This window comes from Salinivibrio sp. MA607 (genome assembly GCF_001996245.1).
GTDB lineage: Bacteria > Pseudomonadota > Gammaproteobacteria > Enterobacterales > Vibrionaceae > Salinivibrio > Salinivibrio costicola.
This window is the reverse complement of record NZ_MUFJ01000015.1, coordinates 1-57671: the sequence shown is the minus strand read 5'-3', so window position 1 is coordinate 57671 and position 57671 is coordinate 1. Positions and strand designations below refer to the sequence as shown.

50 protein-coding genes and 2 tRNA genes (1 of these 52 running past the window's edge) are annotated in these 57671 nt (G+C 49.8%); 41 read left to right on the top strand and 11 right to left on the bottom strand.

The features are described 5' to 3' along the window. Positions 1-369, bottom strand: partial view of an ATP-dependent RNA helicase SrmB gene (gene srmB / locus BZG81_RS08875; RefSeq protein WP_077677192.1) — the 5' portion only. Its footprint begins 855 nt before the window's first position; 369 of the gene's 1224 nt are visible here — the first part of the coding sequence; the start codon lies at positions 367-369; its stop codon lies beyond the left edge, outside the window. Positions 370-475: 106 nt separating this feature from the next. Beyond that, positions 476-1180: a tRNA1(Val) (adenine(37)-N6)-methyltransferase gene (locus tag BZG81_RS08870; protein WP_241827375.1), complete on the bottom strand. Its 705-nt coding sequence runs from the start codon at positions 1178-1180 to the stop codon at positions 476-478. Between the two features lie 310 nt (positions 1181-1490). Here BZG81_RS08870 and brnQ point away from each other — a divergent pair, with 310 nt between their 5' ends. Further along, entirely contained in the window at positions 1491-2795 is a 1305-nt protein-coding gene (brnQ, locus tag BZG81_RS08865) for a branched-chain amino acid transport system II carrier protein (protein WP_021023325.1), read from the top strand. 140 nt (positions 2796-2935) lie between these two features. Here brnQ and fldB read toward each other — a convergent pair whose 3' ends face one another. Further along, positions 2936-3454, bottom strand: coding sequence for a flavodoxin FldB (fldB, locus tag BZG81_RS08860; protein WP_077461741.1), 519 nt, complete (start codon positions 3452-3454; stop codon positions 2936-2938). 189 nt (positions 3455-3643) lie between these two features. Between fldB and xerD the strand changes: the two genes are divergently transcribed. From xerD to BZG81_RS08835, 5 genes are all read left to right on the top strand, one after another. Next, entirely contained in the window at positions 3644-4492 is an 849-nt protein-coding gene (xerD, locus tag BZG81_RS08855) for a site-specific tyrosine recombinase XerD (RefSeq protein WP_241824100.1), read from the top strand. A 21-nt stretch (positions 4493-4513) separates the two neighbouring features. Continuing rightward, positions 4514-6244, top strand: a complete 1731-nt coding sequence (recJ, locus tag BZG81_RS08850) for a single-stranded-DNA-specific exonuclease RecJ (RefSeq protein ID WP_077461739.1) — start codon at positions 4514-4516, stop codon at positions 6242-6244. A 94-nt stretch (positions 6245-6338) separates the two neighbouring features. Further along, positions 6339-7437 (top strand): peptide chain release factor 2 gene (gene prfB, locus BZG81_RS08845; protein WP_108742909.1). Its coding sequence is split into 2 segments (ribosomal slippage): positions 6339-6413 and positions 6415-7437, totalling 1098 coding nucleotides; the frame shifts between segments, so codons are not numbered across the junction. A gap of 26 nt (positions 7438-7463) precedes the next feature. Beyond that, positions 7464-8972 carry a lysine--tRNA ligase gene (lysS, locus tag BZG81_RS08840; protein WP_077646814.1) on the top strand — a complete coding sequence of 503 codons (1509 nt, stop codon included), beginning with the start codon at positions 7464-7466 and terminating at the stop codon, positions 8970-8972. A gap of 233 nt (positions 8973-9205) precedes the next feature. Further along, on the top strand, positions 9206-10543 hold the full coding sequence (locus tag BZG81_RS08835) for a sigma-54-dependent transcriptional regulator (RefSeq protein WP_077576786.1): 1338 nt from the start codon (positions 9206-9208) through the stop codon (positions 10541-10543). Positions 10544-10577: 34 nt separating this feature from the next. On the opposite strand, the gene BZG81_RS08830 is transcribed toward BZG81_RS08835, so the two are convergent. Both BZG81_RS08830 and BZG81_RS08825 read right to left on the bottom strand, forming a co-directional pair. Further along, complete coding sequence (locus BZG81_RS08830; RefSeq protein WP_077661478.1) at positions 10578-11009, bottom strand: PACE efflux transporter; 432 nt, start codon at positions 11007-11009, stop codon at positions 10578-10580. 80 nt (positions 11010-11089) lie between these two features. Beyond that, positions 11090-12124: an NADP(H)-dependent aldo-keto reductase gene (locus tag BZG81_RS08825; protein ID WP_077646817.1), complete on the bottom strand. Its 1035-nt coding sequence runs from the start codon at positions 12122-12124 to the stop codon at positions 11090-11092. Positions 12125-12332: 208 nt separating this feature from the next. Between BZG81_RS08825 and BZG81_RS08820 the strand changes: the two genes are divergently transcribed. Further along, on the top strand, positions 12333-12635 hold the full coding sequence (locus tag BZG81_RS08820; RefSeq protein WP_077461734.1) for a DUF6482 family protein: 303 nt from the start codon (positions 12333-12335) through the stop codon (positions 12633-12635). A gap of 7 nt (positions 12636-12642) precedes the next feature. On the opposite strand, the gene mutH is transcribed toward BZG81_RS08820, so the two are convergent. After that, complete coding sequence (gene mutH, locus BZG81_RS08815; protein WP_198533641.1) at positions 12643-13356, bottom strand: DNA mismatch repair endonuclease MutH; 714 nt, start codon at positions 13354-13356, stop codon at positions 12643-12645. A 581-nt stretch (positions 13357-13937) separates the two neighbouring features. Here mutH and rppH point away from each other — a divergent pair. The 5 genes from rppH to BZG81_RS08790 all read left to right on the top strand — a co-directional run bounded on the left by rppH (position 13938) and on the right by BZG81_RS08790 (position 19265). Next, entirely contained in the window at positions 13938-14450 is a 513-nt protein-coding gene (rppH, locus tag BZG81_RS08810; protein WP_021023314.1) for an RNA pyrophosphohydrolase, read from the top strand. 12 nt (positions 14451-14462) lie between these two features. Then, entirely contained in the window at positions 14463-16721 is a 2259-nt protein-coding gene (gene ptsP / locus BZG81_RS08805) for a phosphoenolpyruvate--protein phosphotransferase (RefSeq protein WP_077661342.1), read from the top strand. Further along, positions 16718-17527, top strand: a complete 810-nt coding sequence (locus tag BZG81_RS08800; protein ID WP_077576783.1) for a sulfite exporter TauE/SafE family protein — start codon at positions 16718-16720, stop codon at positions 17525-17527. Before ptsP ends, BZG81_RS08800 begins: the two co-directional genes overlap by 4 nt. A gap of 12 nt (positions 17528-17539) precedes the next feature. Beyond that, a complete protein-coding gene (gene lgt, locus BZG81_RS08795; RefSeq protein ID WP_077677191.1) occupies positions 17540-18337 on the top strand; it encodes a prolipoprotein diacylglyceryl transferase in 798 nt (265 codons plus the stop codon). Between the two features lie 88 nt (positions 18338-18425). Beyond that, positions 18426-19265 carry a thymidylate synthase gene (locus BZG81_RS08790; protein ID WP_077677190.1) on the top strand — a complete coding sequence of 280 codons (840 nt, stop codon included), beginning with the start codon at positions 18426-18428 and terminating at the stop codon, positions 19263-19265. Positions 19266-19391: 126 nt separating this feature from the next. On the opposite strand, the gene BZG81_RS08785 is transcribed toward BZG81_RS08790, so the two are convergent. Further along, on the bottom strand, positions 19392-20540 hold the full coding sequence (locus BZG81_RS08785; protein WP_077677189.1) for a Na/Pi symporter: 1149 nt from the start codon (positions 20538-20540) through the stop codon (positions 19392-19394). Positions 20541-20975: 435 nt separating this feature from the next. On the opposite strand from BZG81_RS08785, the gene nhaA reads away from it, so the two are divergent. The 4 genes from nhaA to BZG81_RS08765 all read left to right on the top strand — a co-directional run bounded on the left by nhaA (position 20976) and on the right by BZG81_RS08765 (position 23773). Next, positions 20976-22181, top strand: coding sequence for a Na+/H+ antiporter NhaA (gene nhaA / locus BZG81_RS08780; RefSeq protein ID WP_077461730.1), 1206 nt, complete (start codon positions 20976-20978; stop codon positions 22179-22181). Next, positions 22150-22434, top strand: coding sequence for a hypothetical protein (locus tag BZG81_RS08775; protein ID WP_021023307.1), 285 nt, complete (start codon positions 22150-22152; stop codon positions 22432-22434). The genes nhaA and BZG81_RS08775 overlap by 32 nt, the downstream gene beginning before the upstream one ends. Positions 22435-22507: 73 nt before the next feature. Further along, positions 22508-23401 carry a transcriptional activator NhaR gene (gene nhaR, locus BZG81_RS08770; RefSeq protein WP_077669397.1) on the top strand — a complete coding sequence of 298 codons (894 nt, stop codon included), beginning with the start codon at positions 22508-22510 and terminating at the stop codon, positions 23399-23401. 66 nt (positions 23402-23467) lie between these two features. Next, entirely contained in the window at positions 23468-23773 is a 306-nt protein-coding gene (locus tag BZG81_RS08765) for an ArsR/SmtB family transcription factor (RefSeq protein WP_077576778.1), read from the top strand. Between the two features lie 79 nt (positions 23774-23852). Here the strand turns inward: BZG81_RS08765 and rpsT are convergent, their stop codons facing one another. After that, positions 23853-24113: a 30S ribosomal protein S20 gene (gene rpsT, locus BZG81_RS08760; RefSeq protein WP_021023304.1), complete on the bottom strand. Its 261-nt coding sequence runs from the start codon at positions 24111-24113 to the stop codon at positions 23853-23855. A 275-nt stretch (positions 24114-24388) separates the two neighbouring features. On the opposite strand from rpsT, the gene murJ reads away from it, so the two are divergent. The 9 genes from murJ to carB all read left to right on the top strand — a co-directional run bounded on the left by murJ (position 24389) and on the right by carB (position 37574). Further along, entirely contained in the window at positions 24389-25960 is a 1572-nt protein-coding gene (gene murJ, locus BZG81_RS08755) for a murein biosynthesis integral membrane protein MurJ (protein ID WP_077677188.1), read from the top strand. A 91-nt stretch (positions 25961-26051) separates the two neighbouring features. Continuing rightward, positions 26052-26993 (top strand): bifunctional riboflavin kinase/FAD synthetase, encoded by a 942-nt coding sequence (ribF, locus tag BZG81_RS08750; protein ID WP_077669399.1) that lies wholly within the window; start codon positions 26052-26054, stop codon positions 26991-26993. A gap of 28 nt (positions 26994-27021) precedes the next feature. Then, positions 27022-29847 carry an isoleucine--tRNA ligase gene (gene ileS, locus BZG81_RS08745; protein WP_077677187.1) on the top strand — a complete coding sequence of 942 codons (2826 nt, stop codon included), beginning with the start codon at positions 27022-27024 and terminating at the stop codon, positions 29845-29847. Beyond that, entirely contained in the window at positions 29847-30356 is a 510-nt protein-coding gene (gene lspA, locus BZG81_RS08740; RefSeq protein ID WP_021023300.1) for a signal peptidase II, read from the top strand. Before ileS ends, lspA begins: the two co-directional genes overlap by 1 nt. 43 nt (positions 30357-30399) lie before the next feature. Beyond that, positions 30400-30831, top strand: coding sequence for an FKBP-type peptidyl-prolyl cis-trans isomerase (gene fkpB / locus BZG81_RS08735; RefSeq protein WP_021023299.1), 432 nt, complete (start codon positions 30400-30402; stop codon positions 30829-30831). Between the two features lie 9 nt (positions 30832-30840). Then, complete coding sequence (gene ispH / locus BZG81_RS08730; RefSeq protein ID WP_077677186.1) at positions 30841-31785, top strand: 4-hydroxy-3-methylbut-2-enyl diphosphate reductase; 945 nt, start codon at positions 30841-30843, stop codon at positions 31783-31785. Between the two features lie 136 nt (positions 31786-31921). Continuing rightward, positions 31922-32725: a 4-hydroxy-tetrahydrodipicolinate reductase gene (gene dapB, locus BZG81_RS08725; protein WP_077677185.1), complete on the top strand. Its 804-nt coding sequence runs from the start codon at positions 31922-31924 to the stop codon at positions 32723-32725. Positions 32726-33191: 466 nt separating this feature from the next. Further along, positions 33192-34331 (top strand): glutamine-hydrolyzing carbamoyl-phosphate synthase small subunit, encoded by a 1140-nt coding sequence (gene carA / locus BZG81_RS08720; protein WP_077677204.1) that lies wholly within the window; start codon positions 33192-33194, stop codon positions 34329-34331. 15 nt (positions 34332-34346) lie between these two features. Next, positions 34347-37574, top strand: coding sequence for a carbamoyl-phosphate synthase large subunit (gene carB, locus BZG81_RS08715; protein WP_077677184.1), 3228 nt, complete (start codon positions 34347-34349; stop codon positions 37572-37574). A 65-nt stretch (positions 37575-37639) separates the two neighbouring features. Here the strand turns inward: carB and dacB are convergent, their stop codons facing one another. Beyond that, positions 37640-39118 (bottom strand): D-alanyl-D-alanine carboxypeptidase/D-alanyl-D-alanine endopeptidase, encoded by a 1479-nt coding sequence (gene dacB / locus BZG81_RS08710; RefSeq protein WP_077677183.1) that lies wholly within the window; start codon positions 39116-39118, stop codon positions 37640-37642. A gap of 268 nt (positions 39119-39386) precedes the next feature. Here dacB and greA point away from each other — a divergent pair, with 268 nt between their 5' ends. Next, positions 39387-39860, top strand: coding sequence for a transcription elongation factor GreA (greA, locus tag BZG81_RS08700; RefSeq protein WP_021023293.1), 474 nt, complete (start codon positions 39387-39389; stop codon positions 39858-39860). Between the two features lie 115 nt (positions 39861-39975). Here the strand turns inward: greA and yhbY are convergent, their stop codons facing one another. Then, complete coding sequence (yhbY, locus tag BZG81_RS08695; protein WP_021023292.1) at positions 39976-40272, bottom strand: ribosome assembly RNA-binding protein YhbY; 297 nt, start codon at positions 40270-40272, stop codon at positions 39976-39978. Between the two features lie 207 nt (positions 40273-40479). Here yhbY and rlmE point away from each other — a divergent pair, with 207 nt between their 5' ends. From rlmE to rpsO, 13 genes are all read left to right on the top strand, one after another. Next, a complete protein-coding gene (gene rlmE / locus BZG81_RS08690; RefSeq protein WP_077461719.1) occupies positions 40480-41109 on the top strand; it encodes a 23S rRNA (uridine(2552)-2'-O)-methyltransferase RlmE in 630 nt (209 codons plus the stop codon). Between the two features lie 51 nt (positions 41110-41160). Then, positions 41161-43110 carry an ATP-dependent zinc metalloprotease FtsH gene (gene ftsH, locus BZG81_RS08685; RefSeq protein ID WP_077661332.1) on the top strand — a complete coding sequence of 650 codons (1950 nt, stop codon included), beginning with the start codon at positions 41161-41163 and terminating at the stop codon, positions 43108-43110. 62 nt (positions 43111-43172) lie between these two features. Then, positions 43173-44018, top strand: coding sequence for a dihydropteroate synthase (gene folP, locus BZG81_RS08680; protein ID WP_077461717.1), 846 nt, complete (start codon positions 43173-43175; stop codon positions 44016-44018). A 5-nt stretch (positions 44019-44023) separates the two neighbouring features. Then, positions 44024-45361 (top strand): phosphoglucosamine mutase, encoded by a 1338-nt coding sequence (glmM, locus tag BZG81_RS08675; RefSeq protein ID WP_021023288.1) that lies wholly within the window; start codon positions 44024-44026, stop codon positions 45359-45361. Between the two features lie 176 nt (positions 45362-45537). Further along, complete coding sequence (secG, locus tag BZG81_RS08670; RefSeq protein WP_021023287.1) at positions 45538-45876, top strand: preprotein translocase subunit SecG; 339 nt, start codon at positions 45538-45540, stop codon at positions 45874-45876. A gap of 7 nt (positions 45877-45883) precedes the next feature. Continuing rightward, positions 45884-45970, top strand: a tRNA-Leu gene (locus BZG81_RS08665). A gap of 64 nt (positions 45971-46034) precedes the next feature. After that, positions 46035-46111 (top strand) — tRNA-Met (locus tag BZG81_RS08660). 336 nt (positions 46112-46447) lie between these two features. Then, positions 46448-46903: a ribosome maturation factor RimP gene (gene rimP / locus BZG81_RS08655; protein WP_021023286.1), complete on the top strand. Its 456-nt coding sequence runs from the start codon at positions 46448-46450 to the stop codon at positions 46901-46903. Positions 46904-46924: 21 nt separating this feature from the next. Next, positions 46925-48412 (top strand): transcription termination factor NusA, encoded by a 1488-nt coding sequence (gene nusA, locus BZG81_RS08650; RefSeq protein ID WP_077461715.1) that lies wholly within the window; start codon positions 46925-46927, stop codon positions 48410-48412. 21 nt (positions 48413-48433) lie between these two features. Then, the gene (gene infB, locus BZG81_RS08645; RefSeq protein ID WP_077661330.1) at positions 48434-51151 is read left to right on the top strand and encodes a translation initiation factor IF-2; all 2718 of its coding nucleotides are present in this window, start codon (positions 48434-48436) and stop codon (positions 51149-51151) included. An 87-nt stretch (positions 51152-51238) separates the two neighbouring features. Next, positions 51239-51631, top strand: a complete 393-nt coding sequence (rbfA, locus tag BZG81_RS08640; protein ID WP_077461713.1) for a 30S ribosome-binding factor RbfA — start codon at positions 51239-51241, stop codon at positions 51629-51631. Positions 51632-51634: 3 nt separating this feature from the next. After that, positions 51635-52591, top strand: a complete 957-nt coding sequence (gene truB / locus BZG81_RS08635) for a tRNA pseudouridine(55) synthase TruB (protein ID WP_077461712.1) — start codon at positions 51635-51637, stop codon at positions 52589-52591. A gap of 155 nt (positions 52592-52746) precedes the next feature. After that, complete coding sequence (rpsO, locus tag BZG81_RS08630; protein WP_025673889.1) at positions 52747-53016, top strand: 30S ribosomal protein S15; 270 nt, start codon at positions 52747-52749, stop codon at positions 53014-53016. 134 nt (positions 53017-53150) lie between these two features. Here rpsO and metE read toward each other — a convergent pair whose 3' ends face one another. Further along, entirely contained in the window at positions 53151-55421 is a 2271-nt protein-coding gene (gene metE / locus BZG81_RS08625) for a 5-methyltetrahydropteroyltriglutamate--homocysteine S-methyltransferase (protein WP_077677181.1), read from the bottom strand. A 102-nt stretch (positions 55422-55523) separates the two neighbouring features. On the opposite strand from metE, the gene BZG81_RS08620 reads away from it, so the two are divergent. Then, positions 55524-56411: a LysR family transcriptional regulator gene (locus BZG81_RS08620; RefSeq protein WP_198533640.1), complete on the top strand. Its 888-nt coding sequence runs from the start codon at positions 55524-55526 to the stop codon at positions 56409-56411. Between the two features lie 252 nt (positions 56412-56663). Then, positions 56664-57671: Ig-like domain-containing protein (locus tag BZG81_RS08615; RefSeq protein WP_131826432.1), on the top strand; the 1008-nt coding region annotated here is incomplete at its 3' end.

Here is a 57671-nt window from a genome sequence, read left to right as displayed (position 1 = left end):
TTTTCCCAATTGCTCGGCGTGCTCTTGATACGAAATCCCGCCGGTAATGGTGAACACCTTTAGACTTGTGTTTTTGGCTAATGCACGCGCTTCATCAGCGACTTGTATTGCCAGTTCACGCGTGGGGGTCAGAATAAGCACGCGGCCTGGTCCTGGCTTTTGCCGTGGAAAATCTAACAAGTGCTGCAGCATTGGCAGCAAAAAAGCCGTGGTTTTTCCCGTTCCGGTTGGTGCCGACGCGAGGATGTCGCGCCCATCCATACCATGGGGGATGACCTCCGATTGGATAAGCGTTGGGCGCTGATAGCCCATATCGTCGAGTGCACTGAGCAGTTCAGGATCCAGCTCTAGTTCGGCAAAGCTTCGCACAGGGTAATTCTCCAAGGATAGTTAAGCGCGGCATTATAGACGCAAATGGTGTAAATAGGCAGCGCGTCATCACCAATACGGGTTGTCCTACACTGCGATGTTTTGCTTACGGCAATTTGAGATAAAACGCGCGCGTCAAGGCGGCAAACGTTTGGGTGTAGTCGCCATGTTGATCACGCACGGTGATCGTATCAGATCTTAGCGTTCCCGTCGTGGGACTTAAAGTGAACAATAATCGTGATGGCGGTTTATTCGAGCTAGGCTTCACGCGGACATAGCGGCGTAAGTAGAGACCACATTCAGCGGCCTGTTCGATCAACGCCTCGGCTTCTTTGACGGGTAAAATCAGATCAGCATATCCTGTTGGCGTTAAAAGACGAGCCAAGCAGTGAACTAAATCTTCATGGCTAAGCGTTTGCGTGTGTCTGGCGATCGCACGTTGCTTGTTTTTTGATGAAACACCACTGGTAAAATACGGCGGATTACACACAATGTGAGGCCATAGATGCGGGCTGCGATAGGTGTTGATATCGGTATGTTGTACCTGAATTTGATCCACAAACCGTGACCTTGCCACATTGTCGTATGCACAGTGAAACGCTGACACGTCATAGTCGACGGCTGTCATTGCCAGGTTAGGAAAACGTTGTGCCAACATAAGGGCTAATAATCCGGTGCCAGTTCCTATATCTAAACTGTGTTGTGCCTGATTCGGTTCGGCCCACGCCCCTAACAGCACCCCGTCGGTACTGACTTTCATGCCACAGTTACTGTGTTCAATCGTGAACTGTTTAAATCGAAATTGACTCACAAGATGCTCAGTGTCTCCGTAGTTTGGTCAGCAAGCCGATAGCATTTTTTGCTTTAATGTGATCAGAGTGTTGCAAGATGTCGTTATTGAAAAATGCCAGAGATAATTATTTAGCCAGTTTATTGAGCTGATTGTTATTGCTAAAGCAGAAGATCACAAGGTTTTTTGCCAATGCCTTTACTGTGACAGGGAACTTGTTCATTATTCTGCATTCCGCCTATCGTCTGAAACAAAATATTATAAATCAGCGTTTCAGATGGGCGAAAGATTATTCATTTGCAAACACCCTCTAAAGCTGTAGGTATTCATCGTGACTAAACGTTTAAAATTAGTAGATATTTTAGCGTTAGGTTTTATGACCTTTGCCTTTTTCTTAGGCGCGGGAAATATAATCTTTCCACCACAAGCTGGCATGTTAGCTGGCGACCATTACACCGCCGCCATGATCGGATTTTTGATCACTGCCGTCGGTCTTCCGCTGATTGGTATTATCGCCGTTGCCATCGCAGGAGGGGGCTGGAAAGGGCTCACTCGTGATTTGCCAACCGGTGTCGCGACCCTGATGGCAGTGTTGATTTTTATTATCATTGGCCCGGCTTTTGCGGCGCCTCGTGCCGGATTGGTCGCTTACGAGATTGGTTTTAAGCCTTTTTTGTCATCGCCTGGACAGCTTGAGCTGGGTGCGTTTTCTGTTGTCTTTTTCGCCGCCGCGATGTTTTTCTCTCTTTCGCAAGGAAAACTGATCGACACGATCGGTAAATTCTTGACGCCTTTATTATTTGCGGCATTAGCGATCTTGGCGATCGCGGTGATTGTTAATCCACAAGGTGAGGTGGCCGCCGCGCAAGGAAGTTACGTTGAGAATGCGCTGACGACCGGTTTTCTTGAAGGGTATAACACCATGGATACCTTCGCCGCCTTGATGTTTGGTATGTTGATTGTCGATGTTATCCGCAAAAAAGGTATTGAAGACAACAAAGCGACCTGCATGTATCTGATTTACGCCGGCATTATTGCTGCCGCAGGCTTAGCGTTTGTCTATGTTTCCTTGTTTTATTTAGGCTCAACCGCGAGTGTGGTGGCACAGGGGACACAAAACGGTGGCGAAATCATGGCCGCCTATGTGGATGCCCTGTTTGGTCCGGTTGGACAAATGATCCTTGCCGCCATCATCGGTTTGGCGTGTTTGACCACAGTAATTGGCTTGGTCAGCGCATGTGCAGACTATTTTAGCTCACTGACTTCATGGACATACCGCCGCTGGGTGGTAGTGGTAGCAACCGTCTGTGCCGTGGTTGCCAATGTTGGCCTAAAGCAGTTAATCGCCATTTCCGTTCCGGTGTTGTTCGCTTTATACCCCGTCGCGATTGCCCTGATTGGCTTGACCTTTATTCGTCGCTGGTTGCCGAATCCAGCACTGGGTTATCGTTTAGTGATGGGCGTTGCCTTGGTATTTAGCTTACTCGATGCGGTAAAAGTAATGGGAGTCGATATGAGCACCTTCAACTTCTTGCCATTGTTTGATGTCGGTATGGCGTGGTTACTGCCGACGTTAGTCGCCATGGTGGTAGCCAAGTTTGTTGGCGCCCGAGACTCGGCCTTAGCCGAAGCGTAATCGCCTGGCATTAAGATAAAAACCGCGCCAAGTAGCGCGGTTTTTTTATTATGGTAGTGGTAACTCTATCACCGCCTAGGCGATTCAAGCGCTCACGCTTAGCAAGTGTTCAGCGTAGGATTGATTGCACGCAGTGCGCGCTAAAGCATTGCCTGATATTCTACCAGCACTTGCTCGCACCAGGTTTGAATGCGCTCATCACTGAGATCGTATTCGCTGTCTTCATCGAGGGCTAAGCCGACAAACTGTTTACCATCCTCCGTCACCGCCTTGGATGCATCAAAGCGGTAGCCTGCGGTTGGCCAGTAGCCAATAAACTGCGCGCCACAACCTTGTAACTGCTGATGAAGCATGCCCATGGCATCGAGATACCATTCCGCGTAGCCTTCCTGATCCCCTAAACCGAACAGGGCGATGACTTTATCGTTTAGCTGCAAGCTATCTATATCTTGCCAAACGGCTTCCCAGTCTTCTTGGAGCTCACCGAAATCCCAGGTGGAAATACCTAGCAGTAGTAAGTCATAGTCTGCCATCTTGGCGAGCGGCGTTTCTTTTACATTGTGGAGCTCGACCAGATCGTCACCGATAAAATCACGGATTTTTTCCGCGGCCATTTCGGTGTAGCAGGTGGTAGAGCCATAAAAAAGACCGATTTTCATAGCGCGACTCTGTTGTTTATCATGCGGGCAGTTTACCTGTTGAACGGCAATTTGATCCAGCAAGGGCTAGCGACATTTTGTATAATGTTGGTCGTCCCTACCCCGGCAAACCACGTATTTTCCGATTTATAACCAAGCAGGCTGAACGTGAATAAAAACATTGAATTAATCGAACAGTTTCTGGACGCCATGTGGATGGAACGCGGGTTATCCGAGAATACCTTAAATTCCTATCGTGCCGACTTACTCAAGCTTTGTTACTGGCTCGACCGTCGTGCATTGGTGGCAGTGAGTAAGCAAGATTTACAAGATTATCAGTATTGGTTACACGAACAAGGCTACCAATCCAGCTCTCGCAGCCGAATGGTGTCGGCATTACGTCGGCTTTTTCAATATGTATACCGTCAGAAGTTGCGTCCCGACGATCCGAGTGCGACGCTGATAAGTCCCAAACAACCTAAACGATTGCCAAAAGATCTAACTGAAGCGCAGATCGACGATTTATTAGAGGCACCGAACACGCGCGATCCGTTAGAGTTGCGAGATAAAGCGATGCTAGAGCTACTCTATGCCACCGGGCTACGTGTAACCGAATTAATTGAACTCACCACTGAAACCGTGAGCCTTCGCCAAGGTGTCGTGCGTGTCTCAGGGAAAGGCGATAAAGAGCGGTTAGTACCGATGGGTGAATCGGCGGTGGATTGGCTCGAACAGTATTTAGCTCACAGTCGTCCCGTCTTATTGGGCCAAACCAGCACCGATGTGTTTTTTCCGAGTAAACGCGCGCGGCAAATGACACGACAAACTTTTTGGCATCGAATTAAATATTATGCTCAACTGGCCGGTATTGAGACCGATGATTTATCTCCACACGTCCTTCGACATGCTTTCGCGACCCATCTGCTTAATCATGGTGCGGATTTGCGGGTAGTACAGATGTTGTTGGGGCACAGTGATCTTTCAACGACGCAAATTTATACCCATGTGGCGACGGAGCGTTTGAAACAGCTTCATCAAGCGCATCATCCTCGAGGTTAACCCGCAATTGGTAATCACTTCATGATAGAAATAAAAAGACGGACGCCGTCAGTCACGCCAGCATTCAGCGATGCCATTCCTCCGCTCTTACAGCGTTTATATGCGCACCGTGGGCTACAAACAGATAGCGAGCTAAATCGCAGCGCAGCGGGGCTCCATCAATATCAAGCGCTCAAAGGGATCGATGCCGCCGTACACTTGCTTGCCGAGGCCTTGGCGGCCCATCGGTCTATTTTAATCGTTGGAGATTTTGATGCTGATGGCGCGACTTCATCGGCGCTATCAGTGAAAGCACTGCGTATGATGGGCGCGACACGGGTAGATTATTTGGTGCCCAATCGCTTTGATGATGGTTACGGCTTGAGCCCAGAGGTGGTTGATCAAGCCGCTGAGCGAGGCGCAGAGCTGATTATGACCGTCGATAACGGCGTATCTTCATTAGCAGGTGTTGCCCATGCCAAAGCCCTCGGTATGCACGTATTGGTAACCGATCATCATTTGCCCGGCGATCAACTGCCGAATGCGGATGCGATGGTCAACCCGAATTTAGATGACTGCCACTTTCCCTCTAAAGCGTTAGCAGGGGTCGGAGTCGCGTTTTATTTAATGCTTGCTTTGCGAGCGCACTTGCGTGACCAAGGTTGGTTTACGCAACAAGGTTTGGCTATCCCTAATCTGGCTGAGCTACTCGATTTAGTCGCACTCGGCACGGTGGCGGATGTGGTGGCGCTTGATAGCAACAACCGCATTCTTGTTCATCAAGGGTTACAGCGGATCCGAGCAGGTCGTTGTCGGCCAGGGATTCAAGCCTTGATCGAGGTCGCCAATCGCAATATGGCAACACTGGTCGCCAGTGATTTTGGTTTTGCGCTAGGGCCCAGGATCAATGCGGCAGGACGGTTAGATGACATGGCCTTCGGGGTAGAGCTATTACTGTGCGACAACATCCATGCGGCCAGACGGATGGCGTCCGAGCTGGACGCGTTAAATCAAACGCGTAAAGATATCGAACAAGGTATGAAGCAAGAAGCCGTGGCTTGGTGCGAGCGCTTGATTGCCGAACACTCTGAGCAAGATTTACCGGTGGGACTGGCCTTATTCCAGCGCGATTGGCACCAGGGTGTCATTGGCATTCTCGCGTCGCGCTTAAAAGATCAATTTCATCGTCCGGTGATCGCCTTTGCCGACGGTGGCGAGGGGCTGATCAAAGGATCGGCACGCTCGATTCCCGGCTTACACATGCGTGATACGCTAGATAGGATAGATACGCTCAATCCCGGGTTAATTAAAAAGTTTGGCGGCCATGCCATGGCCGCGGGACTGACCATCGACGAAGCACAGTTTGATACGTTCGCCAAGCAGTTTGATGCGCAGGTGCGCGAGCAGGTCAGTGAGGATGATCTGAAAGGGGTACTATTGAGCGACGGCGCGCTGCAAAGCCATGAGCTGGGGATAGAGACTGCCGAGATCATTCAATCTGGCGGACCTTGGGGACAAGGGTTTCCAGAGCCGCAGTTCGATGGCAACTTTCATGTATTACAGCAAAAGCTGGTGGGAGGAAAACACTTAAAATTGATGGTTGAGCCTGAAGGTGGTGGCACCATGATAGATGCGATCGCATTTAACGTGGATGTGCGTCGCTGGCCGGATCCCAGTGTCAAAACGCTTCACCTCGTTTATCGACTGGATATCAATGAGTTTCGTGGTAATCGCAGTGCTCAGCTGATTGTTTCTTACCTTGAACCGGCTTAATTGTGCGGCTTTTTCCATCACGCCCTGTTTATTAGCGCGACAATTCGCTAAAATTCGGCGGTTAAATTTCCGCAAATAATGAAGATGCTTGACCATGTTTGAGATTAATCCAATCAAAAATCGCCTCGCGGATATCGCTGAACGCACCGATGTCCTTCGGGGGTATCTTTGACTACGATGCTAAAAAAGAGCGTCTAGAAGAAGTTAATGCCGAATTAGAACAACCCGACGTATGGAATGAACCACAACGTGCCCAAGCGCTGGGTAAAGAGCGTGCTTCACTGGAGGCAGTGGTTGAAACCATCGATCACTTGACCCAAGGGGGCGAAGAGGTCAACGAGCTGTTGATGCTGGCGGTCGAAGAAGACGATCAAGAAACCTTTGATGAAGTTGAGCCTGAGTTGGCCGACCTTGAAGCAAAGCTCACTAAGCTTGAATTCCGTCGTATGTTCTCTGGCGAGCATGATGCATCCGATAGCTATATTGACTTGCAAGCAGGGTCTGGCGGCACAGAAGCGCAAGATTGGACCAACATGATGCTCCGCATGTACCTCCGTTGGGCGGATGCAAAAGGCTTTAAAACCGAAGTTATCGAAGTATCTGAAGGCGATGTCGCTGGGCTTAAATCGGCGACTGTGCGTATATCAGGCGAATACGCCTACGGATGGTTACGTACGGAGACAGGCGTGCATCGCTTGGTGCGTAAGTCGCCGTTTGATTCTGGCGGGCGCCGTCATACCTCATTTGCGTCTGCGTTTGTGTACCCTGAAATTGATGACGACATTGATATCGAGATCAATCCTTCTGATTTACGCATTGATGTTTACCGTGCATCGGGGGCCGGTGGTCAGCACGTTAACACCACAGAATCAGCGGTCCGTATTACCCATGTGCCGACCAATACCGTGGTGCAGTGTCAGAACGATCGCTCGCAACACAAAAACAAAGATCAAGCGATGAAACAGCTAAGAGCCAAGCTGTTTGAACTTGAGCTACAAAAGCAAAATGCGGAAAAACAAGCCAACGAAGATGCAAAGTCGGATATTGGTTGGGGCAGTCAAATTCGCTCCTATGTCTTGGATGATTCGCGCATCAAAGACTTGCGTACCGGTGTTGAAAACCGTAATACCCAGGCCGTTCTTGATGGCGATTTAGATAAATTTATTGAAGCCAGCCTCAAATCTGGCCTGTAATCACGATTTAATGTAAAGGGTTTTCTATGACTGACCAGTTACCAGACGAAAATAAGCTGATTGCCGAGCGTCGCGCCAAACTGAATCACATTCGTGAAAACTGTAAGGCAAACGGCCATCCTAACGACTTCCGTCGTGAGCATCTTGCCGCAGACCTGCAGGCTGAATTTGGCGATAAAGACAAAGCCGAGCTTGAAACACTTGATCACAAAGTCACGATCGCAGGCCGYATTATGGCCAAGCGTGGACCATTTATGGTGGTACAAGATGTCTCGGGCCGTGTGCAAGCCTATGCCTCGAAAGACGTACAAAAAGCGCTGAAAGCCGAGTACCAAGGCTTAGATATTGGTGACATTATTGGCGTGCATGGTGCGCTGCATAAGTCGGGCAAAGGCGATCTGTATGTCAACATGGAGCGCTACCAGCTACTGACCAAAGCATTGCGTCCGTTGCCAGAAAAATTCCATGGCTTGGCTGATCAAGAGCTGCGTTATCGTCAACGTTATGTCGACTTGATTGTCAACGAAGAGTCACGTCACGCATTCCAAGTACGTTCAAGTGTGGTGACCGCCATTCGTAACTACATGGTAGAAAAGCACTTTATGGAAGTGGAAACACCGATGATGCACGTTATCCCAGGTGGGGCAACAGCACGTCCATTTACCACTCATCATAATGCGTTAGATATCGACATGTATCTACGTGTCGCGCCTGAGCTATACCTCAAGCGTCTCGTTGTCGGTGGTTTCGAGCGTGTGTTTGAAGTGAACCGGAATTTCCGTAACGAAGGTTTATCGCCACGCCATAACCCAGAATTCACCATGATGGAATTCTATATGGCGTACGCGGACTATAACGATCTGATGGATCTCACCGAAGATATGTTATCGCGTGTGGCGCTGGAAGTGATGGGGCAATCTGTAATGCCTTATGGCGAACATGAGATTAATTTTGCTGGGCCTTACCCACGCATTACCATGCTTGATGCCATTAAGCAGTACAACCCTGATCATGCTGAGATTCAAGCGCTGAACGATGAGAATGTGCAAGAGCGAGATCATCTAGCCGCCATTGCCAAATCACTGAATATCAGTGTCGAATCGTTTTGGACGGCTGGCCAGTTACTTGAAGAAATCTTCGGTGAAACGGCGGAGCCACAATTAATTCAGCCGACCTTCATTACCGAATACCCAGCGGATATCTCACCATTGGCTCGTCGCAATGACGACAACCCATTCGTGACTGACCGTTTTGAATTCTTCGTGGGTGGGCGTGAAGTGGCCAATGGCTTCTCAGAGCTAAACGATGCCGAAGATCAAGATGCGCGCTTCAAAGCCCAAGTTGATGCCAAAGATGCCGGTGATGATGAGGCCATGTATTACGATGCCGATTACATTAATGCGCTTGAACATGGCTTGCCGCCAACGGCAGGGCAGGGGATTGGCATTGATCGTCTGGTGATGCTCTTTACCAATACACATACCATTCGCGATGTGATTTTGTTCCCAGCGATGCGCCCTCAACAAGGTAGCTAAAACTGGAAAGACCACCATGGAAGCGGCTCACAGAGCCGCTTTTTTTGTGCCTTATACCCGATATTTAGGTCAAAGACTCAACATTTTATCGGGTTTATTCATATATTTGACTAAAATAATGCTTATGGTGTCCAGCTGATGTCTCTTTATTGAGACAGATTTAAAATCGGCCAYCTTTATAATAAGGCTTTGTTTGGCAAGTAGTATGACAGACTGGATGTAAGGCAGGTGTTATGGGATTTGATGCAGGGAGTGACAAAACCTTAAGCTCACTCGTGGTGGTCGGTGGCGCTTATGAGCCTTGGCTGGCAACCCTTGAGCAAGCTGGCTGGCATTGTCATCGCTGCTATGATTTGCGTGCTGCGCAGTCATTGTTACAAGATATCGGCCCTTGTATTGGTATTGTCGATCTCAGCCATAACGACTTTAGCCTCAATGGTGTCGCTTCGCTAGTTAACCGTAACAAGCAGGTGCGTTGGTTAGCCTTGGTGAGAGAAAATCAGCTTACTAATGAAGCGATCTGCCAGTTTATTGTCAGTTTCTGTATTGACTACTTCACTTCGCCTGTTCCTAATTCGCAACTGATGAGTACCATTGGTCACCAACTCGGTATGCTGCGTCTTGAGCGCCATGTCTGGCCACAACTCGGTGACCACAGTGATATGGGACTAGAGGGAACGAGCCCGGCGATGAAAAAGTTGCGTGATCAAGTACGTCGTGTCGCGCCAACCGATGTGTCTGTGTTAATCGCCGGCGAGAGCGGTACCGGTAAAGAGCTAGTGGCCCAAGCGATTCATCATGCATCTACTCGTGCGAAAGCGCCGTTTGAGTCGGTGAAATGCTCGGCGTTAGCCGATGAGTCGATGCAGCATGCGTTGCTGGGCGATGAAAAGATGCCAGGGAAAATCCGCCAGTGTCATAAAAGCACCTTGTTTTTTGATGAAATTGGCGACTTACCCCTGCACTTGCAAGGGCACTTACTGCATTTGCTGCAAGAAGGCACCTTGGATATCACCCATGACCAATATAATCGTGATCTCGATGTGCGCGTGATTGCCTCCACCCATATGGATTTAGAAAAGCGTGTCGCCGAAGGATTATTTCGCGAAGACTTGTATTATCGATTGAATGTGCTGCGTATTAATATGCCAGCGCTTAAAGATCGCCAGTCCGATGTGCCTGAGTTAGCAGAGTATTTTTTGCTTAAGTTTGCACGTCAATATAATACGCAAGCACGAACCTTTTCTGATGAAGCCAAGCGCGTACTGAGCAGTTATTCGTGGCCGGGTAATGTGCGCGAGCTTATCAACCAGGTGAAGCGCGCGGTATTGCTGGCCGATCATCTGGTGATTGATGCGGAGCACTTAGATTTGCCCCATCAGGGTGATTATAAACAAAGCTTACGTAAAATCCGTGAAGAGTCGGAACGCGATGCGTTAATTGCTGTGCTAGAGGAAAATAAGGGACAAGTATCGGCCGCGGCTAAAGAGCTCGGTGTTTCACGTGCGACCATGTATCGGCTTTTAAATAAACACAATTTGATCCCCGCGCCACGCACGTTTCGTCAATAAACCTTTTGACGCATTCGTATGAAGGTTGATGTACTCAGCCTTGTTTTGAGTGGGGAGCTGGGATCGGAAACAAATAGTCATACAGCCAGTTATAAACAAACGCATAAATCAGATAAAAAATGACGAGCCCAATATCCATGCTCAGAGCTTGCCAAAAGCTCATCGACAGCCACCACATGATAAAGGGGATAGTGGCGACCAGAAGCCCAGCCTCAAAAAGCACAGCATGCAACAGACGCAAGGGGAGGGTTTTGATCACCGAGCCCCGCCGCGCTAACATCGCTTTATCAAAGCCAATGTTGTAGACATAATTCCAGAAGGTGGCGAGAACTGAAAAAATCGCCCCCATCACGCCAAGGTGACCGATCCCAGCCCCAAGGATCCAATTGAGCCCCAAGACCACCAAGATCAAGCCCGTTAGTTCAAAACCGATAGCATGGCGCCATCTATCTGCCTGTGTTCTCATCAAGTTGCCGCGTTAGGCTGGATAATACGGCCAGATTACATGAAATGGACGGCAACCCCAAGGGGTTGCCGTGTTGCGATCTAAGGGCAGGGGTTAGGGTAGCGGTTAGCGATCTCATCAATACCGGCAAGCACATCATCACTCAGTGTCAGATCCAAGCTGTCGAGATTGCTCTCTAGCTGTTTGAGTGTGGTGGCGCCAATAATGTTAGAGGCGACAAAGGGACGCGTATTCACAAACGCCAGCGCCATTTGCGCCGGATCAAGACCATGACGCTGAGCCAGATCGACGTATTCTTGTGTGGCCTTTTGCCCTGATTCAGTAAAATAACGGGCGAAGCGTTGATGCAGTGTACAGCGTGCGCCTTTTGGACGTGCACCTTGCAAATATTTACCGCTCAGTGCGCCAAAGGCAAGCGGTGAGTAAGCCAATAACTCCACCCCTTCTTGGTGGCTGATCTCAGAGAGCCCCACCTCAAACGTCCGGTTAAGCAGGTTATACGGATTCTGAATAGAGACGATACGTGTGAGGCTGTGCTTCTCTGCCAGATGCAAATAGCGCATCACGCCCCAAGGGGTTTCATTAGAAACGCCGATATAACGGATTTTTCCCGCTTGTACTAGCTCGTTCAGTGCATCCAAGGTATCCAAAATCGTCACCCCAGAATGCTCGTCTTGATAAGGATAATTGAGCTTACCAAAACAGTTATTATGCCGTTGCGGCCAATGGACTTGATACAAATCGATATAGTCGGTTTTCAGTCGCGTCAGACTATCTTCAACGGCTTGATGCACATGACGTCGGTTGAGCGACATGTTGTCACGGATGTAAGGAACATTGCGCGGGCCAGCCACTTTAGTGGCGAGGATCACACGATCGCGCTTTCCCGACTTTTCCAGCCAGTTACCGATATATTGCTCGGTTAAACCTTGTGTCGGTTGGCTTGGGGGGACGGGGTACATCTCTGCGGTGTCGATAAAATTAACACCGCGCTCAAAAGCAAGATCGAGCTGAGCATGCGCGTCGGCTTCACTATTTTGCTCACCAAATGTCATTGTGCCAAGACACACTTTACTCACGTCTAGCGAGGAATGGGGCAAACGGTGGTATTGCATCCTGTCTCCTTGTCTGCAATCGACCTATGGCAGTCCATAGTAGAGAATTTTGCCTTTAATCGAAAGCGGTTTAACCGCACCGCTCGGCTTGACAGGTGTGCAAACTTTAACCATTACTTGTATGAGTGACGCCATGAATTGCCGGGCGATGGGGTGTATTGGGTCAGGTAGCAACAGGCGCCAAAGAAAGCGACAAGAGGAAAGTCAAATGAACTATGCACAACTCAAGGCGTGGATGCGCGCGGATCCCCAGTCATGTCCGCAATGCTACATCATGGCTCATGCGGGAGGCGCCAAGTATTCGGTAGAAGTCGAAATCAAGAAGCAGCTCGAGCCTTTACGTTCCGATCAAACCGGCGAGGTGATGCAGTTTGATCATGTGGGACAAGTGGGGGATAAGCTCAAGGCGCTTGGCATTGAACAGGGCGTGTTACGCTTAATGGATCCCTATGATGAGTTCGCGACCGGTGGGGAGCCTGGGTGTCGCGAAGACATGCCGATTCGATTTTAAGGCGCTATTATTGTGGATCGAGGAAGTAACGGGTCAGGATCTGGTGGGTAAATTGTGTCCGTAAATAAAACCCACGTGGTAGCGTTCGAATTGGCTCGCCATGAGGCCCAAAGGCGTCGGTGAGTACGCTGCCATTAGCAGCCTTGGGCCGCAATTGTAAGTATTGGCCTTGACGTGCCGTGATTTCGGTCACGCGTCCCAATGCCACCCAATCCATTAATTCTTCCCAGTCGGCGCGTAAGCATGCGTCTTCTTCTGAGCTAGGAGACCACAGCAGGGGAGTCCCTATCCGTCGCTTCGCCACGGGAATATCACGCTCGCCTTCCACGGGGACCCATAACACGCGTGATAGTTTTTGTCTTACATGGCTGGTTTCCCAACGCACCCCCGCAATCCCAGTGAGTGGTGCGACACAGACAAAGGTTGTTTCTAGAGGCTTACCGTTTTGGTTGACGGGAATGGTTTTTAGCTCAATCCCCAAATGTGCGAAGTCTTGTTCAGGCTTACTCCCCGCATTGGCACCTAAACAGGTCTCGAGTAACATACCGATCCAGCCTTTTTCCCGAGAGAGTGTTTCCGGACAGCTTATCCCTAGTGATTGGCTCACTTCACCCAGCGTCAGACCTGCAAGCTCTAGTGCTCGGTCCATCAGTATCTGTTCAGATTCAGGAGGATGTATCACAGTGGCTCGATCCTGTTTATGGGCATAACGGTCGTGCATTATCGAGAACTGTCATCAGTGCTGCAAGTGGATCCTTGGGGAGAGAATGTCATGACTGTCCTTTAGTTATCCACATGGGCATCATTTTATGCGCGTAAAATGAGGCACATGATCATATATACAGTAATAAAAATCAGAGAAAAATGGATAAAAGAGCTGATCTGTCGTTTTTTTGAGCTATCAATGTGGATAATTCACTAACTGATGGATCTTTGAGCGATCTGTGCGTATTTAATGATCGTCGGATCTTGTCAAGGATCCTATCTTAACGAATTACTTTTAAGTTTATGAATTTAAGGTCTTATTTTATTTGTATGACAATATTTCCTTCCGTTAGATGATCGATACCTGATGCTTTAATGCACTTTTTCTAGGCTTCTTCACAAATCTATCCACAGAAAGCGTGAATAAATGTGCGCAAACTCTCATTGCTATGTTTATAACTTCCTGTTAGAGGGTGAGTTATCCTCAGATGACGACGAGAGCGCAAAAAAGAAGGTCAATCCACAATGTTTGTTTACCCTCAGCCGCTTTTTGTGAAAAAATCAGGTTCAGTAGAGATTTATCATTGAGGTTGTCCAGTGATTGATGGCGATGGCTATCGTCCCAATGTGGGGATAGTAATTTGTAACGGCCACGGTCAAGTACTCTGGGCTCGTCGATATGGTCAGCATTCATGGCAGTTTCCACAAGGTGGTATTGATGAAGGAGAAAGTCCTGAGCAAGCCATGTATCGTGAATTGTATGAAGAAGTTGGGCTGACCAAAAAAGATGTGCGCATCTTGGGGACTAGTCGACATTGGTTACGTTATAAATTACCGAAACGCTTGGTGCGGTGGGATTCTAAACCCGTATGTATTGGGCAAAAGCAAAAATGGTTTTTGCTTAAGCTTGAGTGTGATGAGTCACACGTGAACGTTTTGCGTGGCGGGACACCGGAATTTGATGGCTGGCGTTGGGTCAGTTATTGGTATCCTGTGCGTCAAGTCGTGGCATTTAAGCGTGAAGTCTATCGGCGTGCAATGAAAGAGTTTGCGCCGCTTGCGATGCCTTTTAAAGAACGCAAACCTCGACGTAAAAATAAGCGAGGGTAAAGGAGAAACTCGGTGCTCACGCAGTTAAGGAATATTGTGCAAAGCGTTGCAGTGTCAGCCGATCTCGATCAGGCGCTGCATACGTTGGTGCAACAAACCTGCTTGGCAATGCGTACCGAGTGCTGCTCTGTCTATCTCGCCAACCTTGAGCAACAAAGCTTTGATTTGATGGCAACGCAGGGGCTCGATCCGTCGGCGCAAGTGTCGATGTCGTTTGGTGACGGGTTAGTTGGCGTGGTTGGTCAACGGGCTGAGCCTTTAAACCTCGCTTATGCACGACGACATCCTGCGTTTAAACCTTTTCCAGCGACCGGAGAAGATGCGTTTCAATCTTTTTTGGGTACGCCCATTATTTATCGCAAAAAGGTGCTGGGCGTATTAGTCGTTCAGCAACACCAACCGCGTCAATTTGATGAAAGTGAAGAGTCGTTTCTTGTCACCTTAGCCGCGCAGTTGGCGGTGGTATTTGCCCATGCGGATGCGCAAGGGGGGTGGCAAGGTACCCGATCGCCTATTTTACTTGAAGGGATGCCGGCGTCACCGGGGATCGGTATTGCTCAAGCTTGGTGCGACGAGTCGCAACCAAGGTTAGAAGACGTTGCTCCGGCAAGCAGTCTCGATGTGTCGCGAGAGCTCGACCGCTTGGACGCCGCGATTGATGAGGCCAGTACCGAGTTCCGGCGTTTGCGTAAGCGCTTTGATAAGGAGCTACAAAAAGACGCATTAGCGATTTTTGATCTGTTTGTACATCTGCTCAATGATCCCATGTTGCGAGAAGACATAACGGTCAGGATCCAGCAAGGCGATGAAGCGACGTGGGCCGTGCGACAAACTGTGGAGGCCTTTTCCGCACGCTTTTCCCTGATGGACGATCCTTATCTCAAAGCGCGCGCAGACGATGTAAAAGAACTGGGTCAGCGATTACTCTATTTTTTGATGGCCCCGGCAGGCAGTGCTCCAGCGATTTCATCACCGGTTGTGTTACTGGCTCACGAGCTGACAGCCGGTATGCTGGCTTCGATTCCTCGTACCTTACTGGCAGGCGTTGTCGCCGAACAGGGAGCGGCTAATTCTCATGCTGCCATTCTCGCGCGGGCATTGGGGATCCCTGCGATCATGGGAGTCAGCTTTTCTCCCTCACGCTTGCACCACAAAACCGTTATCCTCGATGGACACAAAGGGATATTAATGATCGAGCCTGCCGAGGCCTTGATCAACGAATACCAGCAATTGGTTCAAGAAGAAGCCAGCTTACAATCGACCTTTGAGACAGCACTGGCCAGCCCGGGACAAACCCAAGACGGCACCCGGGTTGAGGTCCATTTAAATGCCGGTCTTAGTGCCGATAGTCAAATTGCGATTAATCAAGGGGTGGATGGGGTAGGACTTTTTCGCACTGAAGTCCCTTTTTTAATGTTACGCCGGTTCCCCTCTGAAGACGAACAAGTGAAACAGTATCGCGCCATTCTTGCCAGTTACCCTGATAAGCCTGTGGTGATGCGTACGTTGGATATCGGTGGAGATAAGCCGCTTCCTTACCTAAGTGTGGAAGAAGATAATCCTTTTCTGGGGTGGCGCGGTATTCGCTTCAGCTTGGATCATCCGGATATCTTTTTGATCCAAGTCCGTGCCATGTTACGCGCGAGCATAGGTTTAAATAACCTTAAGTTACTACTGCCAATGATCTCTGGCCGCAATGAGTTATTGGAAGCGAAAACCTTGGTCAGCCGCGCGTATCAAGAGGTCAGCCAAGAGGCCGAGAGCACGGGTGAGAGCGTTAATATCCCTATGCTCGGGATCATGGTCGAAGTTCCCTCTATTTTGTATCAGTTGGATAATATCGCGCGTGATATCGATTTTTTATCGGTAGGGACCAATGACTTGACCCAATATTTACTCGCCGTTGATCGCAATAATGCGCGGGTCGCGGATATTTTTGATGCCCTGCATCCTTCAGTACTCCATGCCTTATCATCCATTGCAACTATGGGTGCGCGCCATCAATTACCGGTAAGTGTCTGCGGTGAGTTGGCCGGCGATCCTGTGGGTGCAGCATTATTAGTGGGATTGGGTTACCAGCAACTGAGTATGAACACTCGGAATGTCGCCAAAATCAAATATCTGTTAAGTCGATTACCGCATGAGGCGCTAGTGGTGCAGGCGAATACTATGCTGACATTAGACGACCCTGATGCGATTCGGGCATCGACCGAAGCCTTTCTGGCCGAACATGGGCTTGATGCGCTAGTCAAAATCGGACAAATGCGATGATCACTGGCCTAACACTGTTGTTGTTTGTGGTCTGCATGCTAGTCGGTGCGTGCGTAGGTACCTTATCAGGGCTGCTTGGCATTGGCGGTGGACTGGTGGTGGTACCCGCTTTAACGTTTCTATTGCCGGTTTTTGGCATTTCACCGACGGTGGTGATGCCCATTGCTCTGGCGACGTCGTTAGCAACGATCGTTTTGACTTCAAGTGCGTCGGCATGGCGGCATTTTCGCTTAGGTAATGTGCATGTCGAGGCGGTCAAAGCGCTTGTTCCTGGCATGCTGTTAGGCGGTAGTCTTGGGGCCGGATTTGCTGACTTGCTGCCTCCTGATTGGCTACCCCGTTTATTTGGTGTGATTGTGCTTGCGATGGCACTGCAAATGTTACTTAATCGCCGCGTCTATCAAGCGCGCCCATTGCCGCATTGGTGGCGGCTTTCTGCGGCTGGAACCTTGATTGGGACACTTTCTAGCTTGGCAGGCATTGGTGGCGGATCCTTTACTGTTCCATATTTACACTGGCGTGGGGTCAGCATGCATCAAGCGATCGGTAGTGCCTCAGCGGGGGGAGCGGTATTAGCGTTCGGTGGCATGATTAGCTTTGTGTGGTTGGGCTGGCGACAGACGGAACCCTTACCGCCACTCAGTGTCGGATACTTGTATTTACCCGCGTTGCTCGGGGTGGTTTCCACGTCTGTATGGATGACACGGGTAGGCGCGCAGCTTGCGGTGAAGTTACCTACTGAGCAAATAAAACGTATTTTTGCCGTCTTTCTTGTTATTGTCGGCGCTAGCATGTTGTTGAAATAAAGGATCAAATTCATGGCTGAAGGTTATTTCACCTTTCCGTCAATCGACCCGGTATTAATCGAGTTAGGCCCCATAGCGGTACGCTGGTACGGGTTGATGTATTTGTTAGGGTTTGTGTTTGCTCTTTGGCTGGCAAACCATCGTGCGACAAAACCCAACAGTGGTTGGAACAAAGAAGAAGTCAGCGATCTGCTGTTTGCCGGCTTTCTTGGCGTGGTATTGGGTGGACGCATTGGCTATGTGCTTTTTTACCAATTGGATGCTTTTATCGCCGACCCCTTATTTTTGTTCAAAGTATGGACAGGAGGCATGTCGTTCCATGGTGGTCTGTTGGGTGTGATCACCGCCATGGCATGGTATGCACGTAAAACGCAGCGTCACTTTTTTACCGTGGCTGACTTTATTGCGCCGTTAGTACCATTTGGCCTTGGCGCTGGCCGGTTGGGCAACTTTATGAACGGTGAGCTATGGGGGCGCATCACGGATGTGCCTTGGGCGATGGTCTTTCCAACCGGGGGCCCGTGGCCACGCCATCCCTCGCAGCTTTATGAGTTTGCATTAGAAGGCGTCGCGTTATTTGTGATCCTCAATATGTACATTAAAAAGCCACGCCCAATGGGGGCGGTCTCGGGGCTTTTCTTGGCCGGTTACGGCACATTCCGCTTTATTGTGGAGTATTTCCGCGAGCCAGATGCACATCTCGGGTTATTTGCAGGAATATTCAGTATGGGGCAGCTTTTATCGTTGCCGATGGTGATCGTAGGGGCGTTGATGATGCTATGGGCGTATCGATGCCAACCCGCCAAGTGACCGAATAACGCGAATCGGTTATAGTAAGTGATACACCAAGGCACCTCAGCGGTGCCTTTTGTTTGTTCGGTCAATGATAGGAAACACTATGAAGCAGTATCAGGCGTTGATGCAGGATATTCTCGGTAATGGGACAGATAGGGGAGATCGCACTGGTGTCGGAACGCGATCGATATTTGGACGCCAACTACGGTTCGACCTTGCTGAAGGCTTTCCACTGTTAACGACCAAAAAACTCTATACCCGAGCGATTATCCACGAGCTTTTGTGGTTTCTTAACGGCGAGACTAACATCCAGTACTTACAAGACAACAAGGTACGTATTTGGGATGAATGGGCCACCGAGCAAGGTGATCTCGGTCCCGTCTATGGCGCTCAGTGGCGCTCTTGGGCGTGTCCAGATGGCTCAACCGTGGATCAGATTGCGCAATTGATCGAGCAAATTAAAACCAAACCCAATTCGCGTCGCCATATTATCACGGCGTGGAACCCTGCCGATTTGCCGGATGAGTCCATCAGCCCATCAGAGAACGCGGAGCAAGGCAAAATGGCCTTGGCCCCTTGCCATTGTTTGTTTCAGTTCTACGTGGCGGATGGCAAGCTCTCATGCCAGCTTTATCAGCGTAGTGCAGACTACTTCTTGGGTGTGCCGTTTAATATTGCTAGCTATGCGCTGTTCACCCATATGGTGGCGCAACAGTGCGACCTAGCGGTCGGTGATTTTGTCCATACTTTCGGTGATGTTCACCTTTATCATAACCATCTGACCGATGATATTGTCCATGAACAGCTAAAGCGTGAACCGCGTGCGTTGCCGACATTGACCATTAAACGCAAGCCTGCCTCTATCTTTGAATATAAAATCGATGACTTTGAAATTGCAGGCTACGATCCGCATCCGACCATTAAAGCGCCGATTGCGGTTTAACGTATTGCTGTTTGATAGGCAGTAACGTTAACGAGGCGATACGACTTGGTGTCATCTTGAGCCAATTTTCAATAAAAAAACGCAGCCAGCTGGCTGCGTTTTTTGTGTGTGACCTAAATCTCAGGCTTATTGGGATAAGAGGACGATGCTGCCTGGGATTACAACAAAGACCATGCTGATATAAACGAGGACGGCCATTTTTGATTTGGCGGCCATTTTGCCCAACAAGTCTGCACCTTTGAGCGGTAATTCGCGTAAAAACGGCACACCAAAGATAAGCGCGGTGGCTAGGATATTAAAACTAAGGTGTACTAATGCAATTTGCAGCGCAAAGACGGCGAACTCGCCCGTGACGGCTGTGGCGGCAAGTAACGCGGTAATGCAGGTACCAATGTTTGCGCCCAATGTGAATGGATAAATATCACGCACCTTTAACACGCCTGAGCCGACCAATGGCACCATCAAGCTAGTGGTCGTTGATGAAGATTGCACCAACACAGTGACGATTGAGCCTGAGAAAATACCGTGCAATGGACCGCGACCGATAGCATTTTTAAGCATCTCTTTTGCCCGACCCACCATCAGTTTTTTCATCACGCGACCCATCACGGTGATGGCAACGACAATAGTAACAATCCCCATGGCAATCATCACGAAGCCACCAATGTTGCCCGGAAAGATAGCATCCAAGGGCGATTGCACAGCATTAACGACGGGTTTGGTCAATGGCTTAATAAAGTTTAACCCCTTGATACTCATATCGTTCGCTTGTGCCAGTGGCGACACCAACCAGCCAGAAATTTTATTCAGTATTCCAAATGCCATTTCGAGTGGGAGAAAAATAGCCACGGCAAAGAGATTAAAGAAGTCATGAACAGTGGCACAACTAAAGGCACGACTAAACTCTACTTTACAGCGGGCATGGCCTAAACTGACGATAGTATTAGTCACTGAGGTACCCACGTTGGCTCCCATTACCATGGGAATCGCCGCTTCAACCGGCAAGCCACCCGCGACCAGGCCGACGATGATAGACGTCACGGTACTTGAAGACTGAATCAATGCAGTGGCAACAATACCAATCATTAAGCCAGCTACGGGATGAGACGCAAACGCAAAGAGCGTCTTCGCTTCGTCGCCTATGGCCCATTTGAAGCCGCTTCCTACCATGGCAACGGCCACGAGCAGGAGGTAAAGCATGACGGCAAGCTTGGTCCAACGGAACCAATTTGAGGAGCTCTGAGTTGCCTCTACTGCTGTAGCATGGGGAGTCATAAGATATCTCCGTGACAATTCGATGTCAGTTTAGTGTCAAAGCAAAATCTGAGGCGATAGTAAAAAGGGAATATTTCAGAAATATGACATAAATACTGCAGTGAGTTGAAAATACGATCTTGGCACGGATATGCCGCAGCAAAAGCGCTGTTAGCCCCCTGATTCCTAGTGTTATTTGTCCCTAAAGACACGGCTGGAAAAAAACAGAGATAAAAATGTAACAACAAGGTTGAAATCGACACTATGCTAGAGAGAAAGCGTTAAGCTATAAATCGGTAAACAGGATATAAAAGCGTTAGACTACGAATAAATCAATGGTAAGTTAGTTTTAACATCGGTTTTCCCGATGTTTACTATCAGAACAAACGATTTTTCTAAAAGTGGTCTGACTGTCTAGACTACTGAAATCCACTTTTATTGTATGGAGTGCTCTAAATGACTGATGTCATTCGTCAGTTTCTGAAAATGGAATCCGCAGGAGGTATTGTGCTGATTGTAGCGGCGGTATTAGCGATGTTCGTAGCGAACTCGGATTTACAGCCTTTATATGACAGCACGCTTCATACCTATGTAGCAGGCTTATCCGTTGGTCATTGGATCAACGATGGTCTGATGGTGATTTTTTTCCTGCTGATTGGTTTGGAAGTCAAACGTGAGTTGGTTCAAGGTGCCCTAAACTCAAAAGACAAAGCCACATTCCCTGCGGTTGCAGCGATCGGAGGTATGCTTGCTCCCGCACTGGTTTACTTGGCGTTCAACTGGGGCGACCCACTGGCCGTGTCTGGTTGGGCTATCCCAGCTGCTACGGATATCGCGTTTGCGCTCGGTGTGTTGGCGTTGTTGGGTAATCGTGTCCCGCTTGCGTTAAAAGTATTTTTACTGGCATTGGCGATCATTGATGATCTTGGGGTGATTGTGATCATTGCCCTGTTTTACAGTAGCGATCTATCGCTGGTTGCCCTAGCGTCAGCCTTTATAGCCACTGTGGTACTAGTGGCGATGAATATGCGCAAAGTGACCAGTATTCCTGCGTACGTCGTGGTTGGACTGATTTTATGGTTCAGCGTGTTGCAATCGGGTGTTCATGCGACGCTTGCCGGTGTGGTGCTTGGTTTTGCCATCCCGCTTAAAGGTAAAACGGATGATGCACCCTCGCCATTGAAAAAAATGGAACATGCGCTGCATCCATACGTGTCGTATCTGATTCTGCCAATTTTTGCGTTCGCGAATGCTGGGGTATCGCTTGACGGTGTATCACTGGCTAACTTGACGGAAATGTTGCCGCTAGGTATTGCCTTGGGCTTGCTTCTGGGTAAACCACTTGGGATCTTTACCTTTAGTTGGGCCGCAGTGAAATTAGGTATTGCCAAACTGCCAGCACGCGTGAATTTCACCCATATCTTTGCCGTGTCAGTGCTCTGTGGTATTGGTTTCACCATGTCTATCTTCATCTCATCACTGGCCTTTGTTGGTGTGAATGGCGAGTTCGTCACACTCTCTCGTCTTGGTATCTTGATAGGATCGACCTTGGCGGCCGTGATTGGCTACGTAGTGTTGCACTTTGCACTGCCACCAGCCAGCGCGCTTGCAGATGAACAAGGAGACGAGTATGAAGAAGGTAATACTGGCGTTGATTACTAGCCTGGTTACCGTCTCTGGCTCTGCCATGGCGGTAAACCAAGATATGTATTGCAACGGAAAGCAAGACCAAAGCGATGTTTGCCAAGCCTATCGCGCAGGTGTCGCGGCCGGAAAGGCGATGGTGACATCGAACGTTGATAAGGTTGATAGAGAAGAACAGGATAAATCCTCAAGCTTCTCAGAGCGTGCTTTAGAGCATCGAGCGGGTGAGCGGGTAAGAAAGCCGCTTGATAAAGACGATGTGAAAAACTAAAACGCGTATGCCACTTGAAGGCGCCAGAGAGGCAGCGTAAGCTGCTTCGTCTGGCGTTTTTTTATCTATCAGCATGGCTCACCTAAATTACAACCACCTGTACTACTTCTGGATGGTCTGCAAGCAAGGTTCAATCACCCAAGGGGCGGATAAGCTTTGTTTAACACCACAAACCGTTACTGGGCAAATTCGGGCTCTGGAACAGCGCTTAAATGGTAAGCTCACTAAACGCAATGGGCGCTACGTGGAGCCCACTGAGCTCGGCCAGCTGGTTTTTAAATATGCTGATCGTATGTTTGGTCTGAGCTACGAAATGCTAGATATTGTCAATTACAGCCAGCAAGAGAATATCTTATTCGATGTTGGGGTTGCTGATGCATTATCGAAGCGGCTGATTAGCCAAATTCTCTTGCATGCGATACCTCACGATAACGCCATCCACCTGCGCTGTTTTGAATCCACGCATGAAATGCTGCTTGAGCAACTCGCAGAGCATAAATTAGATATGATCCTTTCAGATTGCCCGATAGATTCGACCCAACAGGCCGGCTTGTTTAGCGTCAAGTTAGGTGAAAGTAGCATGAGCTTATATTCATCAAACCCTGCAGAAGATCCTGATGTGCCGTTACCCATACGTTTAGCGACACAGAAAGTCTTAATTCCTAGCAAATCGACCGCAATGGGACGTAAGTTAACGCAGTGGTTTGATCAACAAGGCATCGTACCTAATATTCTGGGAGAATTTGACGATTCCGCCTTAATGAAAGCGTTTGGGATTAGTCATCAGGCGTTATTTATTGCACCTACGACCTATGCTGAGGAAGTCACCCGTTTGGGTCAAGCGATACAAATTGCTGAGCTAAGTATGGTAAAAGAGGAATATTTCGTCATCTTTGCGGAACGTATGATCCAGCACCCAGCGGTAAAAAGGATTTGTGAGGCAGATTACAGTCACTTGTTTGTTTAATTACAAGCTAGCATAAAGATCGTGCTAGACTCGTGCCATTGAGTATTAACTGATGATGGAAGTTGAATGGATTTAGCCCGCATGCAGCAGAATGGGCCTAAGGCAGTCAGCCTGCTAAAAGCCATGGCCAATGAAAAACGCCTTTTTATTCTGTGTTATTTACTACAAGGTGAATTGTCGGTGGGGCAGTTAGTGGAGCGGGTTCCTCTGAGCCAGTCAGCCTTATCGCAGCATCTTGCTTGGTTACGAAAAGATGGTCTGGTGACAACGCGCAAAGAGGCGCAGACGGTATATTATTCGCTAAAAAGTGATGAAGTCGTTGCCGTCATTCAGCTTTTACATGACCTCTACTGCAGCGAAACCGCAAATTAGCACCTAGGTAAGCAACAAGTGATAAGCAAAAAAAAACCGGCCAGGGCCGGTTTTTTTTATCTCTAAGCAAAGAGCAATCTTACAGCGCTTTAATTTGTGCTGAGAATGCTGCTTTGTAACGAGCTGCTTTATTCTTGTGGATCATGCCTTTAGTGGCTGAACGATCAAGAATAGGCTGAACTTGTGCAAAAGCAGCAGTTGCCGCTTCTTTGTCGCCTGCAGCAATTGCTGAAGCAGTTTTCTTCATATAGGTGCGCATCATAGAGCGACGGCTTGCGTTGTGCTGGCGACGCTTTTCAGACTGGATCGCACGCTTCTTAGCAGATTTGATATTCGCCAAGGGTCTAACTCCCAAATCTTTTTGTTCGGTGACATTTCAAGGCGGAGGACTATGCCTCTTTTTGCCTCTATTGTCAATTCATTTGTGCAAAGATCCGCCGCTCCAAGGTAGTATTGGCGCTGCGGGGTTATCACAGTTAATATGGCGGCTGATTCTATCAGCATTTCAGCCCCGACGTCACCTATATTTCGATTTGTTCTCCCTTTCGGCGTATCGCCAGGGGCGAAAAAGTAGAAGCAACGCGCGCATCGGGCACGTGTTTTCAAGAGGTAACCGTGAGTAAGCGACTTTTACGCTCTGGGCTCATCGTGAGCACCATGACATTAGTGTCCCGTGTTTTAGGATTGGTGCGCGATGTTGTCATTGCCAACTTAATGGGCGCGGGTGCGGCCGCCGATGTCTTTTTCTTTGCCAATAAAATCCCTAATTTTTTGCGTCGTCTATTTGCCGAAGGGGCATTTTCACAAGCGTTTGTGCCGGTATTAACCGAATACCAGGCGCTTGATAAAGATGATACCACCCGAGCCTACTCACGCGAGTTGGTGGCCAATGTGGTCGGCACGCTTGGTGGGCTGGTCACTGTTGTGACATTGCTAGGTGTGGTCGGTTCGCCCGTTTTAGCCGCGTTGTTTGGTACCGGTTGGTTTGTCGATTGGCTAGACGGCGGGCCTGATGGTGCAAAATTTGAGTTGGCCAGCTTGATGTTGAAAATCACTTTCCCCTATTTGTGGTTTATTACCTTTGTTGCGCTATCGGGGGCTATCCTTAACACGCTGAATAAATTTGCAGTTTCCAGCTTTACGCCGGTGTTTTTAAACGTTGCGATTATTGCTGCGGCGATCGGTCTATCCCCGCATTTGGCACAACCTGAAATAGGCCTTGCGATCGGTGTGTTTGCAGGCGGTGTGATTCAACTTTTGTTCCAACTGCCTTTTTTAGCGCAAGAGGGGATGCTCGTGCGGCCTAAATGGGGATGGCATCATCCCGGCGTTGTCAAAATTCGACAGTTAATGATTCCAGCATTGTTTGGGGTATCCGTCAGTCAGATTAATCTGTTATTCGATACCTTTATTGCTAGCTTCTTAATGACGGGTTCTATCAGTTGGCTGTATTACTCCGATCGTTTATTAGAGTTCCCACTGGGGTTATTTGGCATTGCGATTGCGACGGTGATCTTGCCCGCGTTATCCAAAAAACATGTCGATAAATCGGCGGATCAGTTTGCTGCGACCATGGACTGGGGCGTACGTATGGTTCTGCTACTCGGGATCCCCGCCATGGCTGGATTAATTGTGCTTGCCAAGCCCATGTTGATGGTGTTGTTTATGCGGGGTGAATTTGGTGTGCCTGACGTGGAGGCGGCCAGTCTATCTCTGGTAGCTTATGCCTGTGGCTTGGTCAATTTTATGGTGATCAAAGTCCTGGCGCCTGGTTATTATGCTCGCCAAGATACTAAAACACCGGTCAAATATGGTGTCATCGCAATGGTCAGCAATATGGTCTTTAATGCGATTTTTGCCTATTTCTTCAGCTACGTGGGGCTAGCAATGGCCACGGCCTTATCGGCGCTGATTAATGCAGGCCTGTTGTATCAAGGGCTACACCGTCGTCATATTTATCGCCTTTCTCGAGACACAGTGACGTTTATTGTTAAGTTACTGGTGGCCGTTTGTGCCATGGTCATTGGGCTTTATGTTTTGATGCCGAGTTTGTCACAATGGGTGGCTATGCCATTATTCTCTCGCAGCATTAGCCTGGCTGGCTGTATTCTTGGCGGGGGGAGCCTCTATCTGATCACGGCAGTGATGTTTGGTGTGAGATTAGGCGATATCCGCCACCGAGGATGATGGTAAGCGCGGAATATCAATCCAGGGCTGATTGCCAGCGCTGACTAGTATATAATCCGCCAGTTTTTATAGTTCAAATAGTCAGCAGGCGATGGAATTAATTCGAGGCATTCACAATATCCGGGCCAAACACCGAGGCTGTGTACTCACCATCGGTAACTTTGATGGTGTCCACCTTGGGCACCAAGCGGTCTTGCGCCAAGTGGTCGAGAAGGCCAGGGCCCTCGATTTGCCTGCGACTGTCATGCTGTTTGAGCCTCAACCGCTCGAATTGTTTCAAGGCGATCAGGCCCCTGCACGTTTATCCCGGCTGCGCGACAAATATACTCAGCTGGCTAAGTTAGGCGTGGATAGGCTGTTGTGTGTCAGCTTTACACCAGCATTTGCCGCCATGAGCCCGGATGCCTTTGTTGATCGCTTGTTGGTCAATCAATTGGGTGTTAAGTTTCTGGTAGTGGGTGACGACTTTCGCTTTGGCCTCAAGCGTGCCGGTGACTTCGCTCGATTAGAGCAAGCCGGGAAAGAGCATCACTTTGCGGTGGTGAGTACCGAAAGCTTTTGTGTCAGCGACCGACGGGTGAGTAGCACCGCTATCCGAGATGCGCTTCTCGCGGGCCAGTTAGAGGCGGCAGCCGATATGTTGGGGCGACCCTACAGTATTTGCGGGCGGGTCGCGCATGGGCGAAAGCTTGGACGCACGATCGGCTTTCCTACCGCGAATGTGCTGCTTAAGCGGCGAGTCTCTCCTGTATCGGGTGTGTACGCGGTAACCGTGTCCGGTGCGCGTGCAGGGCAATCTTTGCCGGGCGTTGCCAACGTGGGTAATCGACCGACGGTCAATGGCACCCATCAGCAGTTAGAAGTGCATCTATTCGATCAAACGCTCGATTTATACGGCAAACAATTAGAAGTTAGCCTACTGCACAAATTGCGTGATGAAACCAAATTCGCGTCAGTAGACGCATTAAAAATGCAAATTCAACGAGATGCATCGGCAGCGCGTGCGTGGCTGGCTGATGGCAATAATGTCTAGAGTAACCTCCATACGGAATCAATAATCAATGAGTGACTACAAAGATACCTTAAACCTGCCGGAAACTGCGTTTCCGATGCGAGGTAATCTTGCTAAGCGCGAGCCTGATATGCTCAAGCGTTGGTATGATGAAGATCTTTACGGTGCAATCCGTCAAGCGAAGCACGGCAAAAAAACATTTATTTTGCACGACGGCCCTCCGTACGCGAACGGCAATATTCATATTGGTCACTCTGTTAATAAAATTCTCAAAGACATTATTATTAAATCGAAAACGCTGGCGGACTATGACGCACCGTATGTCCCTGGCTGGGACTGCCACGGTCTACCTATCGAATTGATGGTAGAAAAAAAAGTGGGCAAGCCGGGTCAGAAAATCTCCACCGCCGAGTTCCGTGAAAAATGTCGTGAATACGCGGCCAAGCAAGTGGAAGGTCAAAAAGCCGACTTCAAACGTCTTGGCGTGTTGGGTGAGTGGGATAAACCCTATCTCACCATGGATTTTAAAACTGAGGCCAGCATCATCCGTGCCTTGGGTAAGATTGCTGGGAATGGCCACTTGCACAAAGGGTTTAAACCGGTTCACTGGTGTACGGATTGTGGTTCAGCCCTTGCCGAAGCCGAAGTCGAGTATCAAGACAAGACGTCCCCATCGATTGACGTCATGTTCCGTGCGGTCGATGAGCAGGCGCTCGTGAACACCTTTACCCTTGCTGGTGAGCATCAAGGCGAAGGGCCTGTTTCGGCGGTGATCTGGACGACGACGCCTTGGACTCTGCCGGCTAACCGCGCCGTTGCTGTGTCCGCGGATCTGGAATATGTGCTGGTGCAAGTCGAAGGCGAGCAGCCACAGCGCTTAATTCTGGCGGCAGAGTTGGCCAAAGACGTCATGGATCGTGCTGGTATTGAGCACTATCACAACCTTGGTTTTTGTAAAGGTGAAGCGTTAGAGCTGCAACGTGTTCAACACCCATTTTATGATTTTGACGTGCCGGTGATCCTTGGCGATCACGTGACAACTGAGTCGGGTACGGGGGTTGTCCACACTGCGCCTGGACACGGCCAAGAAGACTTCGTGGTGGGGAAAAAATACGACCTAGAAGTGGCCAATCCTGTGGGGAGCAATGGTGTGTATTTACCTGATACACCACTGTTTGCCGGTCAGCACGTGTTTAAAGCCAATGATAATGTCATTGAAACGCTTAAAACGCACGGCGCGCTGCTGCATCATCATGCCTATGAACACAGCTATCCGCACTGCTGGCGCCACAAAACGCCGATTATTTTCCGAGCGACGCCACAATGGTTTATCGCCATGGATAAAGCCGGTCTGCGAGATAAAGCCTTACAAGAGATCAAAAACGTTGAATGGATCCCGGACTGGGGGCAAAGCCGCATTGAATCCATGGTTGAAGGCCGTCCAGACTGGTGTATTTCTCGTCAGCGTACCTGGGGCGTACCCATTGCCTTGTTCGTTCACAAAGAAACGTCAGAGCTTCACCCCGATACGATTAACCTGATTGAGCAGGTTGCACAGCGGGTAGAGCAATCGGGCATTCAAGCGTGGTGGGATTTGGATCTTAACGAGCTGTTTGGCGATGAAGCAGACCAGTACGAGAAAGTGCTGGATACGCTCGATGTATGGTTTGATTCAGGCGCGACGCACTATGCGGTGGTTAACCAGCGTGACGAGTTCAACGGCCAAGAAGCTGACATGTACCTCGAAGGGTCGGATCAGCACCGTGGTTGGTTCCAATCATCGTTAATGACCTCGGTCGCCATCAAAGAGAAGGCCCCGTATCGAAAAGTGCTGACTCATGGTTTCACCGTTGACGGCAAAGGCCGCAAGATGTCGAAATCTTTGGGGAACACCATCGCGCCGCAAGACGTGATGAACAAGCTGGGTGCCGATATTTTGCGTTTATGGGTGGCATCAACCGATTACACCGGTGAGATCACCGTCTCGGATGAGATCCTAAAACGCAGCGCCGATGCGTATCGTCGTATCCGCAACACCTCGCGTTTCTTGCTGGCGAACCTACATGGCTTTGATCCTAAAACCGACTTGGTTGCCCCAGACGATTTGGTCGCGGTCGATCGTTGGGCGGTGGGACGTGCGTTGGCGGCACAGCAAGAAATTACAGAAGCATTTGAAGCCTGTAATTTCCACCAAGTCACGCAACGCTTGATGCAGTTCTGCTCGATTGAGATGGGCTCTTTTTATCTCGATATTATTAAAGATCGCCAATACACCGCGAAAGCCGGCAGCCATGCGCACCGAAGCTGCCAAACGGCACTGTTCCACATTGTCGAAGCCTTGGTCCGTTGGATGGCTCCTATTATGTCGTTCACGGCGGATGAAATTTGGAATGAAATGCCGGGTGAGCGTAGCAAGTTTGTCTTTACCGATGTCTGGTATGACGGCCTGTTTGATCTTGAAGACAGTGCTGCCCTTAATCAGGCGTTCTGGGCGAAATTGTTAAACGTACGCGATGCGGTCAATAAAACGCTTGAACAGGCCCGTAACGAAAAAGTCATTGGTGGCTCACTAGAAGCCGAAGTGACCCTGTATGCGCCCGCCGATTTTGCCGAAAAACTGCGCTTAATGGGCGATGAACTTCGCTTTGTGCTGTTAACGTCAAAAGCAACTGTGGTCGCCGGTGAAGCCCCAATATCTGCGACGAAAACGGATGTTGAAGGCCTTGCTGTTGAGGTGACGGCCTCAAGTGCGGCGAAGTGCGAACGCTGCTGGCATCACGTCGCCGACGTGGGCACCATTGCTGGCCATGAAGAGATCTGTGGCCGTTGTGTGACCAACATTGCAGGAGAAGGCGAAACTCGCCAATTTGCGTGATGCAGACTCTTTCCCTCTCGCAATCAGGATGGCGCTGGCTTTGGCTGGCGCCTCTGGTGTTTGCGCTCGATATTGGTAGTAAGTGGCTGGTGATGCAAACCATGGAATACGGGTTTGCTAACCGCATTGAACTGTTGCCTTTTTTTAATCTTACCTACGTGCATAACCATGGCGCAGCCTTTAGTTTTTTGAGTGATGCTGGAGGCTGGCAGCGTTGGCTATTTAGCGTGATTGCACTAGGAGTCAGTGGATTACTGGCTTATTGGATGCGGACCACCCCAGCAAGCCAACGGCTGATCAATATTGCCTATGCGATGATCATCGGCGGCGCATTGGGTAATTTATTTGATCGGCTTGTTCATGGTTATGTCATCGACTTTTTAGATTTTTACATTGGCACGTCGCATTGGCCGGCGTTTAACTTGGCGGATTCCGCGATTTGTTTGGGGGCGGCGTTGGTGATTCTGGAAAGTTTTCGTCAGGACGCGTCATCGACCAAGCAGGGATAATGCGTATCTATCTGCACACTCCGACTTTCAAAAAGGATGAATCATGAAAGCGATCAGCGCCGCTAGCGAAGTGATTATGCATTTTACCATCAAGCTTGAAGATGGCTCGGTGGCCGATACCACCCATAATGCGGGGAAGCCTGCGAAATTGGTGATGGGAGACGGCAGTCTGACCGAAAACTTTGAAAACTGCTTATTGGGCTTAAAAGAAGGCGCCTCGAGTAGCTTTACCTTAGCGCCTGAAGATGCCTTTGGGCAGCCAAACCCTGATAATATTCATCATATGGATCGCCGCCATTTCGGAGGAGAAACACCCGCCGAAGAAGGTGCGATCATTGCGTTTAGTGGTCCTCAAGGGCAAGAAATTCCGGGGATTATTACCGCGGTCTCTGGCGACTCAGTCACCGTTGACTTTAATCATCCTTTGGCGGGTAAAACCGTCATTTTTGACGTTGAAATTATAAGTGTGCAATAAGGCGTAGTCATGAAGATCCTACTTGCCAATCCCCGTGGCTTTTGTGCGGGCGTCGATCGTGCAATCAGTATTGTTGAACGAGCGTTAGAAATCTATCAACCGCCGATTTATGTGCGTCATGAAGTGGTGCACAACCGTTTCGTCGTGGAAGGGTTAAAGCAGCGTGGGGCAATTTTTGTTGAGCAGATCAGCGAAGTGCCTGACGACAGTATTGTGATCTTCTCTGCACACGGTGTATCACAAGCGGTGCGGAACGAGGCGAAATCGCGTCAATTGACCGTGTTTGATGCCACCTGTCCATTGGTGACCAAGGTCCATATGGAAGTGGCGCGCGCAAGCCGCAAAAACATGGAAGTGGTGCTGATAGGCCATGCGGGCCACCCAGAAGTGGAAGGCACCATGGGTCAATACGCCAGCGAAACGGGTGGCATGTATTTGGTCGAAACCCCAGACGATGTCTATACCCTCAAGGTCAACGATCCAGATAACCTACACTATGTCAGTCAAACTACACTGTCTGTGGATGAAACGGCAGATGTGATTGATACCTTGCGGCAGGTATTTCCCAATATCCAAGGCCCGCGCAAAGATGATATTTGTTATGCCACACAGAACCGCCAAGATGCAGTACGCGATCTTGCGCAAAGCTGTGATGTGATGATTGTCGTTGGGTCGAAAAATAGCTCAAATTCAAATCGCCTCCGTGAGCTTTCTGAAAAGCTAGGTACGCCTGGGTATTTGGTCGATACAGCACAAGACATTGCCCCCGCTTGGTTAGACGGCAAGCATACCGTTGGGATCACGGCAGGAGCATCGGCGCCTGAAGAGCTGGTGGATCATATTATCGAGCGCATCAAGCAGCTTGGTGCCACAGAGGTTGAAAATCTCTCTGGACGAGAAGAAAACATGTTCTTTGAAGTGCCGAAGGAATTACAAATTCGTGAGGTCACTTAACCGTGATGATCCAGACCAAAACGGGAAGCGAAAGCTTCCCTTTTTTTCGCCAATATACAAGTGCCAGGGAACGCGCTAGAGTGGTCAGTTACGATCAAGGAGCCAATTTGCTGGCAAAGTGACAAAGGGGAAAATCATGGTAAGTATTGCCATTGCAGGCGCGGCTGGACGAATGGGCCGCAACCTTATTCAAGCGGTTGCACAATACTCGGGCGCAACATTGGGCGCGGCGAGTGAGCGCCCTGAATCTAGCCTAGTAGGCACAGATGCGGGTGAGTTGGCAGGAATTGGCCGTTTAGGGGTTAACGTGGTGGACGACCTTGCTAATGTCAGTGATGACTTCGACGTGATTATCGACTTTACCGTACCATCGGCCACGATGGCGCATTTGGCGTTATGCCAACAACAAGGTAAACAATTAGTCATTGGCACCACCGGGTTTGACGAGGCGCAAAAACAAGTCATTCATGAGGCCGCTGAGTCAACTGCCTTAGTCATGGCGCCCAACTACAGTGTGGGGGTGAACCTAGTGTTTAAGTTGCTCGAGCAAGCCGCCAAAGTGATGGGGGAGGAATGCGATATTGAAATTGTTGAAGCCCACCACCGCCATAAAGTGGATGCCCCTTCAGGCACAGCGCTAGGTATGGGCGAAGCGATTGCGGGGGCAATGGGTAACAACCTCAGCGATGTGGCTGTCTATGCGCGAGAAGGGAATACGGGCGAGCGCAGCAAAGACGAGATTGGTTTTGCCACCCTTCGTGCCGGTGACATTGTTGGCGAACATACTGCGATGTTTGCCGATATCGGTGAGCGTGTTGAGATCACGCACAAGGCCTCAAACCGTAATACCTTTGCCAAAGGCGCGGTCCGTGCAGCGGTTTGGCTCAATCAGCACCCGTCGGGTTTTTATACCATGCAAGATGTCCTCGATTTAAAATAACTATTCATCGCGCTTCGGCGCGATGTTTTTTGCTTATACGTAAAACGCCCTCTCTGTTTGTGTTACTCCTCCAGCTTTATCTGTTTTTTACTGGGCTCATATCGCTATTTTTGCACGAGACTGTATTTCTCAGGTGTTAAAAGTAAAGGTAAACGTTTGCTAATGAGCTTTTATTTTTTTAGACAGATATTGTGTCTTACGTAATGATGCTGGCAGTGATTTGGGTGTTTTTTGTACCGTAAAGTCGATTTAAGCTGTGTTTTATGGCGGCTTAGATAAGGAAATCTATTGAGTGGTGAATAAAGAAAACAAAAAAACGCGGGTTTGATTGACAGCTTCTCCATGCATCCCTAGAATGCGCGCAATTTGTCAAAATTCAGCTTGACGCGGGTTTTGATCTTAGATGGAATACGTGAATGCAACGTTAGTCGTTAAAAGTGCATTTTTATATAAACTGGAGGTTGTCTTGAGCAAGTTTGCGCTCTTAGTCCTAGAAGATGGGACAGTGTTCCACGGTACCCCGATCGGCGCGGATGGCTCCGCGGTGGGAGAAGTGGTTTTCAATACCTCGATGACGGGGTATCAAGAAATTGTCACCGACCCCTCTTATTCCCGTCAAATAGTCACTCTTACTTATCCCCACATTGGCAACACCGGCACCAATACCGAAGACGAAGAATCCTCCCAAGTTCACGCTCAAGGCCTCGTGATTCGTGATCTCCCTCTCTTAGCTAGCAACTTCCGCAATCAACAATCCCTTTCTGATTACCTCAAGCAATACAACATTGTTGGCATTGCCGACATTGATACGCGTAAGCTCACCCGTTTGTTGCGTGAAAAAGGGGCGCAAAATGGTTGCATTGTCGCTGGCGACAGCGTGGATGAAGCATTGGCTTTGGTTAACGCGCAAGATTTTCCTGGCCTCAAGGGCATGGATCTCGCCAAAGAAGTGACCACTCAGGAAAGCTACAGCTGGACACAAGGCTCTTGGCAACTTCATCAAGGCTTACCCGATGCTTTACCTGATAGTGAATTGCCTTATCACGTAGTGGCGTATGACTTTGGTGCTAAACGTAACATTTTGCGTATGCTGGTTGACCGTGGCTGTCGTTTGACGGTGGTGCCTGCCACCACGCCCGCAGACGAGGTGCTGGCGATGAATCCGGATGGAGTTTTCCTATCCAACGGTCCTGGCGACCCAGCCCCGTGTGACTACGCGATAGCGGCGACGCAAACCTTCTTAGCGAAAGGCGTGCCTTTATTTGGTATTTGCTTGGGCCACCAAATTTTAGCACTGGCGAGCGGTGCTAAGACGGTGAAAATGAAATTCGGCCATCATGGCGCCAATCACCCGGTGAAAGATTTAGACCGAGACGTGGTGATGATCACCAGCCAAAACCATGGCTTTGCGGCCGATAAAGATAGCTTGCCAGACACATTGCGGGCGACCCATGTGTCTTTGTTCGATGGCAGCTTACAAGGCATTCATCATATTGAAAAACCCGCCTTTAGCTTCCAAGGCCACCCAGAGGCAAGTCCAGGACCGCATGATGCGGCGCCTCTTTTTGACTATTTTATCGACCTTATCAAACAACATCGCGCCTAATCGGAGTCGTTGAGCATGCCAAAACGCACAGACATAAAAAGCATTCTAATCCTGGGCGCAGGCCCGATTGTCATCGGCCAAGCCTGTGAATTTGACTACTCAGGGGCACAAGCGTGTAAAGCGCTACGCGAAGAGGGATACCGGGTTATTCTCGTGAACTCGAACCCAGCGACTATCATGACTGATCCCGAAATGGCCGATGCGACCTATATCGAGCCGATTCAGTGGCAGGTAGTGAAACATATTATTGAGAAAGAGCGCCCCGATGCGGTGTTACCGACCATGGGCGGTCAAACGGGATTAAACTGTGCACTGGATCTCGAGCGTCACGGCGTACTGGCGGAATTTGGCGTAGAGATGATTGGTGCAACAGCCGACGCCATTGATAAAGCGGAAGACCGACACCGTTTTGATGAAGCGATGCGCAGCATTAACCTTGAGTGTCCGCGTGCGGGCATTGCCCACAGTATGGATGAGGCTCACAAGGTACTCGACGAAGTGGGTTTCCCTTGTATTATCCGTCCTTCATTTACCATGGGCGGCACCGGTGGCGGTATTGCCTACAACCAAGAAGAATTTAAAGACATTTGCGAGCGAGGCTTGGATTTGTCGCCAACCAACGAGCTGTTGATTGATGAATCCTTGATTGGTTGGAAAGAGTACGAAATGGAAGTGGTGCGGGATAAAAACGATAACTGCATCATTGTCTGCTCGATTGAAAACGTCGATGCGATGGGTGTCCACACTGGTGATTCGATCACCGTCGCGCCCGCTCAAACATTGACCGATAAAGAATACCAATTGATGCGCAATGCCTCTGTGGCTGTGCTGCGTGAAATCGGTGTCGAAACCGGTGGGTCAAACGTTCAGTTTGGGATCAACCCTAATAATGGGCGCATGGTGATCATTGAAATGAACCCGCGTGTCTCGCGTTCATCAGCCTTAGCATCAAAAGCAACCGGTTTCCCGATTGCCAAAGTAGCGGCCAAATTAGCGGTTGGCTTTACCCTTGATGAGCTGATGAATGATATTACCGGCGGCGCCACACCGGCTTCATTTGAGCCGACCATTGATTACGTGGTCACGAAAATCCCACGCTTTAATTTTGAAAAATTTGCTGGCGCCAATGATAGACTGACGACCCAGATGAAATCCGTGGGCGAGGTGATGGCCATTGGCCGTAACCAACAAGAATCGTTACAGAAAGCATTACGCGGTCTAGAAACCGGCGCGTCTGGTTTTGATGAGATGGTCAACCTGGATGACGATACCGCATTGACGCGTATTCGCCATGAGCTGAAAGAGCCGGGCGCCGAGCGGATTTGGTATGTCGCGGATGCCTTCCGTGCAGGCATGTCGGTCGATGGGGTTTTCAACCTCACCAATATTGATCGCTGGTTCTTGGTGCAAATCGAAGACATCGTCAAACATGAACAACAAGTCCGAGATAATGGGTTTGCTGGCCTTAATGCGGTCGCGCTGCGCCAATTAAAGCGTAAAGGTTTTTCCGATGTGCGCTTGGCGAATCTTCTCGGGGTGTCTGAAATTGAAGTGCGCAAACTGCGGGATAAATTCAACATCCATCCGGTCTACAAACGCGTTGATACGTGCGCAGCTGAGTTTTCCTCTGATACCGCGTACATGTACTCAAGCTATGATGATGAATGTGAATCGCAACCAACCGATAAAAAGAAAATCATGGTTATCGGTGGTGGTCCGAACCGTATCGGACAGGGCATCGAGTTTGATTATTGCTGCGTCCATGCTTCGTTAGCGCTGCGCGAAGACGGCTATGAGACCATCATGGTGAACTGTAACCCTGAAACCGTCTCTACCGACTATGATACTTCCGATCGCCTCTACTTTGAGCCGGTGACCTTGGAAGATGTGTTGGCGATTGTTCGGGTCGAAAACCCTGAAGGGGTAATTGTTCAGTATGGTGGCCAAACCCCACTTAAACTGGCTCGAGCGCTAGAAGCAGCTGGGGTGCCGATCATTGGTACCAGTCCTGATGCAATTGACCGCGCGGAAGACCGTGAACGTTTCCAAGATGCGGTAGAGCGCCTAGGGCTGAAACAACCTGCCAACGCCACCGTGACGGCATTAGAGCAGGCGGTGGAAAAAGCGAAAGAGATTGGCTACCCGTTGGTGGTGCGTCCGTCTTATGTGCTTGGGGGACGGGCGATGGAAATCGTATATGACGAAACGGATTTGCGTCGCTACTTTAATGAGGCCGTGAGTGTGTCGCATGAATCTCCCGTCTTGCTCGATCACTTCCTTGATGACGCGACCGAAGTAGATATTGATGCCGTGTGTGACGGTGACATCGTTGTCATTGGTGGCATTATGGAGCACATTGAGCAAGCGGGAGTGCACTCGGGCGATTCGGCGTGTTCACTACCAGCGTATACGTTGAGCGATGACGTTCAAGACCGGATGCGTGAACAAGTACGTAAATTAGCCTTAGAGCTTGGTGTACGCGGCTTGGTGAATACCCAGTTTGCGGTGAAAGATGATGAAATTTATCTGATTGAAGTAAACCCGCGGGCTGCACGAACGGTTCCATTTGTGTCTAAAGCGACAGGGGTGCCGCTGGCGAAAATTGCTGCTCGCGTCATGGCAGGACAATCACTTGCCGAGCAAGGGTTCGTGAACGAAGTGATTCCACCTTACTATTCCGTGAAAGAGGTGGTACTCCCGTTTAATAAGTTCCCAGGCGTGGATCCTTTACTTGGGCCAGAAATGCGCTCAACTGGTGAAGTGATGGGTGTGGGCGATACCTTTGCTGAAGCGTTTGCTAAAGCGGACTTAGCCTGTGGCAAAGCCTATAGCGAAAGCGGGCGAGCCTTGTTGTCGGTTCGCAATAACGATAAGCAGCGCGTGGTCGACCTGGCCGCGAAGCTGCTGAAACTTGGCTTTGAACTTGATGCCACCCACGGCACTGCCGTTATTCTGGGAGAAGCGGGGATCAATCCGCGCCTTGTCAACAAAGTGCACGAAGGACGTCCGCACATTCTTGACCGCATCAAAAACGGTGAGTATAGCTATATTGTCAATACCACCGAGGGGCGCCAAGCGATTGAAGATTCAAAAGTCTTACGTCGTGGTGCGCTGGCCGCCAAGGTCAATTATACCACCACACTGAATGCGGCCTTCGCCACGTGCATGGCGTTAACGGCGGCCGACACCACCAAAGTGAATCCGGTGCAATCGCTGCACGCACGAGTACTGACCACGTCTTAATCCGATGAGACGTCAATAACCAGCCATCAGACCCGCCTTTTTGGCGGGTCTTTCTTATCGCGCGTTTATGGCTGAGCGCGAGCGAAAGCAGGTACGAGCTGGCCACGGATCAATGCGTGATAAAACTCACGTTCAAATTGGGTGATCGGTGCGGGTACATTGTCAGGTAACGCGTCTTCATCCGGGTGATAATGACTGACCAACTGCACCACAATATGCACCTGCCCGGTGTCATCCTCCAGTAAACCGGCCAAGTTAAAACTGCCATAAAGCGAGCCGCTCTTGGCTTTTAACCGCCCTTTAATCGGTGCGTGTCGGACACTTTGCCGATACTTAAGTGTGCCATCCATGCCTGCCGTGGGGAGCATATCAATCAGTCCCAGCTCAGGATGCGTCGAGATATAGTGAAGAACACTGGCCAACTGGCGCGCGCTTAAACGGTTGTTTCGGGATAAACCGGATCCGTCCACTAAGATCGCGCGGGATAGGTCGATCCCTGCCTTTTGCAAGATGGCTTTAACTGCCGCGACGCCATTGCGGTAAGATCCCGGCTGCTGAAAATAGCGCCGCCCGAGCGCTTTCAAAAGATTATCCGCAATCAAGTTGTCTGAGTCTCTCAACATGGTGGTCAGCAGTGACGGCAACGGGACAGAGTGATGGCGGGCAAGTTCACGATGTTGGCTGGGAGCCGGTGCGACCAGAATTTGACCATTGAGGTGCACATTCAATCGTGCGAGTTCATCGGCAACAATGGCTTTCACATAGGCGGAAGGGGTTTGAACCGCAAAATTTAATGGCAGTGGCCTGTCCCGGTGGGCAAGACAGCCAGAAAAGTGATACTGATTATCCACGGTGGCGGTTAAATCAAGCCCGCAGTGACGCGCTGTTTGCTGTTCTTCTGTCACCGTAAGGGCGTCGCTAGTCACTGAAATTGGCTGATGACGAGGGACATGAACGCGTGTTTGTACTTGATCGGGCTGGCTGTATATTGCCCCCTGCACACAATTATGATCCAGTGTTATTGCGGTTGAGGGAGCGCTGTAACAGACGGCGAGAATATCCCAAGGCCATCCGGGGGCACGAGAGCGACCGGCGAAGGCTTGGCCGTCCAGGTAAAGATGATTGATATTATCCAGCCCTCGACGAGGCAGTTGACTAAGTAGCTGACGAATATCTTTGCGAGTTAATAAAGGATCGCCATTAAAAATAAGCGCGATGTCATCGCCAGCTTGTACCAGCCGTGTCGAAAAACGGAAGGTACTCGGTAAATAAAGGCGAGCGGCGAGCCCGGTGAGTAGCTTTTGTGTACTCGCAGGGGGAAGCAATGCATCTACTTGCTCACTAAGCTGCGGTTGTGTGTGTTGGGGATCGCTGACCCACAAGGCGGCCTGACTGCCTTTGGGCAATAAAGGGGTCAGCTGTTCAATCGTCAGCTGATTCGATGCATAAGCTAGTGATGTTGTGAACAATACGCTAAGTGCGAGGCAGAAAATAACCGCTAGGCAACGTATCGGTGCTAGGCAGCGCAAAAGAGCGCGAATCATGAGTGAGAGCCTTTGTGTTATTGCATCGTGTTTATCCTACCCTGTCCAGCCTTGAAGACAAGCCGCACGCATGGCCTGATACACCTCATCTGCTGGACAATCACCGGTTGGTCGGTCACGCTATTGCCGGATCAGAGATGATTTTTCGCCAATTCTTGTTTACAATCGAAAAAAAGCGTTGAATTCCGCCGCGCCCAAATTTTTGTTTGGGCGTGGCTTTGTTTTGCCAAAATCCCTTTGCTGTGGATTGAAAGAGGTAATGTCATTTATGGATAAAGTGCCAATGACCGTACGCGGCGAGCAGCTGCTACGAGAAGAGCTGGACAAGTTGACCAAACGTCGCCCAGAGATCTCTAACGCCATTGCAGAGGCGCGTGAGCTGGGTGATTTAAAAGAAAACGCGGAATATCATGCTGCGCGAGAAGAGCAGGGGATTTGTGAAGCGCAAATCCGCGATATTGAATACAAACTATCGGTCGCTCAAGTGATTGATGTCACCAAAATGCCGAATAATGGCAAAGTGATTTTTGGTGCTACCGTGACTGTGATTGACATCAATACCGACGAAGAACTGACCTATCGTATCGTGGGTGATGATGAGGCGGACATTAAAGCCAACCTTATTTCAGTGAACTCACCGATTGCCCGAGGCTTAATTGGTAAAGAAGAAGGCGAAGAAGTGAGCATCACCACACCGGGTGGTGTGAAAGAATTTGAGATTGGCAGCGTCGATTACGTCTAAGTAAAGTGTTACGAGATGTAACTTTTCGCTGAGTTTTCAACAGTAAAAAGGCCGCGACGCGGCCTTTTTTGTTATGCTTCAGCGCAAGTGCGGCAAACCACTAAGGCCACCCAAACTATTTGCGTGGTAATGTGATTTTACGCTCTTCGCTTTGACGGTAAATCACCAGTGTTTTGCCGATAACCTGCACTTTTTCGGCGCCAGTTTCACGAATGATAGCGTCGACAATCAGGTTTTTGGTCTCGCGGTCTTCTGATGCGACTTTCACTTTGATCAATTCATGGTGGTCAAGCGCAAGCTCAATTTCAGCGACCACGGCTTCGGTTAAGCCATTGGCGCCCATTAAGACTACAGGCTTAAGCTGGTGAGCCAGTCCTTTGAGATACTGTTTTTGTTTGGTGCTGAGTTTCATGTTGGCTCGATTTCTATTTGCTAGGGGTTGAAAACATGCCATTCTAACGCCATCTCATCACAAACTGAAACAGTATAAAGACGCTCCATGGCAACCGAATTATCTAGATAGCCGCTTTTGAGCTACCTTTAATAATAACATTCAGTGCGCAATCGATTGAATTTTATGATAATGCGTTGCCAACAATAGGGTTTGGTTAGGAACAACATGGCGAACAAAAAGCATTCAGCTAGCTCAGGACGTTGGTTGAAAGAACACTTTGACGATAAGTATGTGCACGAAGCGCAAAAAAAAGGTTATCGCTCACGCGCTATCTTTAAACTGGAAGAAATCCAGCAAAAAGATCGCATCTTAAAGCCCGGTATGACAGTGGTCGATTTAGGGGCCGCGCCTGGCGGATGGTCGCAGTATGCGGCGACGCAAGTCGGCGATGAAGGCCAAGTGATCGCGTGCGACATCTTACCGATGGATTCGATGCCAGGCGTCAGCTTTCTCCAAGGTGATTTTCGTGAACAAACCGTTCTTGATGCCCTTCTTGATCGTATACAACCTGACATGGTTGACGTGGTGATGTCTGACATGGCGCCGAACATGAGTGGCAACCAGGCGGCAGACCAACCGCGTGCGATGTATTTGGTGGAGCTGGCGTTGGATATGTGCCGGGAAGTGTTAGGCCCCAAAGGCTGCTTCGTGGTAAAAGTATTTCAAGGAGAAGGCTTTGATCATTATCTGGCCGAAGTCCGTAAAATGTTTACAGCGGTCAAAATTCGTAAACCCGACTCATCCCGCGCACGGTCGCGAGAGGTCTACATTGTGGCTACAGGTTATAAACTGTAGTACCCTTACATTTATCTATCTCAGTTATGCGAGGCTAACACCTTGAGTGACATGGCAAAAAACTTGATTCTGTGGCTGGTTATCGCCGTTGTCTTAATGTCTGTGTTCCAAAGTTTTGGACCAGGTGACAACGCCGGTCGTCAAGTCGACTATACCTCTTTCGTACGCGAAATCGGCAACGATCAAATACAGGAAGTAAAATTTGACGATCGCGAGCTGAGTGTCACCCGACGTGACGGCTCGAATTATGTCACCTACATGCCTGTTATGAACGATCCAAAGTTGTTAGATGACTTGCTTAACAAAAATGTCAGTGTCAAAGGGACACCACCAGAAGAGCCAAGCATGTTGGCGTCTATCTTCATCTCGTGGTTCCCTATGCTGTTGCTTATCGGGGTATGGATATTCTTCATGCGTCAGATGCAAGGCGGGGGCGGCAAAGGCGCTATGTCATTTGGCAAATCAAAAGCCAAAATGATGAGCGAAGAGCAGGTCAAAACATCGTTCACCGATGTCGCTGGTTGTGACGAAGCAAAAGAAGACGTCAAAGAGCTGGTGGATTACCTGCGTGATCCAAGCCGATTCCAAAAACTGGGCGGTAAAATTCCAACCGGTGTATTGATGGTAGGGCCTCCGGGTACGGGTAAAACCTTGCTGGCGAAGGCCATTGCAGGCGAAGCGAAAGTGCCTTTCTTCACCATTTCCGGCTCTGACTTCGTCGAAATGTTCGTGGGTGTTGGTGCATCACGTGTCCGTGATATGTTTGAGCAAGCCAAGAAAGCGGCACCGTGTATTATCTTTATCGATGAGATCGATGCAGTGGGTCGTCAACGTGGCGCTGGCTTAGGCGGCGGTCACGATGAGCGTGAACAAACCCTTAACCAAATGCTGGTCGAAATGGACGGCTTTGAAGGGAACGAAGGGGTGATTGTTATCGCCGCGACGAACCGTCCTGATGTCTTGGATCCTGCGTTATTACGTCCGGGGCGTTTTGACCGCCAAGTCGTGGTGAGCTTGCCTGATGTCCGCGGCCGTGAGCATATTCTAAAAGTGCACATGCGCAAAGTCCCCCTCGGCAATGATGTCGATGCATCGCTTATTGCACGTGGTACCCCAGGGTTCTCAGGGGCCGATTTAGCTAACTTGGTCAACGAGGCAGCATTGTTCTCGGCTCGCGGTAACAAGCGTGTGGTCTCCATGGTCGAGTTTGAACTGGCTAAAGACAAAATCATGATGGGTGCAGAGCGCCGTTCGATGGTGATGTCAGAAGAAATCAAAGAGTCGACTGCCTATCACGAAGCAGGCCATGCCATTGTTGGACGTTTAGTGCCGGAACATGATCCTGTCTACAAAGTCTCGATCATCCCACGTGGACGCGCATTGGGTGTGACCATGTACCTGCCTGAGCAGGACCGCATCAGCATGTCGCGTCAGCACCTGAACTCGATGATCTCAAGCCTTTATGGCGGTCGTTTAGCCGAAGAGCTGATTTACGGAAAAGACAAAGTCTCGACCGGGGCATCCAATGACATTGAACGTGCAACAGAAATTGCTCGCAAAATGGTCACGCAATGGGGCTTTTCAGAGAAACTAGGTCCATTGCTCTATGCGGAAGAGGAAGGCGAAGTTTTCCTTGGCCGTTCAATGGCACAGACCAAGCATATTTCGGACGAAACGGCGCGCTTGATTGATGGAGAAATCCGTCAAATCATTGACAGTAACTACGACCGTGCAAAACAAATCTTGGCAGACAATCTCGATATCATGCATTCGATGAAAGATGCGTTGATGAAATACGAGACCATCGATGCGGCACAAATCGATGACTTGATGGCCCGTCGTGATGTTCGCGAGCCTGCAGGTTGGGAAGGCGGTGACGGGGGGTCTTCATCGGATGACACGCCCAAAAAACCGGATGAATCAGCGACGAAAGCATCTGATGAACAATCAGATGATAAAAAACAAAAGCCGTTAGATTCAGAAAACCAATCTGAAGCGTAAACCAACAGTAGTACAAACCCCGATACGTCGGGGTTTTTTTGATCGTGCTTGGAAGTAAACGCATGGAAATAACACACCAGAATAAAACCCTGTCTCTTGATAGCCCCGTCGTTATGGGGATCCTCAATGTCACGCCGGATTCCTTTTCTGATGGCGGATTGTTTCAACAACAAAGCAAAGCCGTTGAGCGGGCACGACAGATGCTGGCTGATGGCGCGACGATTATCGATATTGGGGGCGAGTCGACCCGTCCTGGTGCCGCTGATGTGGCAGAGCAAGACGAAATTAATCGTGTTGTACCAGTGATAAAAGCTATCCGCGAGCGATCGGATTGCTGGATCTCGATTGATACCAGCAAAGCTGCGGTCATGCGCGCCGCTGTCGAAGCTGGCGCGAACCTGATCAATGATGTTCGCGCGCTCAGAGAGCCTGGCGCATTGACTGCCGCTGCYGATCTCCAGGTACCCGTGTGCATCATGCACATGCAGGGTCAGCCTAGAACCATGCAAGCGGCACCCGACTACACGGATGTTATCCAAGACGTAATACAATTTCTAAACCAGCGAATAGATGCTTGCCTGGATGCTGGTGTTATCAGGCAAAATATCATTTTGGATCCGGGCTATGGGTTTGGTAAAACCTTGGCACACAACTATCAGTTGCTCGCACAATTAGATCATTTCCATCACTTTGGTCTGCCGATCTTGGCGGGGATGTCGCGCAAATCTATGATTTACAAAGCGCTAGATAAAACACCTCACGACGTGCTAGGTGGCAGCATCGCTTGTGCCACGTTAGCGGCAGTGAAAGGCGCACAGATTATCCGTGTTCACGATGTTAAAGAGACGGCCGATGCGCTCAAGGTCGTGGCGTTGACGATGCAAGAAAATGAAGCACCAGGAGAATAAAAACAATGGCAGAACGTAAATACTTTGGCACAGATGGTGTGCGCGGTAAGGTGGGCGAATTTCCGATCACCCCAGAGTTTATGCTCAAACTAGGTTGGGCCGCCGGGCGCGTCTTGTCGCAACAAGGTACCCGCAAAGTGCTGATTGGTAAAGATACTCGAATATCGGGCTACATGCTTGAGTCTGCACTCGAATCAGGCTTATCCGCAGCAGGCTTAGAAGCCGCTTTCACTGGCCCTATGCCAACGCCGGCGATTGCGTATCTGACTCAAACGTTTCGCGCTGAAGCAGGGATCGTTATTTCTGCCTCACATAACCCGCATTACGACAACGGCATTAAATTCTTCTCCTCCGAGGGCACCAAACTTCCCGATGATGTTGAGCTTGCGATTGAAGCGGAACTCGAAAAAACACTTACTTGTGTCGAATCTGCCGAATTGGGCAAAGCAAGCCGCATCAACGATGCGGCCGGACGTTACATCGAATTCTGTAAAGGCACCTTCCCCAGTGCGTTAAGCCTGAGTGGCTTAAAAATTATCCTTGATTGCGCCCATGGTGCGACGTATCACATTGCCCCCTCTGTTTTTCGTGAATTAGGGGCAGACGTGCTGACCATTGGCTGTGCGCCAAACGGGACCAATATCAATGATGAAGTGGGAGCTACCGATGTACGCGCGCTGCAGCAACGCGTGTTGGAAGAAAAAGCAGACCTTGGGGTAGCCTTTGATGGTGACGGTGATCGTGTGATCATGGTTGATCACCTTGGCAATAAAATTGATGGCGACCAAATTGCCTACATCATCGCGCGCGAAAGTTTACGCCGTGGTGAGCTGAAAGGCGGCGTGGTTGGCACTTTGATGACCAACATGGGCATGGAGTTGGCATTACAATCGCTCGGGATCCCATTCGCACGTGCCAAAGTGGGTGATCGCTATGTGATGGAGCTACTCCAAGAAAAAGGCTGGCGAATTGGTGCGGAAAATTCAGGCCATGTGATTGTCTTGGATAAAGTCACCACCGGAGACGGCATTGTGGCGGCATTGCAGGTACTGGCTAGTGTTGCCGCCACGGGAATGGATTTAAAAGCGTTAAGCGATGGCATGACGTTATTGCCACAAGTACTAGAAAACGTGCGCTTTAGTGGCAGTGTCGACCCACTCCAAAGTGAGCCCGTACTGGCTGCCAAAGCCGCAGTGGAAAATAAACTGGGTGAGCAGGGGCGCGTGTTGCTGCGCAAATCAGGCACTGAGCCTTTGATTCGGGTGATGGTCGAAGGACCGGATGCTGATAACGTGAACGCCTACGCACTCGAAATTGCAGAGGCGGTGAAGGCGAACTGTTAATAATAACGGGCGGGTGGTCATAGATTGCGCAAACGACGTCGAAATCAAGGTTTTTTGTAAATTTCTCTTGTTTCATCACCGCGCTTTCGCTAGTATTCACCCGCTCCCAACAAAGGGGGCTGCGCTGGCTGAGAAGTAACACTGCCGGCTCAACAACCTGGAGCATAGGTGGAACCATGTACGAAATTCTACTTGTGATTTATCTGTTGGCCGCAATCGGTGTAATTGGCCTGGTTCTGGTTCAGCAAGGTAAAGGCGCAGATATGGGAGCCTCATTCGGGGCTGGGGCATCAAACACTGTGTTTGGCTCTGGCGGCTCTGGAAACTTTTTAACCCGAATGACAACCGGTTTTGCAATCGCGTTCTTCGCACTGAGTCTTGTGCTCGGTAACTTGACAGCGCATGACCCTAAAGCAAAAAGCGGTTTTGAAGATTTAAGCGAGCCTGCTACACAACAGCAAGCTGCGCCAAAAGAGGATGAAATCCCTGTTGATAACAGTGAGATCCCTCAGTAAGAATTGAGCCGAGGTGGTGGAATTGGTAGACACGCTATCTTGAGGGGGTAGTGCCTTTATAGGCGTGCGGGTTCAAGTCCCGCTCTCGGCACCAAGTTCACAAAGGGCAATCACTTGCACCTTTGTTGTAAAAAGCGATATAATTATCGCGAATCGGACGCGGGATGGAGCAGTTTGGTAGCTCGTCGGGCTCATAACCCGAAGGTCGGCGGTTCAAATCCGTCTCCCGCAACCAATTTTAAGTTTGTTGTTTAAATAACGGCTAAACTGAATAACGCGTCAGCGTTTGTTGTCAAAGCCACGCTGACCGGGCTAGCCACGTGCTAGCCTTTTTGCCCTCGGGGCAGCACGAAGCGGACCAATAAGCCTTTGTGTAGAGAGTTACTCTCTCGTTATTGTTGCGATGATTCCGACACCAGCAATAACGGCTATGCTAACGACTTATGTTGATGGCATAGCATCAGGGTCCAGTTACATTAAACCCCGATTTTCGGGGTTTTTTGTTATCTGAAGAAGACCATTCGGATAGTAACTGGGCTTTTAAGCCCTTTTTTTATTTCTGGGGTTTGGAATGACAGGATTAGAGAAACAACTGGCTGAACTTTTAACCGCGCCTGTTGAGGCGTTGGATTATGAGTTGGTTGGGCTTGAATTTGTTCGAGCTGGCCAGCATTCAACACTGCGTATCTTTATTGACCATGAAAATGGTATCACGGTGGACGATTGTGCCGATGTGAGCCGTCAAGTGAGCGCGGTAATGGATGTGGAAGACCCAATCACAGTGGCGTACAACCTAGAGGTGTCATCTCCAGGTGTTGATCGTCCACTGTTCACCGCTGATCACTATCAGCAATTCATCGGGCATGAAGTGAACATCGTGCTGAAAATGGCTATGCAAAACCGCCGTAAGTGGAAAGGCGAAATCCTTTCTGTCGATGGCGATACCATCACGGTTCGCGTGGACGGCCAAGATGAGGCGTTTGCCTTGAGTAACATCGCCAAAGCAAACCTGGTTCCTTCATTTTAAGAGTAAATGAGGCATTAGTAGATGAATAAAGAAATCTTGGCTGTTGTCGAAGCGGTCTCAAACGAAAAAGCCGTTCCACGAGAGCGTATTTTCGAAGCACTGGAAACCGCGCTGGCAACGGCAACCAAAAAGAAGTACGAGGCCGAAATCGATGTGCGTGTCGCCATTGATCGCAAATCCGGTGAATTCGACACCTTCCGTCGTTGGCTTGTCGTCGATGAAGTCACCCAGCCAACGCGTGAAATCACGTTGGAAGCGGCCCAATATGATGATGAAACCCTCGAACTAGGCGGGTTTGTAGAAGATCAAATTGAATCGGTTGTTTTCGACCGCATTACCACCCAAACCGCTAAGCAAGTGATCGTACAAAAAGTGCGTGAAGCTGAGCGTGCACAAGTGGTTGAGCAGTTCATGGATAACGAAGGTGAGCTTGTCACCGGTGTGGTCAAAAAAGTCAATCGCGATGTTATCATTGTCGACTTAGGAAACAACGCGGAAGCGGTTATTCAACGTGATGATCAACTCCCTCGTGAAAACTTCCGTCCTGGCGACCGAGTACGTGGTCTGTTGTATGCTGTGCGTCCTGAAGCGCGAGGCTTCCAATTGTTCATGACGCGCTCCAAGCCAGAAATGCTCAGTGAGCTATTCCGCATCGAAGTGCCAGAAATTGGCGAAGAGATGATTGAGCTGATGGGCGCTGCCCGCGATCCTGCTTCACGCGCTAAAATTGCCGTGAAAACCAACGACAAACGTATCGATCCCGTCGGTGCGTGTGTGGGGATGCGTGGTGCACGTGTACAAGCGGTATCAACTGAACTGGGTGGCGAGCGTATTGATATTGTGCTTTGGGACGATAATCCTGCCCAATTTGTGATCAATGCCATGGCGCCTGCAGACGTCGCCTCTATCATCGTCGATGAAGATACCCACTCCATGGATATTGCCGTCGAGGCTGATAACCTGGCGCAAGCGATTGGGCGTAACGGACAAAACGTGCGTTTGGCCTCTCAACTGACCGGTTGGGAACTGAACGTGATGACGGTTGAAGACCTCCAGAAAAAACACCAAGAAGAAGCACAAGCTTCGTTAGAGCTGTTTGTTAAATATCTCGATATTGACGAAGACTTTGCACAAACCTTGGTGGAAGAAGGTTTCACCACCCTTGAAGAAGTGGCCTATGTGCCAACCAGCGAAATGCTCGAAATTGACGGCTTAGACGAAGATACTGTCGACATTTTGCGCGCACGTGCGAAAGAAGCGTTGACCACCATCGCGCTCGCACAAGAAGAATCGCTGGGAGACGCTGAACCTGCCGAAGATCTGCTGGCATTAGACAGCCTTTCTCGTGAGATGGCCTTTAAACTGGCCGCGAAAGGCGTGAAGACGCTGGAAGATCTTGCTGATCAAGGCACTGACGATCTGTTAGATATTGATGGATTGGACGAAACCAGTGCAGGCGAGCTTATTATGGCAGCGCGTAATATCTGCTGGTTCAGCGACGAAGCGTAAAGACGGCAAAGGAGGAGCAGAATGTCAGAGGTTACAGTACATACACTGGCGAAGGAAATTGATACGCCGGTTGATCGTCTGCTGAAGCAGTTTAAAGAAGCTGGTATGCAAAAATCGGCGGACGATCAGGTAAGCCAAGATGAAAAACAAGCTTTGTTGACGCATTTAAAGCGTGAGCATGGTGACAACGGCAATGCTCCGACGCGTCTGACGCTTCAGCGCAAGAAACGTAGCACACTGAGCGTGTCAGGGGCTGGCGGAAAAAACAAAGATGTCCAAGTCGAAGTGCGTAAAAAGCGCACTTATGTGAAGCGTAGCGAGCTTGAAGACCAAAAGTCAGCGCAAGAAGCGGAAGAGCAAGCCCAACGCGAAGCCGAAGAAAAAGCGCGTCTAGAAGCGGAAGAGCAAGCAAAACGCGAAGCAGAAGAGAAAGCGAAACGTGAGGCCGAAGAAAAAGCCAAGCGTGAAGCACAAGAGAAAGCCAAACGCGAAGCTGAAGAAAAAGCTAAGCGTGAAGCCAAGCCGCAAGCGCAACCAAAATCTGAGCAGCCTGAAGACGACGCAGCGGATACTGCTGCCACTCGTGCTGCTGATGCGCAAGCGAAGAAAGAAGCTGATGAACTTAAGCGTCGCCAGGAAGAGGAAGCCAAGCGTAAAGCTGAAGAAGAAAGTCAGCGGCAGTTAGAAGAGGCACGCAAAATGGCAGAAGCAAATCAAGAGCGCTGGTCAGATCAAGACAAAGCGCTAAGTACCATGGAGGCGGCTGACCACCATACGGTTACCTCCGAATATGCCCGCGAAGCGGAAGACGAAGCGGATCGCCGCGAAGAAACGGCCGCGCCGCGTCGTAAGAAAAAGAAAAAAGCCACTGCAACAGAAGACAAAAACCCCCGAGGCCGTCGTGGCAAAGGTGGTAAAGGCAAAGGCCGTATGGCTAAGCCGTCTTCGATGCAGCATGGCTTTAAAAAACCTGCCCAGAAAGTAAACCGCGAAGTCGAGATCGGTGAAACCATTACGGTTGCTGAGCTCGCGAATAAAATGGCGGTGAAAGGTGCAGAAGTCATTAAAACCATGATGAAAATGGGTGCAATGGCGACCATTAACCAGGTGATTGACCAAGAAACCGCACAGCTTGTCGCGGAAGAAATGGGTCACAAAGTTATCCTGCGCAGAGAGAATGAGCTGGAAGAGGCCGTACTCTCTGATCGTGATAACGATGCACCTATGGCACCGCGTGCACCGGTTGTTACTATCATGGGTCACGTTGACCACGGTAAGACATCCTTGCTCGACTACATCCGTAAAGCACACGTTGCAACGGGTGAAGCTGGCGGTATTACTCAGCATATCGGTGCGTACCATGTACAAACTGATAACGGCATGATCACCTTCCTGGATACGCCAGGACACGCAGCGTTTACCGCGATGCGTGCACGTGGTGCGGGTGCGACGGATATCGTTGTGTTGGTGGTTGCGGCCGATGATGGTGTGATGCCACAAACCAAAGAAGCGATTCAACACGCCAAAGCCGCGGGTGTACCTTTGATTGTTGCCGTCAACAAGATGGATAAAGAAGGTGCTAACCCTGACAGCGTCAAGAATGAGCTCGCGCAGTATGATGTTATCCCAGAAGAGTGGGGCGGTGAGAACATCTTTGTTCACGTCTCTGCTAAACAGGGTGAAAACATTGATACCTTGCTCGAGTCCATCTTGTTGCAATCAGAAGTCCTTGAGCTGAAAGCGGTTGAGAAAGGCATGGCGCGTGGCGTTGTGGTTGAATCTCGTCTGGATAAAGGCCGTGGTCCTGTTGCGACTGTCTTGGTTCAAGAAGGTACCTTGAATAAAGGCGATATTGTACTTTGTGGCCTTGAATACGGTCGTGTTCGTGCGATGCGTGATGAGAACGGTCAAGACATCGAACATGCTGGTCCATCCATTCCGGTTGAGATCTTAGGTCTGTCAGGTGTCCCTGCCGCCGGTGATGAAGCTACGGTTGTACGTGACGAGAAGAAAGCCCGTGAAGTGGCACTTTATCGTCAAGGTAAATTCCGTGATGTGAAACTGGCGCGTCAGCAAAAAGCCAAACTGGAAAACATGTTCTCGAACATGGAAGAAGGTGAAGTCTCTGAGCTCAACATCGTTCTGAAAGCCGATGTACAAGGTTCGATTGAGGCAATTGCCGATTCACTGGTTAAACTGTCAACTGACGAAGTCAAAGTGAAGATTGTTGGTTCCGGCGTGGGCGGTATTACTGAAACCGACGCGGTACTGGCAGCGGCATCGAACGCGATCATTTGTGGCTTTAACGTGCGTGCCGATGCGACCGCACGTAAGACTATCGAGAATGAAAGCTTAGATCTTCGCTACTATTCTGTTATCTACACCATGATTGATGAAGTGAAACAAGCGATGAGCGGTATGCTTGCGCCTGAGTTCAAACAAGAAATCATTGGTTTGGCAGAAGTTCGCGATGTCTTTAAGTCACCAAAACTAGGCGCAATTGCCGGGTGTCAGGTGTCTGAAGGCTTGATTAAGCGTAACAACCCAATTCGTGTTCTGCGTGATAACGTGGTTATCTACGAAGGGGAGCTGGAATCACTGCGTCGCTTTAAAGATGATGTGAACGAAGTGAAGAAAGGCTACGAGTGTGGTATTGGCGTGAAGAACTACAATGATGTTCGCGTTGGTGACCAAATCGAAGTCTTTGAAACGGTTGAAATTCAGCGCTCAATTGACTAATTAAGCGTTTAAAAACAGCCAGGTCGTTTGGATACACCGTGGGGGGAGGCGCATGCGCTTACCCCCATTTTGTTGAGAGAAAAGAAAATGGGTAAAGATTTTAGCCGGACGGACCGCGTCGCCCATCAGTTGCAAAAAGAAATTGCACTGATTCTGCAGCGTGAAGTGAAAGATCCACGTATCGGTATGGTGACCGTCTCTGACGTCCAAATCTCGCGTGACCTTGCTTACGCCAAAGTCTTCGTCACCTTTTTAACCGTTGACGAACAAGCACCAACCGAGAGCCTAAAGGCACTCAATGAAGCGAGCGGATACATTCGCTCATTGGTCGGTAAGGCAATTCGTTTACGTATCACGCCGGAACTGACTTTTGTATTTGATGAGTCGCTGACTGAAGGTATTCGTATCTCGAACCTGGTGAGCAAAGCGGTGCGCAGTGATAATGAGCGCCGTGATGATGATGACAAAGGTGAGGAATAAAAGATGGCGCGTCGTCAACGTCGTCGAGGTCGCCCCGTTGATGGGATTATCCTACTCGATAAACCCACGGGCATAACCTCTAATGATGCTCTGCAGAAAGTAAAACGTATCTTTTTTGCCGAGAAAGCAGGACACACTGGAGCCTTGGATCCGCTTGCAACGGGCATGTTGCCAATTTGCCTAGGTGAAGCGACCAAGTTCTCTCAGTTTTTGCTGGATGCCGACAAACGTTATCGGGTGGTGGCAAAGTTGGGTCAGCGCACCAATACCTCAGACGCCGATGGTGAAGTGGTAGAAACCCGCGATGTAAAAGTCAATTTAGGATTGCTGGAGCGCTGTATTGCTAAGTTCCGTGGTGAAACCCAGCAGATCCCATCGATGTTCTCCGCGCTCAAATATCAAGGTAAGCCTTTGTATGAATATGCGCGTCAAGGCATTGAAGTACCGCGTGAAGCGCGTACGATTCATGTTCATCAAATTGAATTGTTGCGCTTTGAAGGTGATGAGATTGAGATGGAAGTCCATTGTTCTAAAGGCACTTACATTCGAACCATCGTCGATGATCTTGGGGAAATGCTAGGCTGTGGTGCCCACGTCACCGCACTGCGTCGCACGGGTGTTTCTGGCTATCCGACGCGCCAGATGGTGACATTAGAGCAGCTCGAAAGCTTGTTGAATGAAGCCAGAGAACAAGAGATCCAACCTAAGCAGTTGCTGGATCCTTTGTTACTCCCACTTGATACCGCGGTACAAGACTTGCGAGAAATCAACTTGTTGCCGGTAATGGCCAGCTATGCATTACAAGGCCAAGCGGTACAGGTGCCGAATGCACCTACCAGTGGCTTTGTTCGCTTAACCGCGGGCGAGGAACGTCACTTTATTGGTGTTGGTGAAATTGACGCCGATGGCTTGGTGGCGCCACGTCGTTTAGTGGCCAGTCGCCAGCCGGAAGCAGGCTAAAAAACACGCTGCCATTTGCGCGTGTTTAACGGAAAAAGCGGCGTGGATAGATTGCTACCTTAGACGAAAGTCAGTAGAATACGCGCCTTCGGGCACCGGCTGAATCAGAGATTGGCTGGTGCATGATAATCACACACTCTTATTAGGAGAGCATTATGTCTCTGACTGCAGAAGCAAAAGCACAAATCGTTGCTGATTTTGGCAAAACCGAGAACGACACGGGTTCACCGGAAGTGCAAATCGCCCTTTTGACCGCATCAATCAACGATCTGCAATCGCACTTCGCTGAGCACAAAGGTGACCACCACAGCCGCCGTGGCCTGCTACGCATGGTTTCACGTCGTCGTAAGCTGCTGGACTACCTGAAAAAGAACAGTGTTGACCGTTACTTGGACGTTATCAAGCGTCTAGGCATCCGTCGCTAAGATTCTGGAGAAAAGGGAGCTCAGGCTCCCTTTTCTTTATATAAAAAACGCGCCACCGGAGCAATCCGTGGCGCGTTTTTTGTTTGACGATGTTTTGATCTTCGCGCTACTGACGCAGTATCACTGATGCAGCGTCACTGACGAAGCGCTTTCGCCGCTGCAACCATGTTTTCTAATGCCGGGATCACCTCATCCCATTGGCGGGTTTTTAGGCCGCAATCTGGGTTCACCCACAATCTTTCTGCAGGAATACGGGCGGCGGCTTTTTCCATTAACCCAACAATTTGCGCTTGGCTTGGCGTATTGGGGGAGTGAATGTCATACACGCCAGGGCCAATGTCATTGGGATAGTCAAAGTGATCAAATGCGTCCAACAGTTCCATATCCGAGCGAGAGGTCTCTATGGTGATCACGTCGGCGTCCATATCCGCGATGGATGCGATGATATCGTTAAACTCGGAATAGCACATATGGGTGTGGATTTGCGTCTCGTCACTTACGCCGTTGGCGGCAATTTTAAACGCGTTTATTGCCCAATCGAGGTAATTTTGCCACTCACTGCGACGCAGCGGTAAACCTTCACGCAGCGCCGCTTCATCTATTTGAATGATTTGGGTGCCAGCTTTCTCAAGATCCTGCACTTCTTGGCGGATCGCCAGCGCCAGCTGGTCACAGGTCTGTGATCGTGGCTGATCATCACGCACAAATGACCAATTAAGTATGGTGACCGGTCCGGTAAGCATGCCTTTCAGCGGCTTATCAGTCAGAGATTGCGCGTACTGGGTCCATTCCACTGTCATCGCTTTCGGACGTTCAATATCACCAAACAAAATCGGCGGCTTCACGCAGCGAGAGCCATACGATTGCACCCAGCCAAACTGACTGAACACATACCCATCTAGCTGTTCGCCAAAGTACTCCACCATATCATTACGCTCAGCCTCACCATGCACTAACACATCGAGCCCTAACGCTTCTTGCTTTTCCACCGCATGGGCGATCTCTTTGCGCATAATGTCTTGATAAGTGGCGGCATCAATGTCGCCCTTTTTGTATTGCAAGCGCGTTTGGCGAATGGCACTGGTTTGTGGAAATGAGCCTATGGTGGTGGTCGGGAAGCGTGGCAGGTTGAGCTGCTCGTGTTGCAAGCGAATGCGCTCTGCAAACGGACGCTGCCGTGTCCCTAATTGTGGTGTAATCGCTGCTAATGCGGCTTGCACCTTAGGGTTGTGTACACGTGGTGATTGCTGACGGCTTTCGATTGCCTCACGGTTATTGTCCAGCGCAGGCTGAACGGTTTGACGGCCGTGATTAAGGGCGCGCGCGAGTACATCCAGCTCCTCTAGCTTTTGATGGGCAAAGGCGAGCCAGTTTTTTACTTCAGGATCGAGCTTTTGTTCGCTCGCCAAATCGACTGGCACATGAAGCAAAGAGCAAGAAGGCGCGAGCCAGAGGCGATCCCCCAGAGATTGATGAATCGGTTCGAGCCATTCTAACGTGGCATCAAGGTTAGTTTTCCAAATATTACGACCGTTGATTATACCCAGAGACAGGACGTGCTGATCGCTAAGCGTTTCACGGTATGCATCCACATCCCCTCGGCCACGAATAGCATCTAGGTGCCAGCCGTCAACGGGCAACGATTGCGCCAATGGACGATTTTCAGCTTGCTCGCCGAAGTAGCTCGCCAGCAATAACTTGACCTTGGTTTGGCTTAATGCACGATACGCGGTTTTCAGCGCCGTCTGCCATTCAGGCGCGAGCTCCGTGACCAAGATCGGTTCATCGATTTGGACCCACTCAATGCCTTTTTCTGCCAGTTTGCTCAGCAGTGTTTGATACACGGGCAAGAGCTTATCGAGCAGATCCAGTTTGTTCGATGCATCTTTTTCTTTGCCCAGCCAAAGGTAAGTCACGGGGCCGACTAAAACTGGCTTGGTGTTTATACCGGTTATTTTGGCTTCTTCTATTTGTGTCAATAGATTTTCAGCATGAAGACTAAACGTTGTTTGCGCGGTAAACTCTGGCACGATGTAGTGATAATTGGTATCGAACCATTTGGTCATCTCACCGGCATGCACGCACTGGCAAGCACTATCGTTTGCCGAGCGGCCACGAGCGACGCGGAAGTAGTTATCCAGGGTGTTATCTTGATGGTCAGCCACACGGTCAGGGACATTGCCGACTAAAAAGCTGGTGTCGAGTACATGGTCATAAAATGAAAAGTCGCCAACGGGAGCGATGTCGAGTTCACTTTGTTGTTGCCAGTGACTGCGGCGCAGATCTTTCGCAAGATCGGTTAAGTCTTGTTGGGATGATTCGCCACGCCAGTAACGCTCGAGTGCAAATTTAAGTTCGCGCTGGGCGCCGATACGTGGAAAGCCGAGATTATGAGTTTTAGCCATCTATACGTCCTCCTTTTTGATTGAATTCAGCATAGGGCTTTCTCGTTATGAACTAAAATGGCATTATTTCATCAGTCAATGAATTTTAGTCATGGAATAGACATGTTAGAACGTCACCACCTTCATATTTTGCGAGCGATCAAAGAGCAAGGGTCGCTTACCGCAGCCGCAGAGACGCTTTATCTCACCCAGTCCGCGATTAGCCATGCGATGAAAAAGCTAGAAAGCCAGCTCGGGATTAGCTTGTGGCAAAAATCCGGACGGCAGCTTCATTTCACGCGAGCGGGTGAGTACTTGCTTACGCTGTCTGAGCGTATGCTTCCTCAGTTCGAGCACGCTGAACAGCAGCTTAAACAATTTGCTCAAGGCCAGCGCGGTACATTGCGCATCGGCATGGAGTGTCACCCTTGTTATCAGTGGTTGCTTAAGGTGGTTGAGCCTTTCTTACATCAATGGCCGGATGTGGATGTTGACGTCAAACAAAAGTTCCAATTCGGTGGTTTAGGTGCATTGTTTGGCCATGAGGTTGATGTGCTCGTCACACCCGATCCCTTACTTAAACCAGGCATAGAATACGTATCCGTGTTTGATTACGAACAGGTGCTGGTGGCGAGCGGACGAAGTGCACTCGCGGCGTTTGACCATGTTGATCCTCAGCAAGTAACACAGGAAGTGCTGATTACCTACCCTGTTGATCAATCGCGTCTAGATGTCTTTACCCAGTTTTTGGCGCCGGCGCACTGTGCACCGCGCAAACACAAAACCATAGAAACAACCGATATCATGCTGCAAATGGTTGCCGCTGAGCGCGGGATCGCGGCACTCCCCAAATGGCTGGCTTTGGAATATCAACAGCGTTTAAACCTACATATTCTTCGCATGGGCAAAACAGGCATTCATAAATCGATCCATTTGGGTGTACGCGAGGGACAAAGAGATGATTACATCCAAGACTTCATCGAAAAAGCCAGTTCAACCGTAATGCATTGATGTGACTAAGAGATAAAACACTCAATCCCGTTAATAGTGACATTTAAGAGCATACTTTAAGGGCATGGTTTGAGAGCATAGTTTCGCGCCGTTTCAAACACCCACCTATACTTACGTATTGTCTCAATGTTGAGCCGTACAAAGTGCACATTTAGGAGTAAAATTACTTTCGAAGAAGTCTAATTCCTTAGATAATGCAAGTGATAGACTTTGAATGCACCTCACATTTTTTATGGATAAAGAGTCCCGGCTATGAAATCAATCTCGCTCTCTCGCAATGTAAACGTCGAAAGTATCCAAGGAAATGGTGTACTGCTTGTCAATGGCACGCCAATGACAGTGACCGAAGGTACGTCCTTTCCGTCTGGAACCGAGCTGGTTCTGCCAGATAACAGTGAGGCTGTTATTGTACTTAGCGACGGAACGTTACTCGCCGTTGAGGCTCAGGGAGAGCAGCCCGGCGCCGTGCTCGATGGATTGCCGCAAGATGTTCAAGATGAAATAGCCGAGATTCAGCAACAAATCCTTGATGGTGAAGGCGAGATCACCATTGAAGATGACCAAGCGACCGCCGCTGGTGGTGACGCTGCAGCCGGCAGTGGCTCATGGAGTTATGTCAATGTTGAGCGTGATGGAAGCGAGACCATTGCAAGCTCAGGATTTGATACTGATTCGCTTGCAACCAACGACGGGGCGATTGGTAGCGATGCAGAAGGCGGAGCGGGGCTTGCGATTGACACCACCGCTCCCGGAATCCCTGGCGTAACCATTGTTAATGATGCTAACAACGATGGCATTATTAGTGGGCAAGAGCTTGGTGATGGGATCCAGGTATTGATCGATCTGTCCGATACTGGTGCTAATCCGGGTGATGTATTAACCGTAAATGGTCAAACCTCGACGATTACCGCGCAAAATATCATAGACGGCACCGTCACCATCACACTGCCAGACACTCCTGCAGACGGAGAAACATTAACCGTAGAAGCCACCATTACCGACACCTCCGGCAACACCTCCGAGCCGGGGAGTGATCAAGCTGAGGTTGATACCAGCGCGGATGCCGGCACGGTCAGCGTGAACAACATCACCAGCGATGACGTGATCAACGCGCAAGAAGCGGGCGAGACCATCACGGTCACCGGCAGCGCGAGCGGCGGCGACATCGCCGAAGGCGATACCGTTGCGATGACCATCAACGGCGAAGACTACACCACCACCGTGGATGAAAACGGCGAGTGGAGCGTGGACGTGGCCGGC

Bases quoted from the DNA above. Each gene is read 5' to 3' on its own strand.
- fldB (WP_077461741.1), bottom strand. From the start codon at position 3,454: ATGAAAATCGGTCTTTTTTATGGCTCTACCACCTGCTACACCGAAATG.
- xerD (WP_241824100.1), top strand. From the start codon at position 3,644: ATGTGGATGGAACGCGGGTTATCCGAGAATACCTTAAATTCCTATCGT.
- recJ (WP_077461739.1), top strand. From the start codon at position 4,514: ATGATAGAAATAAAAAGACGGACGCCGTCAGTCACGCCAGCATTCAGC.
- BZG81_RS08835 (WP_077576786.1), top strand. From the start codon at position 9,206: ATGGGATTTGATGCAGGGAGTGACAAAACCTTAAGCTCACTCGTGGTG.
- BZG81_RS08830 (WP_077661478.1), bottom strand. From the start codon at position 11,009: ATGAGAACACAGGCAGATAGATGGCGCCATGCTATCGGTTTTGAACTA.
- BZG81_RS08825 (WP_077646817.1), bottom strand. From the start codon at position 12,124: ATGCAATACCACCGTTTGCCCCATTCCTCGCTAGACGTGAGTAAAGTG.
- BZG81_RS08820 (WP_077461734.1), top strand. From the start codon at position 12,333: ATGAACTATGCACAACTCAAGGCGTGGATGCGCGCGGATCCCCAGTCA.
- mutH (WP_198533641.1), bottom strand. From the start codon at position 13,356: ATGCACGACCGTTATGCCCATAAACAGGATCGAGCCACTGTGATACAT.
- BZG81_RS08800 (WP_077576783.1), top strand. From the start codon at position 16,718: ATGATCACTGGCCTAACACTGTTGTTGTTTGTGGTCTGCATGCTAGTC.
- lgt (WP_077677191.1), top strand. From the start codon at position 17,540: ATGGCTGAAGGTTATTTCACCTTTCCGTCAATCGACCCGGTATTAATC.
- BZG81_RS08790 (WP_077677190.1), top strand. From the start codon at position 18,426: ATGAAGCAGTATCAGGCGTTGATGCAGGATATTCTCGGTAATGGGACA.
- BZG81_RS08785 (WP_077677189.1), bottom strand. From the start codon at position 20,540: ATGACTCCCCATGCTACAGCAGTAGAGGCAACTCAGAGCTCCTCAAAT.
- nhaA (WP_077461730.1), top strand. From the start codon at position 20,976: ATGACTGATGTCATTCGTCAGTTTCTGAAAATGGAATCCGCAGGAGGT.
- BZG81_RS08775 (WP_021023307.1), top strand. From the start codon at position 22,150: ATGAAGAAGGTAATACTGGCGTTGATTACTAGCCTGGTTACCGTCTCT.
- nhaR (WP_077669397.1), top strand. From the start codon at position 22,508: ATGGCTCACCTAAATTACAACCACCTGTACTACTTCTGGATGGTCTGC.
- BZG81_RS08765 (WP_077576778.1), top strand. From the start codon at position 23,468: ATGGATTTAGCCCGCATGCAGCAGAATGGGCCTAAGGCAGTCAGCCTG.
- ribF (WP_077669399.1), top strand. From the start codon at position 26,052: ATGGAATTAATTCGAGGCATTCACAATATCCGGGCCAAACACCGAGGC.
- ileS (WP_077677187.1), top strand. From the start codon at position 27,022: ATGAGTGACTACAAAGATACCTTAAACCTGCCGGAAACTGCGTTTCCG.
- lspA (WP_021023300.1), top strand. From the start codon at position 29,847: ATGCAGACTCTTTCCCTCTCGCAATCAGGATGGCGCTGGCTTTGGCTG.
- fkpB (WP_021023299.1), top strand. From the start codon at position 30,400: ATGAAAGCGATCAGCGCCGCTAGCGAAGTGATTATGCATTTTACCATC.
- ispH (WP_077677186.1), top strand. From the start codon at position 30,841: ATGAAGATCCTACTTGCCAATCCCCGTGGCTTTTGTGCGGGCGTCGAT.
- dapB (WP_077677185.1), top strand. From the start codon at position 31,922: ATGGTAAGTATTGCCATTGCAGGCGCGGCTGGACGAATGGGCCGCAAC.
- carB (WP_077677184.1), top strand. From the start codon at position 34,347: ATGCCAAAACGCACAGACATAAAAAGCATTCTAATCCTGGGCGCAGGC.
- dacB (WP_077677183.1), bottom strand. From the start codon at position 39,118: ATGATTCGCGCTCTTTTGCGCTGCCTAGCACCGATACGTTGCCTAGCG.
- greA (WP_021023293.1), top strand. From the start codon at position 39,387: ATGGATAAAGTGCCAATGACCGTACGCGGCGAGCAGCTGCTACGAGAA.
- yhbY (WP_021023292.1), bottom strand. From the start codon at position 40,272: ATGAAACTCAGCACCAAACAAAAACAGTATCTCAAAGGACTGGCTCAC.
- rlmE (WP_077461719.1), top strand. From the start codon at position 40,480: ATGGCGAACAAAAAGCATTCAGCTAGCTCAGGACGTTGGTTGAAAGAA.
- ftsH (WP_077661332.1), top strand. From the start codon at position 41,161: ATGGCAAAAAACTTGATTCTGTGGCTGGTTATCGCCGTTGTCTTAATG.
- glmM (WP_021023288.1), top strand. From the start codon at position 44,024: ATGGCAGAACGTAAATACTTTGGCACAGATGGTGTGCGCGGTAAGGTG.
- secG (WP_021023287.1), top strand. From the start codon at position 45,538: ATGTACGAAATTCTACTTGTGATTTATCTGTTGGCCGCAATCGGTGTA.
- rimP (WP_021023286.1), top strand. From the start codon at position 46,448: ATGACAGGATTAGAGAAACAACTGGCTGAACTTTTAACCGCGCCTGTT.
- nusA (WP_077461715.1), top strand. From the start codon at position 46,925: ATGAATAAAGAAATCTTGGCTGTTGTCGAAGCGGTCTCAAACGAAAAA.
- infB (WP_077661330.1), top strand. From the start codon at position 48,434: ATGTCAGAGGTTACAGTACATACACTGGCGAAGGAAATTGATACGCCG.
- rbfA (WP_077461713.1), top strand. From the start codon at position 51,239: ATGGGTAAAGATTTTAGCCGGACGGACCGCGTCGCCCATCAGTTGCAA.
- truB (WP_077461712.1), top strand. From the start codon at position 51,635: ATGGCGCGTCGTCAACGTCGTCGAGGTCGCCCCGTTGATGGGATTATC.
- rpsO (WP_025673889.1), top strand. From the start codon at position 52,747: ATGTCTCTGACTGCAGAAGCAAAAGCACAAATCGTTGCTGATTTTGGC.
- metE (WP_077677181.1), bottom strand. From the start codon at position 55,421: ATGGCTAAAACTCATAATCTCGGCTTTCCACGTATCGGCGCCCAGCGC.
- BZG81_RS08620 (WP_198533640.1), top strand. From the start codon at position 55,524: ATGTTAGAACGTCACCACCTTCATATTTTGCGAGCGATCAAAGAGCAA.